This is a genomic window from Streptomyces sp. NPDC007863 (assembly GCF_040633895.1).
Classification (GTDB): domain Bacteria; phylum Actinomycetota; class Actinomycetes; order Streptomycetales; family Streptomycetaceae; genus Streptomyces.
The window spans coordinates 1-57,671 of record NZ_JBEYEI010000022.1 but is presented as its reverse complement, the minus strand read 5'-3'; the positions used below and the strand labels follow the sequence as shown (position 1 = coordinate 57,671).

The window sequence follows — 57,671 nt, the reverse complement described above, 5'->3', positions numbered from 1 at the left end:
GAGGCACACCGACGCCGGCTGGCACTCCGCCTCGTCGTCGCCGTACCTCCCGCGCACGACCACCGGCACGTCGACGGCACGCCCCGCCACGAGGCCCTGACCCGGCGAGGCGAGGACGCGCTGCGCGCCGCGACCGACTGGGTCAGGACGAGGCAGCCGGACGTACACGTCGACTCCGCGCTCGTCGACGGCTTCCCGGCGGCCGTGATGGCCGGCACGGCACAGCGGGCCGCCATGGCCGTCCTCGGCTCCCGGCACCTGAGCCGCACCGAGGAGTTCCTCAGCGCCGGATCCCTCGTCGTTCCGGTCACCGCCCAGGCGCGCTGCCCGGTCGTCGTGGTGGGCGACGCCGAGCACACCACCCAGGACCCGCCGTACCTCGTCGTCGGCGTCGACGGCAGCGAATCCTCCCGGGCGGCCCTCGCCTTCGCCTTCGAGGAGGCCGACCTCCGGCACTGCGCCCTGCGGGCCGTCGCGGTCTGGCAGCCGCCCGTCTTCACCCTCCACACCGGGGACACCCTCTTCCACGCCGAACGCCGGCTCCTCTCGGAGACCACCGCCGGATGGGCCGAGAAGTACCCCGACGTCCGCCTCACCCACGACATGCTCATCGGCTCGCCCGTCGAACTGCTCGCCGCCGCCGCCGAGCACGCCCTGGCGGTCGTCGTCGGCCGCCGGGGCCGGGGCGGCTACACCGGCATGCGCGTCGGCTCCGTCGTCCACGGACTGCTCCACCGCGCCCACTGCCCCGTGATCACCGTCCCCACCGGGTGAGTGCGCGCCATGACGACACCGGCCACCGCCAAGGCCGCCCCGGCCTCCCCGGCGACGGGACTCACCGAAGCGGAGGCGGCCCGACGGCTCGCCGCCGAGGGGCCCAACGAGGTGGCCGCCCGCCGGCCCGTCCGGCTGTACAGCCGGGTCCTCGCCCAGCTCCGAGACCCGCTGATCATGGTGCTGCTCGGCGCCGTCGCGCTGACCCTGGCGATCGGAGACCACCCCGACGCGATCGTCATCGCCCTGGTCGTCGTCGTGAACACCACCGTCGGCGTCGTCCAGGAGGTCCGCGCGGACAACGCCGTCGCCGCCCTGTCCGCCCTCAGCGCCCCGCACGCGCGCGTGCGGCGGGACGGCGCCGTCCGCGACCTCGCGTCCGCCCGGGTCGTGGTCGGCGACGTCCTGGTCCTCGGCGAGGGCGACATCGTCGCCGCCGACGCCCTGCTCGGCGAGGCGTCCGCCCTGCTCCTGGACGAGTCCATGCTCACCGGGGAGTCCGTACCGGTCGACAAGGACGTCGAGGACGCCCTGAGCGCGGGAACCGTCGTCGTACGCGGCCGGGGCGTGGCCACCGTCACCGCGACGGGCGCGAGGAGCGCCCTCGGCCGCATCGCCGCCCTGCTCGACGACCGGCGGGAGGCGACCCCCCTGCAACGCCGCCTCGCCGCCCTCGGCCGGATCCTCGCCGCGGTGACGCTCGCCCTGTGCGTCCTGGTCTTCGCCCTCGGGCTCGTCCGCGGTCTCCCGCTCGGCACCATGGCGGTCACCGCCATCAGCCTGGCCGTGGCCGCCGTTCCCGAATCCCTGCCCGCCGTCGTCACGCTCGCCCTCGCCCTCGGGGCCCGCCGCATGGTCGCCCGCCATGCCCTGGTGCGACGACTGCCGGCGGTGGAGACCCTGGGCTCGGTGTCCGTCCTCGCCACCGACAAGACCGGCACCCTCACGGAGGGGCGCATGGTCGTCCAGCGGGTCTGGACACCCGGGGTGAGCGTCGAGTTCACCGGCGTCGGCTACGAACCCGAGGGGGAGGCCCTGGTCGTCGGCAGGAACGCCCTCCCCGAGGAGCTCGCCCCGGTACGGGAGCTGCTCAGGACGACCGTCCTCTGCAACGACGCGACGCTGCGCCCGCCCGACGCGACGGACCACAAAAGCCGCTGGACCGCCGTGGGCGACCCCATGGAAGCCGCCCTCCTCGCGGCGGCGGCCAAGGCGGGATGCCCCCCGGAGCCGGAACTGAGGGCCAGGCACCCCCGGATCGGCGAAGCGCCCTTCGACAGTCTCCGCAAGCGCATGACCACCCTGCACGAGGCAGCCCCGGGTCGGGTCCTCGTCTGTCTGAAGGGAGCGCCCGAGGCGGTCCTCACCGCGACGGTGCTGAGGACGGACGCGGACACCGTCGCGCACGCCGGGAGAGCGGCCGCGGACCTCGCGGGCGAGGGGTACCGGGTGCTCGCCGTGGCATCAGGTGTGCGTGACGACGTGCCGGAGCGGGTCGCCACAGCCGAGTCGGGGCTGAAGCTCCTCGGCCTCGTGGCCCTGAGCGACCCGCCGAAGCCCCACGCGGCCCGGACGCTCGCCTCCTGCCGCGCGGCCGGCATCACCCCCGTCCTCATCACGGGCGACCATCCGGCTACGGCCCGCGCCGTGGCGGACGCCGTCGGCCTCGCCGACGAGACCGACGGCCACGCGGTCCACGTCGTCACCGGAGCGGACGTCGCCGCCGGCCGCGTTCCCGACCTCACGTCCGTACGCGTCTTCGCCCGTACCGACCCCCAGCAGAAGCTGGACATCGTCGCGGCCTGGCGGGCGAAAGGCGCGGTCACGGCCATGACCGGCGACGGTGTCAACGACGGCCCCGCCCTGCACCGGGCCGACATCGGTGTCGCCATGGGCGCTCGCGGCACCGAGGTCGCACGCCAGGCCTCCGACCTCGTCCTCACGGACGACGAACTCGCGACGGTCGTGTCGGCCGTGGAGGAGGGGCGACGCGTCTACGACAACATCCGCCGCTTCCTCGTCTACGGGATGGCCGGCGGGGCCGCGGAGATCCTCGTGATGCTGGCCGGCCCGTTCCTCGGGCTGCCCCTGCCGCTGCGCGCCGGTCAGATCCTCTGGATCAACCTCCTCACCCACGGTCTCACCGGGGTGGCCATGGGCGCCGAACCCGCGTCGCCCGGGACGATGCGACGCCCGCCGCGCCCTCCGGACCAGCACATCCTCGGCGGCGGGGCCTGGCAGCGCCTGCTGGTCCTCGCCGCGGTCGTCACGGCGGTGTCCCTCGGCGCGGGGCTGGCCGCGCAGGCACGGGGCCTCGCCTGGCAGAGCGTCCTCTTCCTCGCCCTGCTCGCCGCCCAGCTCGGAGTCGTCCTCGGACTGCGAGCCCGGCTGTTCACCCGGAAGAACCCGTTCCTCCCCGCCTCGGTCCTCGTCTCCGCGCTCCTGGCCCTGGCGGCCCTGTACGTGCCCTTCCTCCGTGCCGGCCTCGACACGGACCCGCTGGGAGGCGCGGGCCTCGCCCTGGCGGCGGCCTGCGCGCCGGCCGGATTCCTCGCGGCACGTGCCCTTCGCACCGCCTTCCGGCCATCGGGTCCGGCAGGAACGGACGAGAGAATGGGACTACGGTGAAACCGGGTGCGGCGGACGCCGTGCGTACCGGACGCGACCGGAGGTTCGGATGGGCCGGGAAGGTGCCGGACCGGGGGACGCCAGGCTGCCGAGGCTCCGGCTCGACGAGCTGCTGGACGAGCTCCAGGTCCGCATCGACGAGGTGCGCGGCACCAGGGACCGCCTCACGGGGCTCCTGGAAGCCGTCATCTCGGTGGGGCGGGAACTGGACCTGCCGCAGGTGCTGCGCGACATCGTCGAGGCCGCCGTCTCCCTCGTCGACGCCGAGTACGGGGCCCTGGGCGTCATCGGCGAGGACCGCCGGCTGTCCGAGTTCCTCCCCATCGGCATCGACGACGACCTGCGCGCGCGGATCGGCGCCCTGCCCTCCGGCCACGGCATCCTCGGCGAGCTGATCCGCAACCCCGAGCCGCTGCGTCTCACCGAGCTGTCCGAGCATCCCGCCTCGTACGGCTTCCCGGCCCACCATCCCCCCATGCACTCCTTCCTCGGCGTCCCCATCCGCGTCCGCGACGAGGTCTTCGGCAACCTCTACCTCACCGAGAAGCGCGGCGGAGCCGACTTCGACGCCGAGGACGAGGCCGTGGTGACGACCCTGGCCGTCGCCGCCGGCATCGCGATCGAGAACGCCCGGCTGTACGAGGAGGGCCGCCGCCGGCAGCGCTGGCTCGCCGCGAGCTCCGACTTCACCAGCGCCCTGCTGTCCGGTACGGGTGAGGACGAGGTCCTGGACGGGATGCTGGAGCAGGCGGTGGACATCGCCGAGGCGGACATGGGCGTCTTTTACCTGGTCGGCCCCGGCGGCGAGCTCCGGGGCTCACTGGCCCGGGGCGAGGGGGCCGACACCCACCGTGGGGTCGTCCTGACCAGCAGCGAGGGCACCCTGGCGGCCGCGGCGCTCGCCGAGACCGACGGACTCATCACCGTGGCCGATGTCTCCAGCGACGCCCGGGTGACCGTCCAGCCCGAACGCTGGAAGGGGTTCGGCCCGGCCGTGGCGGTCACGGTGGGCACGAAGGAACACCTCAACGGCGTCCTGATCCTCGCCCGGCGCAGCGGGCGCACGCCCTTCCTGAGCGCGGACACCGCGGCCCTTCCGGGCTTCGCGGGCCAGGCGGCCCTCGCCCTCGAACTGTCCGACCGCCGCCGCGACGCTGAGCAGGTCGTCCTGCTGGAGGACCGCGACCGCATCGCCCGTGACCTGCACGACCTGGCGATCCAACGCCTCTTCGCCACCGGCATGACCCTGCAGAGTGCCCAGCGCTTCGTCGAACACCCGGAGGCGGCGGACCGCCTGGCCCGGGCGATCGACGACCTCGACGCCACCATCAAGATCATCCGCTCGACCATCTTCGGCCTCCGGGAACACGACGCCCCCGGAACCGCCCCCAAGCTCAGGAGCCGCGTCGTCACGGCCGTCGACGCGGCCGCCTCGACCCTCGGCTTCGCTCCCGCGCTCCGCTTGGAGGGACTGCTGGACACCGACGTGCCCGTCGGCATCGCCGACGACGTCGTCGCCGTCATCGGCGAAGCCCTCACCAACGTCGCCCGTCACGCCCGCGCCCACCGGGCCGAGGTCACGCTCCTCGCGGAGGACGGGGTCCTGGAGGTGACCGTCGGGGACGACGGGACGGGCCTCCCACGGGACCGGACCGACAGCGGACTGCGCAATCTCACGGAACGGGCCGAACGCCTCGACGGCTCACTCACCGTCGAATCCCCACCGCGACCGGGCCGCGGGACCCGGCTCACCTGGCGCATCCCCCTGCCCCCGGACGACGGACAGCCCCGCTGACCGTCAGGCGCCGCTCCCCGTCTCGTGCTCATGGGCCTGCGCGGCGATCACGGCCGCCTGGACCCGCCGCTCCACCCCCAGCTTGCCGAGCAGCCGCGAGATGTGGTTCTTCACCGTCTTCTCCGACAGATAGAGCCGCTTGGCGATCTGCCGGTTGGTGAGCCCCTCCCCGATCAGCTCCAGCACGGACCGCTCCCGCTCGGACAGCGCCGCGAGCCGCTCGTCCTCCGGCGGCTGCGCCGCCTCCGGATCCCGCAGCGAACGCATCAGCCGGGCCGTGGTGGCCGGGTCGAGCATCGACTGTCCCGTCGCCACGGTCCGCACCGCCGCCACGAGGTCGGACCCCTTGATCTGCTTGAGGACGTACCCGGACGCCCCGGCCATGATCGCGTCGAGCAGGGCGTCCTCGTCGTCGAACGAGGTCAGCATCAGACACGCCAGCTCCGGCATCCGCGACCGCAGCTCCCGGCACACGGCGATCCCGTCACCGTCGGGCAGCCGTACGTCGAGGACCGCCACGTCCGGGCGCAACGCGGGCCCCCGGGCCAGGGCCTGGTCGGCGGTGGACGCCTCACCGACGACCCGCATGTCGGGCTCGTCGTCGATCAGGTCGCGCAGCCCCCGGCGGACGACCTCGTGGTCGTCCACCAGGAAGACCCGCGTCGGTTCCTCGGCTGCCTGCGTCTCGGTCATGGCGACCCCTGTCCTCGTCGGGTGTCCACCCGACCCCACAAGGATTGTCCGTCAGGAAGCCCCTCCATGGGCACCCAGCTCCATCCGCACGTCGACGACCCCTTCCACGGCACGGGCGGCGCTCGCCAGCAACGGCACCAGCGAACGGTCCGTGAGAGCGCCACGCAGCGTCGCCACCCCCTCCGCCACGGTCACGTCCAGCTCGGAGAGCCCCGCCCCGCCGAGCACCGACCGCCGGATCTCCGCCGCTATCTCGCCGTCCTCCCGCAGGAACACCTTGAGAAGGTCGCTCCGGCTGACGACCCCCTCCAGCATCCCGATCTCGTTGACGACGGGAAGCCGCTTCACCTTCCGGCGGGCCATGATCCGCGCGGCCTCGGCCAAGGTGGCGCCGGCGTGCACGGTCACCGCGGGGCTCGACATGAGGTCCCCCGCCCGCACCGCGACGGCCTTCGCGGCGTCCTCGTCCGCCGCAGGTCCGGGATCCGTACCGCCGAACGCCTCCTTCGCCAGGAGGTCCGCCTCCGAGACCACCCCCACGACCCGCCCCTCGCCCTCCAGGACGGGCAGGGCGCTCACCTTCCACTCGTCCATGAGCGCCACGATCTCCTTGTAGGAGGCGTCACGGCCGATCGCGACGGCGGTGTGGGTCATGACGTCGCTGACGACGTGACACGCGGGGGCTGCGGAGTTCATGGTGCCTCCTCGACGATGTCCGCCCCCCAGTCTCGCGCCGACCGCGGCGCGGCGGGAGGGCCGAACGGTCCCCTGCCGGAGCCTGTCGGTCAGGTGACGGGGTCATGGGAGTGTGGCGGGGCATTGCGGAACCCGGGCGTCGAAGCAGCCGGCAGTCTGCCGGGCCACCCCGCTGACGCCACGGCCGGGCGGCAACGGCGTACCAGCGGGCCGGGGTCCTGGTCCGTGCGGAGGGCGAGGGCGGGTTGAGGACCGTGGTCGCCGCCTCTTCTTCCGCCTTCACCTGATTCCTCCTCACACACCGGCTCCTTGTCGACGAAATACCCCCTGGGGTATGTGCGTCAGGGGTGTGTGCTCGGCTCCCGGGGGCCCACCCGAGGCCTGTCCGGGGTGTTCCGTTCCCGCCGCGTCCGTACGGCACCCCATGCCATGGCGGTCGTCGCGACAAGGGCGACGCCGGTCCAGGTCAGGGGGCTGGTCCAGACGGTGTGGGGTAGTTGCTGGCCGAGGACGAAAACGCCCATGACGACGACGAACCAGCCGAACGACTTGCGCAGCGCGTCCTGCGGGATGCGCCCTGCGAGGCGGGCGCCGATCAGGCTGCCGATCACGGCAGCGACGGTCACGGTCAGGGCGATGCCCCAGTCGATCGACACCCCGGAGAGGTGTCCGGCCAGGCCGGCGAAGGACTTCATGGCGATGACGAGGAGCGAGGTGCCGACCGCGATGCCCATGGGCAGTCCGCCGAGGATCGCCAGGGCGGGGACGACGAGGAACCCGCCGCCGGAGCCGACCAGGCCGGTCACGGCGCCGACGACCAGGCCCTCGACGGCGATGTGCTGGAGCGGCAGGTCACGGTGTGCGGGCCGGGCCGCCCTCTTCGCCCCGTCACGCGGTTTGCGGAGCATCGCGAAGGCGGTGGCGAGCATCATCAGCGCGAACGCGACGAGCAGGACCGTGCCGGGGATGTACTCGGCGAGCCGTCCGCCGCCGTAGGCGCCGGCCATGCTGAAGGCTCCGAAGAGCAGTCCGGTCCGCCACCGGACCCGGTGGGCGCGGGCGTGCGGGATCAGGGCGGCGAGGCTGGTGACGCCCACGACGAACAGCGAGGTCGCGATCGCCTCCTTGGTGTCCTGCCCCGCGAGGTAGACCAGGATCGGCACGGTGAGGATCGACCCGCCGCCGCCGAGGATCCCGAGGCTGACGCCGATGAGCAGGGAGGCCGCGACGATCAGGGCGGTCACGACGCGCTCCGCAGCTCCGCGATCACGGTGCGGAGGTCGGTGCGGGGGCCGCGGTTGTAGGGGAGCTTGGAGAGCAGGACCCCCATGGCGCAGGAGTTGCTCAGCGCGGCGTAGGTGAGGCCGGCGCCGACGGCGGTGCCGATGAGGTGGGCGCCGGGGAGCAGGAGGCCCACCAGGCCGGTGGCCAGCACGATCGAGCCCGCCACGAGGCGGACCTGGCGCTCCATGTCCCAGCGCTCGGCGCCCCGCTCGACGGGGGCGCCGGCTGCTTCCCAGGCGTTCATGCCGCCCTCCAGGACACGCAGGTTCGGCAGGCCGGCCTGGGCGAGGGCCTGCTCCGCCTCGCGGGCCCGCTGGCCGGAGCGGCAGACGAGCACGACCTCCTCGTCCAGGTGCGAGAGCAGTTCCGCGCGGTGTTCGCGCAGGGTGTTCAGGGGGACGTTGTACGAGCCGGGGATGTGTGCCGTGCGGAACTCGCCGGGCGTGCGGACGTCGAGCAGACGTGGGGCGCGGCCCTCCTCGGTGATGCGGTGCAGGACGGCGGGAGTGATCGACTGGATGGTGCGCTCGGTGCTCATGCATGACTCCGAAGGGGAGAGATACCCGTAGGGGTATAGGTGAGGGTGTGAGGGGCCCCGGGGTTCCCCGGGCGGGGGAGGGGGTGTCGCGGGCGGGGCAGTGCGGCCCCGGCCCGCGACGGGGCGGAGGAGCGGAGGCAGTGCGGCCTCCGGCCCCGCCGTGAGCCGGCGGTGCACGACGGGAGGAGTCCCGAACCCGTGCCCGACCGGCGGCCGGGGTGGTCAGACGCCGGTGGTCTCGGCGGCGAGGGCCCAGGCGGTCCAGCCGCCGAGGATGTCGGAGACGTCGCCGAAGCCGCGGTGGCGCAGGAGGCTGGCGGCGATGGACGACCGGTGGCCGCCCGCGCAGTGCAGGACGAGGGGCCGGTCGGCGGGCAGTTCGCCGGCACGGGAGGGCAGCTCGCTGAGCGGGATGTGCAGGGCCTCGGGGATGAAGCCGTTGGTCTCGCGCTCGCCGCAGGTGCGGACGTCCACCACCAGGGGCGGATTGTGCCCGGCGAGGGCTGCCTTGAGGTGTGCGGCGGTGAGGCGGCTGGCCGGAGCGACCTCGTCGGCCATGACCCGCAGCGCGTCCTCGGGGTTGCGGACGTAGCCCGCGACCCGGTCGAAGCCGATGCGGGCGAGGCGGGTGACGACCTCCTCCTCGCGGTTCTGCGGGGCCATGACGACCAGTACGTCGGCCGGGTCCAGGACCGTGCCTGCCTGTTCGGCGAAGCGTCCGTCGGCGGGCACGTTCACCGCGCCTGCCAGGTGCCCGGCCGCGAACTCCTGCGGGTCGCGGGCGTCCACCACCACCGCGCCGCCGTCGCGGAGGGCGGTGAACTCGCCGAGCGCGAGCGGCCGGGCCGCGATGGTCGCGTCGTAAAGGGTGCGGTCCTTGCGGTTGAGGTCGGCATCGTAGGCGAAGTAGCCGGGCGCCGCCGACTGGCCGGCGGTGACCAGGGCCACGAACTCCTCGCGGCTCATCGGCGCGCAGGCGTAGTTGGTGGCGCGCTGCTCGCCGATCGTGGAGGACTTCTCCGTGGACAGGTTCTTGCCGCAGGCGGAGCCCGCGCCGTGGGCGGGGAAGACGCGGACCTCGTCGGGCAGGCCCATCAGCTTGTTCTGCACGCTGTCGTGCAGCATCGCGCCCAGCTCTCCGGCGGTGACGCCGACCGAAGCGAGCAGGTCGGGGCGGCCGACGTCGCCGATGAAGAGGGCGTCGCCGGTCAGGACGCCGTACGGGACGGCGTCGTCGGCGTGCTCGTACACCAGGACGCTGATCGACTCCGGGGTGTGACCGGGGGTCTCCATGACCTCCAGCACCACGTCGCCCAGGGGGATCCGCTCGCCCTCGGCGAGGTGCCGGATCGGGTACTCGGTCTCGGCGCGTGCGCCGTAGCCGATCCACGCGCCCGTCTCGTCCGCCATCTCCAGGTGCCCGGCAACGAAGTCGGCGTGGAAGTGGGTGTTGATCACGCCGACGACGGTGAAGCCGTGCGCCCGGGCGTCGGCGAGGTACTCGGAGACGTCCCGGCGCGGGTCGACGACGACCGCCTGCCCGGACTGCTCGTCGGCGATCATGTACGACGCCTGGGACAGGCAGTCGAGGTAGTACTGGGCGAAGAACACGGCGAACCTTTCGACGGAGAAATCGAGTACGGAGCGGAGCCCCGTGGAAGTGCGGTGAGGGCGGGCAGCCGGCCGATCAGGCGGCCCGGGCGTCCGTGCCGCATACGACCGGGCGGCCTGTGCGCGCCCAGCCGGAGGTGCCGCCCACGACCGAGACCGCGTGGAAACCGGCGGACTCCAGCTGCTCGGCGGCCCAGGCGCTGCGGTTGCCGCTCGCGCAGACGACGTAGACGGGCCGGTCCGCGGGCAGCGCGGCAAGGTGGGCGCCCAGCTCGGAGAGCGGTGCGGGGCGAACCCCCGGCACATGACCCGCCGCGTACTCGTCCGGCTCCCGCACGTCGATGGCGAAGGCACCTTCTGCCAGCTCGGAGGCGAAGACGTCCAGATCCACTTCACGCATGGAAGATCACCCTTTCGGATACCCCCCGGGGTATTTACGCGATCGACTGTAGGCAGGGTCGGGAGTGGAAGTCAAATACCCCCCTGGGTATTTGATGGCGCCTGCCGGGCGGATGGTCAGGTCTAGCCCAAAAATACCCCTAGGGGTATAGTGGTCTGCTGTTACTTAATAGGACGGTGCTTCGGTATGGCGGAACGGACCTTGGTGGCCGAGCCCCCGCCCCCAGCGGTGCAGCTCGGGCCGCGAAAGAACCCCGGGCAGTTCACCCGGCTCGTCGTCATCACGATGGCGGTCGGCGCCCGCGTCGGGCTGGAACGGACCGCGGTTCCGCTCCTGGGTACCGGGATCCTCGGGCTCAGGGGCGATCCGGCTCCTTCTCGTTCATCGCGGCCTTCGGTCCGACCAAGGCCCTGACCAGCCTGGCGGCCGGAGCGCTCACGGCCCGCCTGAGGCGCAGGCGGCTCCCGCTCGTGGGCTGGCCGATCGGCATCCCCGTGCCGTTCATCCTCGCCTGGGCGCCGGGCCGGTGGTGGATCGTCGCCGCGAACGTGAAGATCGGCCTGGTCGGACCGGCCCGCCGGGGCCCGACCGTCTGCCTCAACGAGGCCGCGGGTCATGTCGCTGTCGGCGCGACGGCCCTGGTCACCGACTACCTGCCACCCGGTACGGCCTGCGGTCGGCCCCCGAACGGATCGGCGTAGTCTTCGCCGCCGCGGCCGGGGCGGCGTCCGGGTCCTACGCGTGTCCGCCGCTGCCGGCCGGCGCGATGCCCTGGAGGGCCGCGACGGCGAGCCGCACGGCCCGGGTGGTCACGGCACCGAAGTCGCCGCCCGCTTCCAGCGCCGTCGTAGCGGCGTTCACGAACCCCTGAAGCAGGCGCGCCGACATCGCCGGGGCGTCGTCACCGAGGTCGCGCAGGGCGTCGACGAGCGGGGACAGCAGGGCGCGATGCGCCTCGTCGGCTCCGGTGCGCAGGGCGGCGGCGTCCTGATCGTCGGCTGTAGCGCGGGCGATGCGGTGCTCACCGTCGCGGACCATCTCGAGCTGGACGGTGACGAACGCGGCGACACGGGCCTCGGGGGATTCGCCGGCGGCGGCCAGGGCGGCGTGGATGCGCCGGGTCCAGCGCGGCGTCGCCTCACGGACCACCTCGGTCAGCAGATGGCGTCGGTCGGGAAAGTACTTGTAGACGCTGTTGCGGGCCAGCCCGGTGCGGCGGGCGACCTCCGCGAACGTCACCCGGGAGGCGTCACCCTCGGTCAGGATTTCCCGGGCCGCTTCGAGCAGGGCGGCACGCTGCTGAGAGCGGTGGTCGGCGACCGTGGCAGCGTGGATCTTGGGCACGGGCCCAGTTTAGGGGCCCGAGCGGATCGGGATCCCGTCGAGAACCGGCCGCAGGCGCGAGCGCCCATCGAGACGGACGCGCGGAGCGCCACCAGGCCCTTCTGTGAGGTGCGGCATCACCCCCACTTGGAGACGCCGTGTCGCCATCTTCTATCGTGGGGACGCACCGTCTCTATCTTTGGAGGGAACACTGTGTTTCTCGCCCTGCTGGAACTGAAAGCGGCCCGAGGCCGCTTCCTGTTGATGGGCAGCGTCGTCGTCCTCGTCGCCGCCCTTGTCGGCATCGTCTCCGGGTTCACCACCGGCCTCGGAGACGACACCGTCTCCGCCCTGCGAAGACTCCCCGCCACGCACATCGCCTTCGCCGTCGGCTCCGACTCGGACCAGTTCGCCCGTGGCCTGATCGACGACCGCACCACCACCGGCTGGACCAGGGAGAAGGACGTCGAGGCCACCCCCCTCGGCATCTCGATCACCCACGGCACCACCGGCCGGGGCACCGAAGTCGACCTCGCCGCCTTCGGCGTCGAGCCCGGTGCCTTCGCCGACCCCGGAACCGACGACGGAAAGCCACTCGCTCGGTCCCGCCCCCACGGCATCGTCGTCTCGCGCCAGCTCGTCAGCGAAGGCGTCCGGATCGGCGACACCCTGCTCATCGACCGCCTCGGGATCCGGCTGGACGTCGTCGGCACCACCGGCCGCTCCTCGTACGGTCACGTCCCCGTCGCGTACGTCACGACCGACACCTGGCGCCAGATCCGCTTCACTGCGCCCGGAGCGAAGGCAGCCCCTGCGGACCTGCCGGTCCAGTACAGCGCCGTGGCACTCAAGCTCCCGGCGGACGCGGACACGAAGGCCCTGGCAGAAGCGGACCGACGCCACGACACCACGACGGTCCCCTTGGAGACGGCGTTCGAGGCGGCCCCCGGCTACGACGGCGAACGCCTGACCATGACGTCGATCCAGACCTTCCTGTTCCTCATCGCCCCACTGGTCGTCGGCGCCTTCTTCGCGGTGTGGACCGTCCAGCGCACCCCGGAACTCGCTCTCCTGCGTGCCATGGGCGCCTCCCGGCGCAGACTCCTCGGCCACACCCTCGCCCAGGCGGCCGTGGTCGTCGCCACCGGCACCGCCGTCGGCGCGGCCCTCGCCTCCGGCGTCGGTCTGCTCGTCGGCGAGCAAGTTCCCTTCAGCCTTCCCGCGAGCACCCTCACGACCACGATGGCCGCAGTGGCCCTGGTCGGCCTCGCGGGCTCCGCCCTCACTCTGCGACGTGTCACCACCGTCGACCCGATGACCATGCTGGGAGCCGGCCGATGAGCCTCCACCTGAACGACATCACCGTCAGCCTGGGGCAGGGAGACTCCCGCACCACCCCCCTGAACGGATTCCACGCGAGGTTCCGTCCAGGCGTCATGACCGCACTCGTCGGCCCCTCCGGCTCCGGCAAGTCCACCCTGCTCGCCGTCGCCGGCGCGCTGTTGCGGCCCGACGAGGGTCAGGTCCTCCTGAACGGCACCGACCTGGCCGCCCTCAGCGACCGCGAACGCGCCCGAGCGCGGCGCGGACGCATCGGGTACATGTTCCAGAGCGGCAACCTGCTCACCGGACTCGCCGCCGAGGAACAGCTCCTCGCCGCAGCCTCCCTCGCCGGCCACAAGCCCCGGGTGGTACGGGCCCGGGCACGGGAACTGCTCGTCGAAGTCGGACTCGAACACCGGCTGGCCCACCGTCCCGACCAGCTCTCCGGCGGTGAACGCCAGCGCATCGCCCTGGCCCGCGCGCTCCTCATGCGGCCGGAACTCCTGCTCATCGACGAACCGACGGCCGCCGTCGACCGCACCCGCGCGCACGACCTCACCACTCTGATCGCCCGCACCACCCACCGGTATGAATGCGTCACCGTCGTCGCCACCCACGACCCCGTGGTCACCGGAATCGCGGACACCACGCTCGACATGCTGAACCACCCGGCACCCACCACCGTCTGACCCCGCTCCCGCGACGGAGCGGCAACCAGCCCACCGGGCACCGAGAACCCCTTCCGCCGATGGGCCGGCCGACGCCGAGCACGTGGGACGGCACCGCTGTGATCGCGGCACGGATGCGTACCGAGGACGAGGCGGCAGGCAGCGCTGAGCTCCCCACATCCAAGAGATCTCCGCCGCCCGATACCCCAGAAGAAGACACGGCCCCTTTGCCGGGGATCCACCCGTCGAAAGGGCCGCTCGTTCGTGACCGAGTTCTGTCACTGCGGTGACCAGCAGTCAGCGGACAGGACGTCAGACGGCGATCACGAAGACCCACAGGTGCGGATCGGGGGCCGGCAGGATCACGTAGTGAACGATGGCGGCGCGGGTGGTGATGACGCGTACGGATTCGTCCATCTCGTACTTGTCGGCCTGTGGCCAGGACCACGGGTCGTCACAGGCGCGGACGATGGCCTCCTGCAGTTCCTCGCGCTCGGCTACGTGCAGGGAACGGATGGTCTGGCCGACGGTCGACGCGAACCGCGCGGGGATCGCGGTCGCGGACCGAAGACCTCCGCCATGGACATCGCGCCGCCCTCGGACCGACCACTGTCCACGTACTGCCGGTAGGCCCCGCGCGCCAGCTCCAGCGCGCGCCCTTCACGGTCAGGCGCCCCCGGTGTTTCTGCGGCGCGGAGCACTCGCTCCACGTACTCCTGCAACGGCAGCCCGTACCGGCGAGCGGACGCGGCCACCTGGTCCGCCAGGCGGTCCTCGATGGACAACGTCAACTCGGCCATGTGTCGAGGGTAGCGACTCGACAGCCGTCACGTCCGAGAGGTAGCCCGATCTCGGACCCTTCGCGATCTGGTTCGATGGCCGTGCAAGGTTGACGGCCTGGGGTGGAGCGGAGGTGGGCGGGATGAACGAGCGCGCCGTGGTCTTGAACGGCGCGGCTCAAGGCATCCCTCCGCTTGCTCGGTGTGGCCGACGAGCGGGGCCCGGATCGCGGGCCGGCTTCGCAGGGTGGAGCCGCGGGCGACCGCTCGCGCCTATGCGCTCGGACTACTGTCCCGAACCGAGCGGAAGAACTGCCGGCAGCCGGGCGAGCAGGCCGGCCACGATCGCCCCGGACCGATGCAGCGGCTGCTGCGGCCCGCCCGCTGGGACGCCGATGAAGTGCGCGACGACGTCCGCGCTGACGCCTTCGAGCGCCTCGGCACCGATGACGGCGTACTGACCGTCGACGAGACGGGGTTCCTGAAGAAGGGCCGGAGCTCGGCGGGCGTGCAGCGGCAGTGCACCGGCACGGCAGGCCGGATCGAGAACAGTCAGGTCGGCGTGTTTCTCGCCTACGCCTCCAGCCGAGGCGGGGCGCTGATCGACCGGCGGCTCTATCTGCCCGAGCAGACCTGGTGCCAGGGCACCGAGCGCCGCACCCGCGCCGGGATCCCCGGCCATCTGGCGTTCGCCACCAAGCCCGCCCCGGCCGGCAGACGATCGCGGCAGCCCTGGGGGCCGGGACCAGCACGTCCTGGATGACCGGAGTCGAGGCACGCGGTCAGGACCCGGGGCTGCGTGCCCTGTTGGAAGCACATGGGCTGGGCTACGTCCTGGCGGTCGCCTGCAGCACCCGGGTGCGGATCAACCAGGGCCGGTCCACTGCCCGGGCGGACACCGTCGCGACTGCCTACCTCCACCGCTTGGCACCGTCAGAGCGCCGGAGCCTGCGCGAAGGGGCCCGCTACTGCGACTGGGCCTGGATCGATACCGGCACCAGTGGTGATCGGCACCTCCTGCTCCGCCGGAACCTCGACAACGGCGAGCTCGCCTTCCACCCGTGCTGGTCCCCGCATCAGGTGCCCCTGTCCGAGCCGGTGCGAGTGGCCGGGACCGGATGGTGCATCGAGGAGTGCGTCCAGGCTGCGAAGGGCCAGTTCGGCCTGGACCACTACCAGGTCCACCACTGGACCGCCCCGCCCGCAGGCGTGCGTCAGCGGGACGGCCCGGTGGGTTCGGTGAGGGCGTCGATCTGGTCGGCGAGGCCGGGGTGCGTGGCCAGGTAGGGACGGGTGTCACGGAGGGGTGCGAGGAGCGACACGGCGTCGTCGTCCGCGAGGGCGGAGCGGAGCCTGCCCAGGGGGCGGCGGGCTTCTGCCGGGAGGTCGGTGAGCGCGGTGACCTGGCCGGCGAGGCTACGCAGGTCGGCGGCGTGCTCGCGGGCCCAGGCAGTGGTGGAGCGCTGTGCTGCGCGGCGTTCACGGGTGGCTTGGACGCGCTGCTCACCGGTGGTTCCGGCGGGGCCGGGACGGCCGCGCAGATAGCGGCGCTCGGCGGCCTGGCGGCTGGCTACGCCGAGGGGGTGGGCGAGGTCGGCCCAGCTGGCGCCGGCGTCGCGGGCGGCTTCGATCAAGCCGGTCTCCCATCCGGCGAGCTGTTCGCGCACCTGCCGCAGCAGGAGCAGGGAGGCCAGGGCCCGTTCCGCCCCCGGCCCGCCGCCGGGCGCCTCGGACGGCCTTCGGCTGGCGGCGTGCAGTGCGTCGTCTATGGCGTTGAGGGCCGTCGCGGCAGCGAGGAACGAAGCCGGGTTTGCGCGGTCAGCGGGCTGTTCGGGTGCTGTCACGGGCACCTCCTTCGACGTGTCATCGCATCGACGACATCGTGTTTGTCATCCATTGGATGACATGTTACAACGGTGTCAGTGAAGCGCATTGGCAGCAACTGCCTGAAACCGCTGGAGGTGTATCCACGATGTTGATGCGCACTGACCCCTTCCGCGAGCTGGACCGCATGGCGCAGCAGCTGATGGGCCCGGGCACCTGGTCGAAGCCGTCCGTGATGCCGATGGACGCCTACCGCGAGGGCGACGAGTACGTGGTCGCCTTCGACCTGCCCGGCGTCACCGCCGACGCGATCGACATCGACGTCGAGCGCAACATGCTCACGGTCAAGGCCGAGCGTCGACCGATGGCGAAGGCCGAGGACATGCAGATGGAGCTGTCCGAGCGGCCTCTGGGGGTCTTCTCCCGCCAGATCGTGCTCGCCGACACCCTGGACACCGAGCGCATCAAGGCCGACTACGACGCGGGCGTGCTCACCCTGCGCATCCCGATCGCCGAGCGAGCCAAGCCCCGCAAGATCTCCATCGGCGCCGGGTCCGGTCGCAAGGAGATCTCCGGCTGAAACCAGCCGGACAGGTGCGGAGGACGGGCGCCTGATCTCCCCCTCCCCTCGCCCTCCGCACCCTGTGGGCAGTCCGAGGAAGAAGAGGGGTGGCAGCCGATGACCCTACGAAGCGAAGCGTTCCTCGACCACGTCAAGGAACGCGGCGAGTACGGCACGACGGAGGAAGCCGAGCGCGCGGCACGCGTGGTTCTCGCCCTTCTCGGCGCGCACCTGGTCGGCGAAGTCCGCGCCCGGCTCGCGGCACGCCTACCGGATGACTTCGCCCTGATCCTGCTCAACCCGCTGACCAGCGCCGAACCGCTGTCGCCGGAGCGATTCGTACGGGCGACGGCGGCCTGGATCGAAGGCGCCACGGAGCAGACCGCGACCTGGGACGTCAGTGCCGTGCTGTCCACGGCCGCCGACGCGGCCGGCGAGGATCTGCTGGGTCAGATCCTGCTCCAGCTCCCCGCCGGCTACGACCTGCTCTTCGGCCGCCCCCGGCCCACCTGACCAGCGGCGCCGTACATGAGCACCGCCCCATCTCGACTTCATGAAAGGCATGACCGCAGTGATCACCGACGTGCGGGTACCGCTTGAGCAGCAACAGTTGCCGTACGGGACGGCGTACGAGCAGATGCTGGAGAAGGTCCGCTACGAAGGCGCCTACCCCACCCGTGAGAGAGCAGAGGAATCCGTCCGCCTGGTCTTGGCGGGGCTGGGACGTCAGCTGACCGGTGACGAGCGCGTCGACCTGGCCGCCTGCCTGCCGCAGGAGGCCGCCCGTGCCCTCACCCAGCAGATCCCCGACCCCCAGCCGCTGACCGGTTGGGCGTTCGTCAAGGACCTTGCAGCCCGCTCCGGCGCCTCCCTGGCCGCCGCCCGATGGGACACCGGGTCCGTCTTCGCGGCCGTCTCCGCCCATGCAGGTTCCGACCTGATCACCCGCATCCTCCACCAGCTCCCCACCGGCTGGGCCCTGCTGTTCGGCCGCGCCGAACTCGCCCCGGCCGCGTAAGGATCGGCCGACGACAGCAGCGGACGCTTCGGCCGGAGCTACGATCCGGGGTGTGTCACGAGGCGAGGCTCCTGGTCGTTGCGGTGGTGTTCTCTACGCACCACCGCAACGACCGAGGAGCCTCGCTTGGCCCCGTATCGTGCCACGGTTGATGTCCCGCATGAGCTGGTCGAGCATGTTTCCTGCCTCATCTGCGCACGAAGGTGTGAACGCCGCTCGCGGCGGCGGAGGCTGGGCTGCTTCCGCCAGGCCCCTCTAGTACCGCAACGGTGTTTTTCCTGATGGTGGGGCAGGCTCGGGTGGTGTGTGGCCGCGTCGTCGGTAGTGGCTGATCCGGGCTTGGTCCTGTCGTCGGCGACGCCAGTGGGACCAGTGCAGGATGTGGTCGAGCGAGGCTGCTCGCCGGTGGGTGAGGCGGTGGATCAGGCGTCTGAGTTCGGGAAGACTCAGCGGGACGAGGCCGGAGGATCCGTAGCGTGGGCGGTGCCGACCGTAATGCCGAAGGCGGCGGCGATCTGCGCGAACGTGTCGTGCCGGCGGAGGTAGCCGGACGGGCACGCCCGTCGCCTGGCACCGACGGGCGAGGGCCGTCGCCCGCTGGTAGCCGATGACCGGGTTGAGCGCCGTGGCAAGACCTGAGCTGCAACTGGCCGCTCGCGACGGACTGGTCCCGGAGGGAGAGCTCGCGTCTCTGCTCGACCCGTGGCGTCTCGTTCGGCCGAGTTGAGTTCGGCGAAGAACGGGCGATCGAGCCGCGGGCGCGATCCGATCGCCCGTCATGTGGATCGGATCAGCTCTTTGTCACGGAGCAGCTGTAGGAAGTGGTGCCGGATCCGCTGTAGGCCTCCATGTCGAGGAAGTAGGTGGCCGACCCGGAGGCGGTCCTCGTGAAGGACAGGGACTCGTCGGCACCTGCCCCGTCGTTCACGGAGCGTGTCAGCGTGCTTCCGTTCGCGTCGAGCCAGTACAGGTCGGCGTCGTAGGCGGAAGGGATGGCGCAGCTGAGCGAGGCCGTCTGGCCCGAGGAGAGCGTCATCTTGAAGTAGTCGCGGTCGTTGCTCGACTGCATGGTGCCGGTCAGGGTGCCGGGGGAGGCGAGAGCGGTTGCGTCGTCGGCGGTGTCGCGGGTGTCGTTCGGCTCGCTTTCGGCGAGTGGGGCCCCGCCGCCCTGGCTGCCGCAATCGGTCACCGGCGTGCCGTTGTAGAGGCTCGCGTCGGCAACGCCGTTGGTGACGCTGCGGAGGTAGTAGCCGCACGTGGGCCGGTTCTTGAAGTCGAAGGTGGTGCCGGGGGTCAGGCGCCAGATCTTGAAGCCCGAGTAGGTGAGTGGCTTTCGGTCGACGGCCTGCTCGGGCTGGTGATCGGCGAGGACGACGTAGGCGTCCTTGCCGTACTGGGTGGCCATGCCGTTGCGGTCGAGGAAGAGGGAGCCGCCGCCCTCCTCGACGCCCACACCCCAGGCGGCGCCCCCCGGTGCGAGGCCGTCCTTCACCGCGCGGGCGAGGAACGCCATGGTGCGGCCCATGCGGTCGCGTGTGACGAAGTGGGAGTCGTTGACGACGGCTCCGTAATTCGCCCACTCGAACATGCCGGTGGTGAAGCTGACGTACCGGTCGTAGGGGTTGGCGAGTGCCTCGGCACTGGTGACGCTGCCGTTGCAGGCGTCGTAGACGATCGGGCTGTTGATGTGGTGGCCGGCACTGCCGCCGCCCGAGCCCCCGCCCTTGGCGACGACCGATTCGACGGACGCTTCCAGGGCGGTTCCCTTCCACGCGGCGTAGCGGCACTGGTCGCCGCCGGCGAAGTAGACGAACTCGGCGTTACGGACGTCGGTGTTGACCTGGGAGTTGTTGCCGTCGCTTGCCGCTGTGAGCGTCCATGTCGTACAGGAGTTGACTCCTGAGAGTCCCACGATCGTGTCGCACTCGGGGGTCTTGCTTCCCGAGGTCGGCGCCGAGCCCGCCAGGACGACGACGTCGAGCGTCCCCGTGCTGCCGCGGATGTCGTCGATGGCTCGCGTCATTGATGCGGCGACGATGCCGCCGGCACCGTTCATGGTGAATGCCGGGCCGTTCCACGAGCTTCTGCCGACGTCGGACGCGCTGCCGAGCCGGACCCTGTCGGCCGCCGCGTGGGCCGCCGGTTGATGAGCAATCAGAACCGAGGCTGTCGCGGTGAGTACGACGGCAGCCGAGGTGAACCGGAGTGAACGTGACATCTGCGCTCCAGGAAGAGGGATGGGTCAATTCCGCAGCAGCCCGCTGACGGGATGGTGGTTGGTAGCGGAACATACAAGTTACGGATCTCTCTGGGAAGATGTAAGGCTTGTTGTCACTTGCGATCGGCCTCTTGCCTCCAAATTGTCTAGATATAACAGCCCAAATGGAACCTATTGACGTTGCATAAGGCGAGTTACATGAACGTAACAGGACGTACGTGTGATCAATATCTGCGATCGAATGTAACTTCACGGTCGTTCCCGACGACCGGATTCCGTCGACGGAGAATCACCGAGAAGTTCCAATGCGGGAACGAGCCCCGGTCTGAGGAGTTCGAGAGGTCATGGCCTGGTGGGCTGCCTCGATTCCCGCCTTGCTGGCCAAGCCGGTTGATGTCCTGCGCGTTCGCTGCGCGAACGATGACTCGGCCTGCGCGGGGCGTTCGTCGCGGACCGACTGGTGGAGCGCGCCGACCGCGGCAGGGGCGCCCCGCCGTACCTGCCGCCGCCCCGGGAGGGGGCGTCTGCTGTCGATCTGCCCGGCGATGCTCAGTCGTCCGGACCGGGACCTCTGTCGGTCATGTCGTCCCTTCTGGGGTCAGGGTGGCGAGGCCGGCCGCCCCACCCTGACGTGCGTGCTTCCGTCGCCGACGCTGGACGGTGCATTCACGTCGGTCCCGGTGGCGTTCGTGTGTCCGGAGGCCTCCCGGGCGAGCCTGCTGGGCCACCAGGCTGCGGGTCGATGTCCCTGACGAGAACCGGGCGCCAGCGGCGAGCGCGTCGATGCGGACCGAGCCGTCCATGGCCAGCGCCTTCCCGCCAGGAGCGTGATGACGACCAGTGTGTCCGCCACTCCCTGCGTCTGCGCCGCGGCTTTCAGTGGGGCTGCTCGGGCTGGTGATCGACGAGAGGGCGCAGGTGTTCCTCGCCGTGGTGGGTGGCCATGCCGTTGCGGTCGTTCGCGGCCATGGGGGAAGTCCCGCGCTCGCGGCCGGCGCATCGAGGCGGTGTGCCGCCGGAGCCGTTCATGGTGAACGCCGGGTTGCCCAGCCCGATCCTCCGCGGCGCCCCGTTGGCGGAATTGACGGTAGGTAGCGGGACATACAAGGAGTGACAGTTCGTGGGGAGATGTAAGGCCCCGTCGAGAGGCGTCGACCGCTTCGGTGGCAAAATATTGCACTTTAATCGCCCAAATCGACTCGGCTGAGACCGGATGAGTCTTGTTGCATGAACGTAATGGGACTTACATCTAGTCAATGGACACGTCTCTATGTAACTTCTCTGCTGTGCCTGACGGCCGGATTCCGTCGGCAGAAGACCACCGAGAGGTTCCACGCGATGAACGCTCGTATCGCACGTCCCGCGGCCGCCGCCGCCGCGACGATCATGCTCGCCTCCCTGTCCGCCTGCGGAGGCGATGACGCCGCCGCCCCGTCCGGCAAGGCCGTCATCGCGGGCGTGGAGGTCGTGAAGGACCAGAAGTTGCACGACCTGCTTCCCGAGAAGATCAAGAAGGACGGTGAGGTGCGGGTCGCGACGGACGTCCCGTACCCGCCCTTCGAGATGTACGTGAAGGAGGGGGAGAGCGCGCTGACCGGGCTGGACTACGACCTCGGCCAGGCGCTCGGCGCGAAGCTGGGCGTGACCTTCGCCTTCACCCCGCAGAAGTTCGACGGGATCGTCCCGGCCATCCAGGCGGGCAAGTTCGACCTGGCGATGTCGGCCATCACCGACAACAAGGACCGGCAGAAGGTCGTCGACTTCGTCGACTACTCCCAGTCCGGTTCCGGCATCCTCGTCGGCGACGGCAACCCCTCCAAGATCGAGACGCTGGACGACCTGTGCGGCCGGAAGGTCGGCGTCCAGGCCGCCACCAACCAGCTCGACCTGCTGAAGTCCCACCAGGAGTCCTGCGGGAAGGCGGGCAAGGGGAACATCGACATCCAGACCTTCCCCAAGGACTCCGACGCCCAGCTGGCCCTGCGCTCCGGCAAGGTCGTGGCTCAGGTCCTGACCAAGCCCGCTGCCGGCTGGGTCGCCAAGACCGCCGACGCCGGCAAGGCCTTCGACCTGGTCGAAGACCCGGCCGCGCCCGGCGGCTACAACGCTTCGCCCAACGGCATCGCGATCAGCAAGCAGCTGCCCGAACTGACGGACGCCGTGCAGAAGGCCCTCCAGGCCCTGATCGACGACGGCACTCTCGTCAAGATCTACAACAAGTACGGCGTCCCGTCGATCGCGGTGAAGGAAGCCACCAAGAACGCGTCGGTGGACTGAGCATGATCGACATCAAGTCTCCCGCCGACCGCACGGCCACCGGCGCGACGAGCACGCGCGATCCGGAGATCGTGCCCGTCCGTGACTACGGGCGCTGGATCGCCGCGGTCGCCTCCTTGTTCGCCCTGGTCGGACTGGTCGGATCGCTGGCGAAGAACGACAACCTGCACTGGGACGTCGTCGGCGACTACCTCTTCGCCGACCTCGTCTTCGACGGCCTGGCCACCACGCTCTGGCTGACCGCCGCCGCCATGTTCCTCGGCCTGGGGCTGGGGACGCTGATCGCCGTCATGCGACTCTCGTCCAGTCCCGTGCTGTACGGGCTCGCCACTGCGTTCGTCTGGGTCTTCCGCGGCACCCCGCTTCTCGTCCAGATCATCTTCTGGGGCTACGCAGCAGCGCTCTACAAGTACGTGAAGATCGGCGTCCCTTTCACCGACATCACGTTCTTCCAGGCCGAGACCAACGCCCTGCTGACACCGGCCGTCGCCGCCCTGCTCGCGCTCGGGCTGAACGAAGCCGCCTACGCCTCCGAGATCGTCCGTGCCGGCATCCAGTCCGTCGACCCCGGTCAGGCCGAGGCCGCTCACTCGCTGGGCATGCGTCCCGCACTGACCATGCGCCGGATCGTGTTGCCTCAGGCCATGCGTGTGATCATCCCGCCGATGGGCAACGAGACCATCAACATGCTCAAGATGACCGCACTGGTCTCGGTCATCTCGGCTCACGACCTGATGTCGAACATCCAGGACGTGTACGCACAGAACTACCAGGTCATTCCCATGCTGGTCGTTGCCAGCATCTGGTATCTGGCCCTCGTGACCCTTCTCAGCGTGCCCCAGGCATGGCTGGAACGACGGTACGGGCGCGGCACCAACCGTGCCGGACACGTCTCGCCGTTCCGGCGTCTCCTCGGCGGGACCTCGGAGAGGCTCGGCAGGAACAGCAAGGAGCAGAACCGATGAGCATCCCCATGGTGCGCGCCGAAGGCGTACGCAAGCACTTCGGGAGACTTGAGGTCCTCAAGGGCATCGACCTCACCGTGGAACGCGGCCAGGTCTGCTGTCTCCTGGGCCCTTCCGGATCCGGCAAGTCCACCTTCCTGCGCTGCATCAACCACCTGGAGAAGGTGGACGGAGGCCGGCTCACCGTCGACGGCGAGCTCGTCGGCCACCGTCAGCAGGGCGACAAGCTCCACGAGCTGCGCGAACGAGAGGTCGCGGACCGCCGACGCGACATCGGCATGGTCTTCCAGCGCTTCAACCTCTTTCCGCACATGACCGCGGTCGAGAACATCATGGAAGCTCCCGTGAAGGTCGGCTCGGTCTCCAAGGGCGACGCCCGTGAGCAAGCACAAGAACTGCTCGAACGGGTCGGACTCGGCGACCGTGCCCTTCATTACCCCGCCCAGCTCTCCGGCGGCCAGCAGCAGCGGGTCGCGATCGCCCGCGCGCTGGCCATGAAGCCCAAGCTGATGCTGTTCGACGAGCCGACCTCCGCCCTCGACCCCGAGCTCGTCGGCGACGTCCTCGACGTCATGCGACAGCTGGCGGCCGACGGCATGACCATGGTCGTCGTCACCCACGAGATCGGCTTCGCCCGTGAGGTCGGGGACACCGCCGTCTTCATGGACGAGGGTGTCGTGGTGGAAGCGGGGGACCCTCGAAAGGTTCTCGTCGACCCGGATCAGGAACGTACCCGCGCCTTCCTGTCCAAGGTCCTGTGAGCGCCCCCACCCGCCGGCCGGCCGGCCTCGACGACTTCCTCGTCCTGGCCCGGGCCCGCCGCCATGACTACCTGCGCGATCTGGAGCAGCTCGTCTCCATCGACTCCGGTTCCTACAGCGCCGAGGGCGTCGACAAGGTCGCCGACTGGGTCGAGCGTCGCCTTGAGCAGACGGGGTTCGACATCGAACGCGTCAGCTTCCCGGTGGCCGCCGACGGGTTCCGGACCGGAGACGCGCTCATCGGACGCAGACGGGGTGGCCTCCCCGAGACGGCGGGAGGCCGCAGGATCCTCCTCACCGGCCACATGGACACCGTCTTCGAGGACGGCACCGCCGCCGCCCGCCCCTTCCGCATCGACGGCTCCACGGCGTACGGCCCAGGAGTGAGCGATGACAAGGGCGGTCTGCTCGCGGGTCTCACCGCTCTGGAGATCCTCGCGGAGTGCGGCGTGGACGCCTACGCCGAGTTGGTCTTCCTCGCCACTCCCGACGAGGAGATCGGCTCCCCGGCAAGCCGCACCTTGATCGAGAGCACGGCCAGAGGCGTGCACTACGGGCTCGGTCTCGAATGCGCCCGTGAGAACGGCGACCTGGTCATCGCCCGCAAGGGCGTCGCGGACTTCCGCCTCACGGTCACCGGCCGGGCGGCGCACGCCGGGATCGAACCGGAACGCGGGGCCAACGCCGCTCTCGCCGCGGCTCACTTGACCGTCGCCCTCCAGGCTCTCAACGGCCACTGGGACGACGTCACTGTCAACGTGGGCGTCGTCCGGGCCGGCACCCGCGCCAACATCGTCTGTCCCGATGCCGAGCTCCGCATCGAGGTCCGCGCCGCCACGACGGCCGATATCCAGCGGGTCACCAGGGCCATCCGGGAAGCCGCCGACAGCCCGGCCGTCCCCGGCGTCACCGTCGAGGTCGAGCAGCTCGACCTCTGCCCTCCCATGGAAGACACCCCCGCCTCCCGACGCATGTTCGACCACGCGTGTCGGGCTGCCCGTGCGGCCGGCATCGATCTCGGTGCCGCCGCGACGGGAGGAGTGGGAGACGCCAACCTCATCGCCGGGACGGGAGTTCCGGTCCTGGACGGCTTGGGACCCGTCGGCGGCGCGGATCACACGCCGCAGGAGTGGCTCGACACCACCAGCGTTCCCCAGCGCGTCGCCATGCTCGCCGACCTGATCGTCTCCCTCGGCGACACCGGCACCATCTGAGCGGCAGGGAGCTGTGGGCGGCGGGAGGGTCCGCCTACCCCCGCCCACAGGCCCGACACGCCTGCCGCATCGACTCGGGCTCGCGCCGCACGCTCGCCCCACGAGTTCATCGCCCCCTTCTCCCGCCCTCGGAGGCATCATGCGTGCACCTTCACCTCCATCACGCCGCGCCGTTCTCGCCTGCGGCCTTGCCGTCGCCCTCCTCACCGCCGCCTCACCCGCGAGCGCCGACTCCCGGCCGGCCCTGAACCATGCCGGTTCCCTCGTGCTGGTCGGCGGAGCACTCAAAGAGGACAACACCCAGGTCTACGGCGAGATCATCAAGCGGGCGGGCGGGCCGCGGGCCCGCATCGGCATCCTCACCGCCGCTTCCGTGCCCGAAAGCCAGGATCCCCACGCCGGCGATCCCGACCGGTGCAGCAACTCCGCCTGCAACGGCGCCTACTACGCCGACCTCTTCAAGCGCCACGGCGCCGCGGACGCCCAGTGGATCCCCCTCGACATCGACCACGTGGCCGATGCCGACTCGGAAGCCGTCGTCGCGCAGGTCAACTCGATGAGCGGCTTCTTCTTCGGAGGAGGCGACCAGTACCGCTATATCACCACGCTCCTGCGCGGAGCCGAGCACAAGGACTCCAAAGTACTCGCCGCCATCCGGGCCAAGCTCTCCCACGGGGCCGTGGTCTCCGGTTCCTCCGCGGGTGCCCAGATCGCCTCCGGCCCCGACATGGTCAGTGGCGGCGAGTCCTACGAGTCGCTCCGGGACGGCAGCGCACCCGGCTACTTCGAGGACCCGACCCGCCTCGGATACATCCCCCAAGGCGGGTTCGGCTTCCTCCGCTCGGGACTCGTCGACACGCACACCGGCGCCTACGGACGCGAAGGCCGGGCTCTGCGCCTCGCCTCCGACACCGGTCACGACCGCGTCTACGCCCTTGAGGAGAACACCGCCCTGGTCGTCGACCGGCCTGGGAGCAGCCGTGAGCACATCACGGTCCTCGGCCCGAACGGCGTCTCGGTCCTCGATCTGCGTGATGCCCGCGCACACGATTCCGCGAACGGCTGGGCCCTGCGCCGGGCCCGGTACAGCTACCTCACCGACGGAGACCAGTACGACGCCCGTACCTGGACACCGCGCGTCCACCCGGACAAGCAGCTCCTGAACCCCGCTGCCACGGCCCCCGTGCCGGCCAACACGGACGTCTTCTACTCGGCCGCGAATCCGAACGGCGCCCCCTACTCCTTCCGCACCACCGCCCGGGCACTCGCGTCGACCCAGGCACAGAACAGCGCCACAGCAACGACATTCGAGACGGGACCACGCTTCACCGTGGCCTTCGCCAAGGCACGCGGGTTCGCAGCGTTCACCAGCGACGGCACGACCGCCCGGACTCTCCTCGCGCTGCGCATCGACATCGTGCCGCAGTGATCGGCCGAGTGGTGGGTACGGCCTCACGGGACCGGCCGTGCCCACCACTGCCTACGCCGAGGGCGGAGCGCCCTCGGCGGAACAGCACCGTCTGGTCTCACCAGAATGGAGCAGAGGACATCCGGTCGGGCCGTCTCGCGGGTTTCCGCGTCCGGGATTCCCGCACCGCGGCGAGCCGCTGACCCGGAGAGCCGCCACCCTCCTTCCGCGTCCGCGCAGCGTTCCGCCGCGAGGTTGTCGAACCGCCTCCGCACGGGCCCGTCATCTCCGGGAAAGGCTCCTCGTGTCCCTTCAGCCCCGCACCGCGGCCGTCTCCGTCGGCCCTTCAGTCCCTCATGGACGACGGCTCGTATCGCAAGATCCTCACAAAGGACGGGGTCCCCGGCATCGGGATCCCGGAGGCCATCGTCAACGGAGCCGTCGACTGACCCGTGTCGATGAAGTGGGGGCTGAGGGAGGTTCGCCTAGAGGAGGCCGGTGCGCCGGGCGACCCGCTCGGCCTCCTTCATCCGCTCATGGCCGTCATCGCCGATGCGGTCGAGGACGGCTGCCACGACCGCCTCCACGACCGCCAGAGCCGGTGCCAGGCTGTCGTAGGGGGAGTTCGAGGACACCTGGGTGATGAGGACGACGTCCGCGTGAGCGGCGGCCGGGGAGAGCCACGGGTCGGTGAACACGATCACCTTGCCGCCTCGCTCCCTGGCCAGTTCGGCGATGAGTGTCTTGTCGGTCTCGTAACGCCGATAGTCGAAGAGGACGGTGACGTCGCGTCGGGCGAGCTGCGTGAGGAAGGACGTCCGTTCCACGTCCTTGTGCGGCAGGAGGTTCACCTGGTCGCGGAACTGCGACAGATGCAGGCCCAGATACTCCGCCAGAAGATGCGTGAACCGTCCTCCCGCCACGTGCACACGGCGTTTGGGGTCGCTGAGAAGACTCACCGCCTCCTCGAACTCGTGCTGGGTCACTTCCTCGAAGGTCTGGGAGACCGCCTGCTGGACGAGAGCCGACTGTTCGCCAAGATGCGTGCCCGGGGAGCTCGGCTGGGCCGCCGCCTCCCGCTCCGACGTCTCCGTGGCCGCGTAGAGAGTGATGGGCGAGGCGTTGCGGGCGTCGAGCTCCGAGCGGAGGGCCGCCTGAAGATCGGGGAAGCCCCGGTATCCCAGCCTCGACGCGCACCGCAACACGGTGGGTGCCGAGACACCGGCGCGCTCCGCGATCGTGGCGACCGTCTCGAACACCGCGGCGGGGTAGCCGGCCAGGAGGACCCGCGCGACCTTGCGCTCGGCAGGGCTCAGCTCCCCGAGTCGACCGCGGATCTCGTCGGCCAGCGTGAGACTCATGGATTTCCCTTCAGCGGCGGGAGATCTCCGAAGGAGGCGCGCAGTCCTCAGGGGCACGCCATCCGTCCTCCCGTGTTTCAGATCGTGGAGTATCAGAGAGCAAATGTATCGCCTATTACGAGATCTCGACAGCCTCCCGTGACGACCGCCGAGAGCTGTCGATCATGGCAGTGGCCCCGCATCCTCCCGAGGGAGAGGGATGCGGGGCCACCACGGAATCAGGCCCTGACCGAACGACTACTTCGGCATGAGGACGGTGTCGACGATGTAGACGTTGGCGTTGGCGGTCTTGACGTTGCCGCAGACGACCTTGCTCTCGTTGACGGTGTACGCCTCACCGGAACCCTTGGTGGTGATCATGCCCTTCTGAAGGGTCTCGAAGCTGCCGTTCTCCAGCTGCGCCGGGGTGAGCTTCTGACCGACGACGTGGTACGTGAGGATCTTGGTCAGGGTGGCCTTGTCGGCGAGCACCTTGTCGAGGTCCGCCTTCGGGATCTTCGCGAAGGCGTCGTTCGTCGGGGCGAACACCGTGATGTTCTCGGCGTTGTTGAGCGTGTCGACGAGACCGGCCTGCTTCACGGCGGCGACGAGCGTCGACAGGGCCGGGTTGTTGGACGCGGCGGTGGCGACCGGGTCCTTGGCCATGCCGTCGAAGGAACCCGCGCCGTCCTTCGGTACTCCGGCGCAGGCCGGACCGAAGGGCCGGCCGTCGGTCATCGGCGTCTCGGAGGGGGCGGTGGCTTCCGTACCCGCTCCCTCGGCGGCGGTGGAAGCGGCCTTGGTGTCGCTGCCGGAGTCGGAGCACGCGGCCAGGGAGAAGGGCAACAGGGCGGCTGCGGCAACGGCGATCGCGGTACGGCGAATCTTCAGGCTGTTCATGACCCGGTACTCCTTGGGGGTTGTTCTCGGTGACTCGTGTGTCGAGGTGGAATGGTGGTGCTGCCCGGTGCGGGCATCGCGCCCGTCCGGGTGGTCTAGGGGACGGTGACGAAAACGCTGTGCCAGCCGCTCGCTCCGTCGGGGATCGTGCGAGCGCGCTCCTCGGTCTGGACCTGACCCGTGCCATCGGTGGCGCGGACCGTGATCGTGTGCCCGCCGGGGGTGGCGTTCCAGCGGTAGGACCACTGGCGCCAGGTATCGATGCCCGCCGTCGCGGCGAGGTCGGCATCCCACCAGGGGCCGTCGTCGACGCGGACCTGGACTCGGCTGATGCCACGGTGCTGAGCCCAGGCGACGCCCGCGATGGCGACGGTGCCGGCGGCGAGGCGGGCGAAGGGTGCGGGGGTGTCGATGCGTGCCTGGGTCTTGATGGGAGCGCGGCGTGCCCACTTTCGCTTGACCCAGTAGGGGTCGTAGGCGTCGAAGGTGGTGAGCTCGATGTCCTCGATCCACTTGCAGGCCGAGACGTAACCGTAGAGGCCGGGGACGAGCATGCGGACCGGGAAGCCGTGGTCGAAGGGCAGCGGCTCGCCGTTCATGCCCACGGCCAGGATGGCGTCGCGGCCGTCCATCACGTCTTCCACGGGGGAGCCGAGCGTCATCCCGTCCACGGACCGAGCCACCAGCTGATCTGCCCGTCCGCCCTTCGACGGCGGCCGGACGCCGGATTCCGCCAGGAGGCCGGCGAGGGGAACGCCCAGCCAGCGGGCGTTGCCGATGTACGGGCCGCCGACCTCGTTCGACACACACGTGAGCGTGATGTCCCGCTCGATGAGGGGGCGGGCGAGCAGTTGGTCGAGCGTGTAGGTGCGGGGCCGGGCGACACCCTTGCCGTGGATGCGCAGCCGCCAGGTGGCGACCGAGACCTTGGGTACGGCCAAGGCCGTGTCGACACGGTAGAAGGCCGGGTTGGGGGTGGTGAAGGCGCTGATGCCCGGTACCTTCAACTGCACTCCGGCCGGCACGGCTGGGGCCGGGGAAGCCGGCTTGGGGAGCACGAGGCTTTCCCGGGAAGCAACGGCGCTCTCTCCGTCCTGACGGGCGAAGTAGCGGCCCAGGAGGCCTGCCGATGTCGCGGCGAAGCCGGTCGCGCCGGCAGCGAGAAGGAATCCGCGCCTGCTCCTCATGCCCTCGCCCCCCGGCTCGTGCGCACCGTCGGCGTGAGGAACCGCGGAGGCCCGGCCCACCAGGATGTGCAGGGCAAGGGCTCCCGCTGCCGCTCCGGCGATCGAAGGGAGCGCGTCACCGAGGCCGGCGGAGTCCGGACGGCCGAGGGCCGCGAGAGCTCCGACGATCCCGAACAGGAGCACTCCGGCGACACCGGCGAGCCGATGGGGCAGGGCGAGGATGCCGAGGACGGTGGCGATGAGCGCGAGAACCACGAGGATCCCAAGCTGCAGAACGATCTTGTCGTTCTCTCCGAACGTGCGGATCGCGAAGTCCTTGACCACGGCCGGGGTCCGGTCGATGACTGCCCCGCCCACCACGGTGACGGGACCGGACGAGGGCCGCACCAGTCCAGCGGCCAGCTCGGCCACCGCCAGGGCCGTGAAAGCGGCCATGAGTCCGGCCAATGCGCCCATCGAGGCGCGAACGAGCTTGCTGCGGAAGGTGCTCACGTGAGGGATTCGGCGGCGAGAGCCCGGAGGATTGGCCAGTCACTCGAAAGAGTGAAGGCGTTCCTGTCGGCGCCTGGGCGGTGGGCTTTGAGGTGCGAGGTGGCCAGCGGCGTGGTCCGGCCGTACGAGAACGGGGTGGGGGCCGACCTCTCGTGCGCGAGGAGCACGGAGGCGAACTGCACTACAAGGAAGTGTGCTTCTCGCCGGCAACCCCACTGACGCCGGACCCGTCGGACTCACCCTGGAACCCGCGGGAGGCTCCCCGCAGCCCACCACCGTCCCCCCTGCTCCTGACGGCCCTTCCTGCCTGACGCCACCACCGGACGTCGGAGGATCGGAGCCGCGTCAGGAGCCCTCGACAGGCAGGCTCTGAAGGAACTCTGAAAGAGCGTCGGGTACTGACGACGCGGAGGTGTGCGAGGCGGCCCGGCCCGCAGGCGGCTTTGAGCTGTGACCGGACGCGCGGGACTGCTTCGGCATGCTCCCGCTTCCACGGTCGGCCCACGTGCGATGGCGAAAGGCGGGCCCTCGTGATCCTCTGATGCCGTGGGCATCACTACGCTGCGGCCTCGTCCCGAGGGACCCGATACGGCCGTCAGTATCGCGACCCCGTCCCTATCCCCGGATGTGTCCGGAGACGACTGGTGTCCGAAGCGCTGCCCGTTCCTTCCTGCGTCTACTGCCGGGAACGGAACGATGGTGAACCGCCGCACGGCGACATCGTGCGTGTGGATTTCGAGGAGATCTACTCTGATTGGTATGCCGATGTCCTTCGTTGGGCCCGACGACGCTGTATCGATCTCGACGACGCTGAGGATGTCACCCAACAGGTCTTCATAGAAGTCTGGTTGCACTCCGGAAGGTACTGTCCGCGCCGCGGCAGTCTCGGTTCGTGGCTCCACGGCATCACGGCTCACAAAGCCGCTGACTCGTCAGGTGCGGTAGTGCGCCGCTACGAAGGAATGCGCCGTCTGAAACGAGGGCTTGCTCCGGATGGCATCGATGGCTGCGCGCGTGCGGTTGAACGCCTGGGACTCGTCGGCCACATGGCCGCCTTGCCACCCGAACGCCGTGAGATTCTCTTCCTCGCGTACTATCTGGGGCTCACTCAGCCTGAAATCGCAAGGCGTCTGGAGCTGCCCCTGGGTACGGTCAAGAGTCACACCAGAAGGGCGCTGCGATCGCTCTCCTGTCTCTTGGCCGAACGGACTTGAGAAGTCCCACTCCGGGAGGCCGAGAACGTCACCAGGCCTCTCGCAGTACTGCCATGACCGCCCACAGGTGACGTGTTCGCCGAGGGCCTGGACGCGGCCGGCCAGTTCCGGCTGGCCTTCGGGCTTCCGGATCCTCCTGGCGAGCTTCCGCGATGTCTCCGGCGACCCTGGAGCCGGCCGCCGCACTGGCTCTGCTCGACCGGCTGGAACTCCCCAAGGGGCCACGTGCTCGCCGCGGGGCATAGGAACCACTACTGCGGCCCCGGTCCCTGAAACGATGCGGTGCGCTCCTGCTCCGACGGGGATCACCGCGCTGATCCCGCGCTTTCGGAGATGCTCGCGAACCATGCGGGAGGAGGCGCCCTGTCGGCTCTTCGGTGACGCCCCCGCCTCGGCGAACGCCAACGTCTGCAACATCTACACGGTCTGTATGGCGAAGTGGCCCGCACCCCGGACGGGGGCCCCGAGGGGTCCGAGGGTGGGAATGCTCCCGCACGTCCCCGCACGGCGCGCGTCCGTCAGGGAGGTCCTGCCCCGCGGCCCCCTTCCTGGTCCAAGAGGGCGGGCAGGTCCCGCAGTCGGTCGAGGCCCCGTACGGGCTGGCCCATGCGGTGGTTGCGGCCGAGTCGATCGCGATGCCGGTGGAGGAAAGCCCAGTACCCGGCGGTGAACGGGCAGGCGTCCTCGCCGACCCTCCGGTCCGGGCGGGGTACGGGCAGGGGCCGCAGAAGTCGCTCATGCGATCGATGTAGGCGCCGCCGGAGGTGTACGGCTTGGTCGTCATCCGGCCACCGTCGGCGTACTGCGACATGCCGACGACGTTGGGCAGCATGACCCAGTCGTAGCCGTCGACGAAGTTGCGGTGGAACCAGTCGGTGACGGCGGCCGGGTCCCAGCCGCGTTGGAGCGCGTAGCTGCCCAGGACCATCAGGCGCGGGATGTGGTGGGTCCAACCCGTGTCCCGGACCTGGCGCAGGGCCGTCGCCAGGCACCGGGCCGACACCGCGTCCGCGTCCAGCTCCTGCCACCAGCGGGGGAGGGCGCCGGTGTGCCTGAGAGCGTTGCTCGTGCGGTACTCCTCGCCGAAGTACCAGTACAGGTGCCACACGTACTCGCGCCAGCCGGCGATCTGCCGGACGAACCCCTCCACCGAGTTCAGCGGCGCGCCGCCCGCGCGCCAGACGGCCTCCGCGCCCTCCACGCACTCGGCTGGGCCGAGCAGGCCCAGGTTGAGGGAGGCCGACAGCAGGCTGTGGCTCATGGTGCCGTCGGCGGCGAGCACGGCATCCTCGTACGCGCCGAACCCGGCGAGCCGGTGGTCCAGGAAGCGCTGCAGGGAGGCGAGCGCCTCCCGACGGTCCGCGGGGAACATCCGCGGACCGTCGCGGCCCACGAAGGAGACGTCCCCGTCGCGTTCCCAGCGGTCCAGGTCGTGCCGGACCTCGTCATCGATAGCGTCCTCCCGGGGACGGTACGGCGCCGGTGCGCCCAGCGTGCGGGCCCCGCGCGGTGGCGGGCGGCGGTTCTCGTGGTCGAGGTTCCAAGTGCCGCCGGCCGGTTCACCTCCCTCCATCAGGAAGTCGTGGTCGCGCCGGACGCGCCGGTAGAAGCTCTCCATGCGGAGCGTGCGCTGCTCGTCCGCCCAGGCGGCGAACTCCTCGGGCCCGACCAGGAAGCCGCGCGGCGGCAGCACGGTGACGTTGTGGAGGGACTGGACGAGACCCAGTGCGGCCCGCGAGGTGGGGTGGTGCACCGTCACCCGGCCGTTGCCCACGGCCTTGTGCAGTGCCTCTCCGTAGGTGTCCGCCCGTACGTACGTGACCCGGTCGCCGAGTTCGGCGGCGCGGTGCCGCATGGCCGAGAGGACCAGGTGGGCCTTGGCCCGGTGGAAGCGGCGGCGCCGGAAGACCGACCGGGCCTCGATCATCACCACGGGCGCGTCGCGAGCCGGACCGCCGTGGCCGGGTTCGAGGAAGGAGGGCCCGAGCTGGTCCCCGAAGAGCCAGTGTGTGTCCGTCATCCCTCGTCCGTCCTTCATGCCTCGTCGGGCGCGGGCCCGCGCCCGACGCGTGGGTGTCTGCCGCCGTCGCGAAGGGGTTCGCCCTTGGGAACGCGGCTGGATGCGGCCCGAACGGGTGAGACGGCCGCGAGATGCACGCCACCCGCATCCGGAGCACCCGTGTCGTGGGAAGTTCCGAGGCAGGCACCGGGACATCGGCCCCGTCACACACTCTCGTCATCGGAGGCCCTCATGCCCAGTTCCCCGGAATCCCGAGGTCGTGTCGTGGTCGTCACCGGCGCCGCCCGAGGGCTCGGCGCCGGACTGGCCCGATTGCTGGCCGCGCGCGGCATGCGCGTGGCCCTGCTGGGGCGGGAGCACGCAAGGCTCGCCGCCGTTGCCGTAACACTCGGCACCGAGAGTCACGTCGTGGAGGTCGACGTCACCGATGACGCGGGAATGGAGCGGGCCGCCGAGGAGGTCACGCGGACCCTCGGCCCGCCGTCGGTCGTCATCGCCAACGCGGGCGTCGCGGAGGGCGGCCCCTTCGAGAGCTCAGACGCCGACACCTGGCGCCGTGTCGTGGAGGTCAACCTGGTCGGCAGCGCGGCTACCGCGAGGGCTTTTCTGCCGGGTCTGAGGGCCACCCGGGGCTACTTCCTCCAGGTCGCCTCCACCGCCGCCTTCGGCGCGGCTCCGATGATGAGCGCGTACTGCGCATCCAAAGCGGGCGCCGAGGCCTTCGCCCGCTCTCTGCGGGCGGAGGTGGCGCACCTGCACGTCGGCGTGGGCGTGGCTTACCTGCACTGGACCGACACCGACATGGTCCGAGACGTCGATCGCCACGCGGTCCTGCGCGAACTCCGTGGGCACATGCCCGCGCCCGCCCGCCGCGTGTACCCGGTGGACCGGGTCGCCTCCTGGCTGGTGCGGGGGATCGAGCGGCGCCGCGCCTCGGTCTACGCGCCGCCGTGGCTGTGGCTCGCCCAGGCCGGGCGGTCGTTCTTCCCCGTCGCGGTCGACCTGGTGTCGCGCCGAGAGCTTCCCCGGCTCCTGAGGGAGTACTCCTTCGAGCAGACCGGTCTGCTGGGCACGGGCGGGCACATCGAGGAGGAGCTGATGGAACGTTCCGCCGTCCAGGCCCCGCCCCGCTCCGGCCGGGCCCACCCGGCTCCCTGAACGGCGCTCGAAGTCCTCGTCGCGGGTTCCCGTCGCGGCCGAACCGCATCCGTCGCGTGCCGATCAGGGGAAAGGCCAGTGCACGGTCGGTCGGCTGGCACCGCCCCATGAGGGGTGACGCCAAGTGCCCTGTGTCTCAATGGTTCAATGTATCTCGATCATTAAGATGCTTTACTGCTGAGATATCTCCGGGGAGTTCTCCATGTCCACACCCGCGCGCTGGGTGCGCAGACTGCTGCCGCTGCTCGTGCTCGTCGTCTGGCTCGCCGTCGGAGGAGGGCTCGGCCCGTACGCGGGCAAGCTCGGCGAGGTCGCGACCAACGACCAGGCCGCCTTCCTGCCCCGCAGTGCCGAGTCGACCCAGGTCCTCAAGGCGCAGGAGGCGTTCCGCCAGGAGGAGACCCTGCCCGCCCTCGTCGTCTGGACCACGGACGGCGGTGGCCGCGTCGACCCCGCCGCGCAGGCGGCCGCCACGCGCGCCCTGGCCTCCCTGGAGGGAGCCGAAGGCGTGGTCGGCGCACCGTCTCCGGCCCTTCCCTCCGAGGACGGGAAGGCCCTCCGCGGCATCGTCCAGCTCCGTCCCGACCTCGGCGAGGAACTCCCCGCGGTCCTGGACGAGGTCGAGGCGGCCGCCTCCGCCGTACCAGGGACCGAGGTGTGGCTCGCGGGTCCCGCCGCGACCCAGGCGGACCTCGGCGACGCGTTCTCCGGCATCGACGGCCTCCTGCTCGTCGTCGCGCTGGTGACGGTCCTGGTGATCCTCCTCCTGGTCTACCGCAGCGTCCTGTTGCCGCTGCTGATCATCATCGGTGCCGTCTTCGCGCTCGGCCTGGCCTGTGCCGTCGTGTACGTCCTCGCCGACCATGACGTCGTCCGCGTCGACGGCCAGGTGCAGGGCATCCTGTCCATCCTGGTCATCGGCGCCGCCACCGACTACGCCCTGCTGCTCGCCGCCCGCTACCGCGAGGAGCTCGCCACCCGCGACGGCGACCGCGTCCCCGCCATGCGCGCCGCGCTCAAGCAGTCCTTCGGCCCGATCGTGGCCAGCGCCGCCACCGTCGCCCTCGGCCTGCTGGCCCTCCTGTTCAGCGACCTCACCAACAACCGGGCTCTCGGACCCGTCGGCGCCATCGGCATCGTCTGTGCCGTGCTGAGCTCGGTGACGTTCCTCCCCGCCGTCCTGGTGCTGCTCGGCCGCGCCGCCTACTGGCCCGCCCGGCCCAGGGCGACCGCCGAAGGCGAGGCGGCCCACCCTGTGTGGCGCAAGGTGGCCGGGCTCGTCGATCGTGCCCCCCGCAAGGTCTGGGCCTGCTCCCTGGCCGCTCTCGTCGCCTGTGCCGCCTTCTCGTTCTCGCTCGACTCCAAGGGCGTCCCGTTCGACGAGATCTTCGTCAAGGACGCCCCGTCCGTCGCCGCCCAGCAGCGCCTGAGCGAGCACTTCCCGGGCGGCGCGGGCAACCCCGCCGTCGTCATCGCCGACGCCGACGCCGCGGAGAAGGTGCGGACGGCCGCGGCGGCCGTCGAGGGCGTCGACTCCGCGACGCTCTTCGCCGCCCCCGGCTCCGGCCGGCCGTTCGTCGCCGACGGCCGCGTCCGGATCGACGCCACGCTCACGGACGCCGCCGACAGCGACGCCGCCAAGGACACCGTCGTCGCCCTGCGCGACACCCTCCACGCGGTCCCCGGCGCCGACGCCCTCGTCGGAGGGGCCACCGCGCAGCAGTACGACACCCAGGTGACGGCCGAGCGGGACAGGAATCTCATCGTCCCCGTCGTGCTCGCGATCATCCTGGTCATCCTGGTCGGCCTGCTGCGCTCGCTGCTGCTGCCCGTGCTCCTGGTGAGCACGGTCGCGCTCAACTTCCTCGCGACGCTGGGTGTCTCAGCCCTCGTCTTCGAGCACGTCCTCGGCTTCACCGGTACCGATTCCGCCGTGCCCTTGTACGGGTTCGTCTTCCTGGTGGCCCTCGGAGTCGACTACAACATCTTCCTCATGTCACGGGTCCGGGAGGAGACGGAGCTGCACGGCACCCGCGAGGGTCTGCGCCGAGGGCTGGTCGCCACCGGAGGGGTCATCACCTCGGCCGGCGTGGTCCTCGCCGCCACCTTCGCGGCGCTCGGTGTGATCCCGCTGGCGTTCCTCGTCCAGATCGCCTTCATCGTGGCCTTCGGCGTCCTCCTCGACACCCTGGTCGTCCGCTCGCTCCTGGTGCCGGCCCTGGTCCGGGACATCGGCCCCACGGTCTGGTGGCCGGGTTCCCTGCGCCACCGTCCCTGACCCCCACCTCCCTTGGCCTGAGCAGGCCAAGGGAGGCAGTCCGGACACCGGCCCCGACGAGGCGGGCGGTCAGGCCGGGAGGGCGAGCAGGAGCAGGGGCTGGGTCGTGGGCTGAGCCGAACCACCCGCCGGTTCGAGGGTGAGCCCCACCCCCGTCGCGTCGGCCGGGTCGCCGTCGAGGAGTACGGTGCCGTCGGCTTGGACGAACCCGGCGGGCCGCATGGTGCCCTCGTGGTCGAGCCACAGCTGGTACGTGTGGCCTTCCGCGGGCGCCGGAAGCCCGGTGGTCGCGAACACGGCTCGGTTCTGCAGGCTCGACGAGACGACCGTGGCCACGGCGCCGTTGGTGGTCCGCCCGTGCACGGTCCGCGCGTCGGGCGCGGCCAGCACCCCGCTCACGGTCTCCAGCCGTTCCTCGGTCTGCCGGGCCCGCTCCCGCGCGTCCTCGTACTCCTGGTGCTGCCGGGCGGCGAGGCCGGCGAACGAGACGGCGGCGACCAGGCTGGCGGCGAGCGCGAGCGGCACCGCCCTGCGCCTGACCGCCTGGGTCAGGCCCGCCGCCGGGCCGGCGGCGGGCACGCGGGGCGGCAGCTGGCGTACGCCCTCGACGGCGGAGAGTGTCCGTCGCTTGAGGGCCTCCGGTGGCGTCCGGCCGGTGGCGGCCGCGAGCCGGGCGGCGGTCGCCTCGAACCCGTTCACCTCCCTGCGGCAGTCCTCGCAGTGCGCGAGGTGGGCGACGAACTCCTCCCGTTCGGCGGCGTTGAGGGCGTGCAGGGCGTAGGCGGCGGTGAGTGCGTGGAGGTCGGAATGGTGCTGCTGTGTCACGAGGTCACCCCCATGCAGTCGCGGAGGCGGATGAGTCCGTCGCGCATGCGTGTCTTGATGGTGGGAAGCGGAGTCTGCAGGCTCTGGGCGACCTCACGATAGGTCAGGCCCTGGTAGTACGCGAGGGTCACAGCCTCGCGCTGGATTTCGGTCAGGCCGCGCAGGCAGCGGCGTACCCGCTCGCTCTCCAGCCGGGTCTCCACCTGCTCGGCGACCTCGTCGAAGGGGGTGGTGTGCTCCCGCGCCGCCTGTGCGTGCTCCCGGTCGGATGCGGCCTGGGCCGACCGTACGCGATCGACGGCCCTCCGGTGCGCGATCGTGGCCGCCCAGGTCGTCACGCTTCCGGCCGTCGGCTCGTAGCGGGCGGCCTGGCGCCAGAGTTCGATCATGACCTCCTGGGTGACTTCCTCGGACTGGGACCGGTCGCGCACCACACGGAGGACGACGCCGAAGACCAGCGGGGCGAGGGCGTCGTAGAGCGTGGAGAACGCCTGCTTGTCGCCACGGGAGACCTCTCGCATCACGTCGGCCAGGTCGCCCCGAGCGTCGGCGTCAGGGGTACCGGAGGGAAGCGGTCGGGTCACCTGGCCGGCTCCGGACGTCGGGACCGGACAGAGCCGCCGCCTCGATTGGTCGTTCTCGGAGTGGGGAGCCATCGCATGCTGGTCCTTCGCGGTTCGGCGGGCCGGTGTCCGCCCCTTCGGCAGCCCGGCGGGAGTCTGAGAAGAGATCCCCGGGATGGTTCGGCACGGACGCCCTTCCGGATGGGCCCGGAAGGTCACGACGTCGTCGCCGTGCTCCCGGCTGCATCGATGCACGCCCTGTTCCGATGCAAAGCGATGTGAGTTGTGGGCGGAAAAGTCCAGGGCGGACTGTGCAGCGGACGGGGGTATCACTTCCACGGCGGGTGCGTCGAGCCGCATGACAGCACGGGCCGGTCCCCGGCACTCCTGCCGGACGTCTCCTGGTGGCAGGCCGCTGCCGGCAGCCGACCGACGGGAGGGCACTGCCCGATGCGGCACGGCTTCCTCGGCGGATACGTCCGGTGCGCCTGCCGCGACCCGGGACGCGGCGGAGCCACGTACCGGGGGTGCGTCCGGCGAAGAGCGCTCCCGCCGGGCGGCCCGCGCCGCCTCGGCGGGCCGGGACGCCGGAAGCGGTGAGACGGCACATCTCCTCCACCATCGCCACGTCCGCAGGGCTCCACCGCCGGTGGTGTCCGTCGCCGCGGTCGGCGGGACCGATCCCGTACCGCCGGTCCCAGGACCGCACGGTGGTCGGGGAGACGCCGAGACGGCGGGCCAGGGCGCCCGTGGTGATGCCGTGATCGGAGTCGTACGTGATCACCACCGTAGGGTGCGGAAGCGATGCGGGGAGGTGCGCTGGGAGCCGGGGCGCATGGTCAGGAGCGCCACGCCACGGCCGCCGGCGGAAGGCGGTCGGCCACGCCGTCGGCCATCCGCTCGAACTCCCCGCGCAGGAACGGTGCGGCCAGGCGGGCGAAGCCCTTGAAGGTGAGGGACGCACGGTACGTCAGCCGCGTCGCCGTCCCCTCCTCGGCGAACCGCAGGTCGTCCAAGGCCGTCACGGTCTTGTTCTCGCCGCGGAACACCAGATGGAAGGGCTCCCGGACGAAGAGTTCGTACTGCAGATCGGTCGTTCGTCCCCGGAACCGGGACGTGTTCCGCCACCGTGCGCCCTGCCGCACGGGCCCGTCGTCGAGTCGCACGCAGCGTACGGTGCCGGGGTCCCACTCCTCCGCCCGGGCGAAGTCCTCCAGATAGGTCACGACCTCCGCCAAGGGTCGTCGCACCACGAGCACCCGCTCCACACTGATCACCTTTCGGCCTCCTCCACGTCGGACCGGTCTATTCGCCGGCTCCGCTCACCCGGCATTTCGGGCCGGAGGGCCGGACCGGATGCATCCGGGGAGGCCGCGGACCGTCAACGACCAGCTGGGGCGTACGGGTGAACGACTCCCTGTCGGACGGTGCGGCGCATCCGGGCGCCCTGGTGACGAGGAAAGGGGGTGAAAGTGCAACAAAAGTTCTTTCGCGCATGACCGTTCGCGCGGAGCTCGATCCGCATGACGGAGGCCTCGGGCGACGGACGGAACCACGGACAGGTAGGGAACGGCTATGCGGCTCAAAGAAGAACTTCCGGTGGACCACCACCTCGCCACCGTGTACCGCTGGGGCGCCGCCCTCTGCGGGTGCGTCCTGCTCGTGTTCGGCTGCCTCGGCTTCGCCGACGCGCTCAGCCCCTTCGACACCTCCGGTGAGCGGATCGCCGGGATGACCACCAACTCCGCGCTGAGCTGGATCTCGGTGCTGACGGGACTCGTCCTCTTGGCGGGTGCGGTCGCGGGCGGGAACATCGCCTCCACCGTGAACATGCTCGTGGGCGGCTCCTTCCTGATCAGCGGCTTCTACCACCTGTTCGTGCTCGACCGGCCCGCCAACTTCCTGGACTTCGGCATGACCAACGTGATGTTCAGTTTCCTCATGGGGCTGTTGATCCTCACGTTCGGCATGTACGGGCGGGTGTCCAGCAAGCTGTCGCACGACAACCCGTACTGGATCAGGCGCCACCCGCGCACGGCCGCCGCGGAGTCGCTCGCACGCCGCCGCATGGCCGCCGCGTCCCTCCCGGCCGGCGCCGCGCGCACCACAGCCCCGATGCTTCCCGGAACGTCCCGTCCGGCGGATCCCGAAGAACCCCCGCGGTGAACGCGGTCCTGACCGGCGGGAACGCGGAGCTGCCGACCCACGTTCCCGCCGGCGGGAACGTGGGTAGTCACCGAACGCGCAGGACCGCCGGCGCGGCGGGGTGTACGCCATCCGTACCGGACATCTCCCGGATGAGCCCGCGCGCCGTCCACGCCGGACCTCGGTGCCCGACCCACCGGGACCACCCGCCGAGACCCGGGAGCGGTTCGTCGAGCAGCTGCCGCAGGGCCTGCCCGGCCGAGCGCTCGTCCAGCCGGGAGGGGTCGACGCACCGAGCGACACCCGCCCGCTCGGCGTCGTGGGCGATCGCGAACTGGTCGCTCGAGAAGGGCAGTACGAGGGCGGGCACCCCGGAGACGAGACACTCCGTGAAGGAGTTGTTCCCGCCGTGGTGCACCATCGCGTCGACCTTCCCCAGCAGCCACCGCTGCGGCACCGTCGCCTCCACATGGACACCGGGCCCCGCGAGCGCGGAGAGGGCCGCCGCACTGTCCCCCGCCGCCACTACCGCGGCCGCCCCGGGGACGTGGGTGCGCAGCCCCTTCACGAGCAGCGCGAGGACATCGTCACGAGCGGAGAGGAACGTCCCAAGGGCGATCAGCACCAGGCGGTCGTGCCCGGCCCTGAGCCGTCGCACCACCTCTCCCCACTGCGGGCCCGGATCCGGCTCTGTGTCGGGCCCGCAGTGCCCTCCGTAGAGGAGCGACGGCCCGTTCTCCGGGTGGCCCGGCAGCCACGGGAACTCCGGGTAGCCGAACGCCACGGCGTACGGGGAGGTCAGCGCGAAGGCGCGGCCCGGTGGCCGCGCTCCCGGAGCGTGCAGGCGCGCCACGTCCGCGAAGCGCCCGGTGAACGCCGTCTCCACGGCTCCCGCCGCCGCGCGCAGCTCCGCGAGCTCATCCTCCCCGGGCCGGATCCCCCGGGGCCACGCGTAGGGCACGCCGAACGGCAGGTCGTCGGAGCCAGGGACGTACGTGGGATGACCGGGGCAGAACGTCGCGTAGCGCAGGCCCAGGCAGTGCAGGGCCAGGGTGACGGGGTAACTCAACTGGTCGACGACATACCAGTCCGGGCGCAGCCGCGCGTCCAGGGCGCGGAGCTCCGCCAGCGTCCTCTCGGGATCGGCGAGCATGTCCCGGCCTCGGTGATGGGTCTGCGTGAGCAGCGCGGACACCGGCCCGCGCCGCGTGGAGTCGATGAACTCCTCCAGCCGCTGGGCCTCGCCGGGCGCCTGCCGGGTGCTGCGTGCCACTCCGGTGTTCGCGTTCCGCGTCACGGTCAGCGGCACGAACGTCACGCCCGCGCGGTCCGCGAAGTCCTCGAAGGACGGCCCGGACGCGAAGACCACGTCGGTGCCCGCGCTGGCCAGCGCCCCGGCCAACACGGAGAGCGGCTGCGCGTGGGATGCGAAGGGAGGGCTGACGACGACCACGCGCGGTGCGCGCCCCGAGACGAATCCTGATGACTCCACGCCGAGGGGTTCGCCCCTTCCGGACCGATCGGATGCGTCGGCACCGGGCGGGCTACGGCGGTGCCCCCGTCGGCGCCCCGTGATCACGGCTCGTGCATCCGGCATCCGGATCGTCGGCGAAGAACTGCGCGCCGACCGTCGTCGACGAGGAGAAGCGATGAACCGCTCCCACACCGCCCGGACGGGCGCCGTGCCCGCAGGTCACCAGCTCCTGAGTACCGGCTCGCGTACGGCCGAGGGGGAATCGTCGGAGCCGTTCCTGGCAGTTCGCGCAGCGCACTGGCGAGCACCCCTGACCGGGGACGCTCCGGGCTGGCCGGGCACACCGCACCTGTTCGCAGAACTGGTGTGCGCCGAGTACCGGGGAGGAGTTCCGGCGACGAACCCTGCGGTCTTCGCCACGCCCCGTGACCTCGTGCTGGCGCGACTGAGGTGTCTGGTGCGCGGGGGAGGCCTTCCGACACCGGCCGAGTGCGTTCGGTTGCTCGACGGCTGCGACTCCGCGCGAGCCGCCGTCTTCGACGTGTGGCGGGACGTCGTCCGGCAGTTCGGCCCGACGAGGGCGGAGGCGGCGCTGCGCGTCGGTCTCCGGGCCGGGGCCGCTCCAGAGGAAGCGGTCGCGGCGATGCTGGACCTCGCCGCGGCGGCCGCGCTGCGCCCCCTCAGCCGCACGGAGCTCCGCGCGGCCGCGAGTGCGCCCGGCCGCCTGACGCGGCACGCCGCGTGGCGCCTCCTCTCCGCGACGGGTGGACAGTCCCTGATACCGGACGTCCGCAGTGCCGGGGACGCGTACGAGCGGACGCTCCTCACTCTGCTCGGCCTGGGGCCCTCGGCCGACCGGGTGCGGGACGAGCCGCGGCGCGGCGTCGTCGTCGCCCAGTCCATGCTTCTGGGGAGGATCGACCGTCCGGGCGAAGGCATGAGCGGCGGCCTCGGCGTCCTCCTCAGCTCGCTCGGAGACGCCCTCGCGGGCACCGAGGCCGTCGCCCGGACGCTCACGGTCGTCACGGCCTGCACGCCGGAGCTGGAGGCCGACCCCGCGCTGCTGCGGCGCCGGGCCCCGGGACACTGGATCCTCAGGATCCCGGTGGACAGCGTGAACGAGCTCCGGCCGGAGGAGTTCGGGAGGCATCGGGAGGCCATGGCCTGGTGGGCTGCCGCGCTTTTCGCCTCGCTGGCCAGGCCGGTTGACGTCCTGCACGTCCGCTACGCGGACGACGGCTCGCTCGCTCTGGCCGAGGCCGCCCGCAGGGTCGGGACGCGTGTCGTCTTCACGGCCACCCCGGACCCGCACCGGCAGATGACCGAGCGGTACGACACTCCTGCAGCGGACGCGACCGCCCTGCGCGGGGACCTGCACCGGGTGTTCGTCGCGGACCGGCTGGTGGAGCGCGCCGACCGCGTGGTGGGCATCGCGGGCCGGGACGGCGGGGCGTCGGAACTGCTCGGGTACTTCCCGCAACTGCTGGATCGGAACGATGAGGGTGTGCCGGGCGCGCCTCCGGAGGGAATCCCGCCCTACCTCCCGCCCCCTAGGGAGGCGGCGAGGAGCGCGGAGCTCCTCCGGACCATCGACGCGGCCGTCGCGGCCACGCCGGAGTCCGCGGACGGAGGCGCTCCGGCGGTGCTGTTCAGCGTGGGACGGCTCCACCCGGTCAAGCAGCAGGACCTTCTGGTCCGTGCCTGGATCGGCTCCGGGTGTCATCGGCGTGCGGCCCTGGTCCTCGTCGGAGGCAGCCCGCACGCTGGCGACCCCGTCGAACGCGCGATGCGCGCACGCGTCGAGGACGCGCTCCGCACCTGTCCTGAGGCGCGACGGCAGCTGGTGATCCTGCCCGCCCTCTCCAACGCGGAGGTCCGGATGCTCGAAAGACGGCTGGCTGATCCGGTGCGGCGGTCCTCCGCGCGATACGTGTGCGCCAGCGCCAAGGAGGAGTTCGGACTGGGGCTCCTCGAGGCCATGGAGGCGGGACTGCTCGCGGCGGGCCCGCTCCGTGGGGGCGTACCGCATTACCTCATCGACGGCCACAACGGGCTTCTGATCGACACTTCCCGCGTGGAGACACTCGGCGACGGACTGGTCCGCCTGCTCGCCGTCGATGCCCGGTCGGCCTCGATGATGGCCGGCCGGGCGCAGGCGCTGGTCCGTACGACGTTCTCGTCCGCCGCCATGGCCGAAACGTTGGCCGAGCACTACGCCGCGGTCGCGGCGGCCCGCAAGTGCGCGGCGGACGAGAGCCGCGCGTACGGCTCTCCGGCCGAATCCGTACGCGTGCCCTGACGCGTCCGCACCGGATCGACCGCTCGCCGACACGGCATCGGAAGGCGACGGGCCACGAAAATGTCGACGCCATGTGCAACCACGGGGTGACCGGCTGACGAAGGCATTCTCGACACAGGGTTCGAGACCGTCTCGACTGTTCGAAGGGATGCTGGTCATGACGTCTCGCCACGCCGGTGCCGCGATGGCCATGGGCACCGCCGCTTTCCTCGCTTGCGCCTCCGGTGCTCCCGCGCTGGCAGCATCGCAGGCCGACGAAGCCACCGTGTCCGTCCTGCACGCAGTCCCGGGCCTGACCGTGGACGTGTATGCGGGCGGTCTTTGCCGCCGACGGGTCCGCAGTCCAGTCGTCATCCGATGTCGAGCACCCGTTCACCCATCCCGCCTCGTGCTTTGTCACGGGGACGATCCAGGGGACCACCGTCCCCTGCATATCGGCCGATCAGCAGGTCTACTTTCACCGGGGATACGAGCCGGCCGACCGCGACCGTCTCGACATGACGCAGCTCCGACAGGCTTTTGACATCGCCACCCACTTCTGACCCTCGTGCTGATCGGAGGGGCTGGCGTGACCGGTTTTCGGGATGCTCGCGACGGTCGGCGTGCGGCGGGCGGCGGTGGCGACCCGGTGTTGCTGGTCGCCGTCCGCTGCCCCGAGGACCTCACTATCCGGCAGATCGCGCCGCTGCTCGGCCGCGGCGGTCGGCCGGGAGACCCATCGGCTGTGGCCAAAGCTCGCGACCGAGTCGGCGACTCGGCCGCCGACGCGGTCGAGCGGCTGTGGATCGTGGACGGCATCCTCGTCCGGGTCCGCGACCGCAAGGTCGGGGCGTCCTCGCGTAACCACCGCTTCTCGGCGAACGTGCGTCCACCTCGCGCGGGCAGTCGATCAGCCCACAGGCCGGTACGTGGTCCGTGGATGCAAGGCTGCCCCCTGACGGTGCTCCCAGGAAGCTCCAGGGACCAGTACGACGCCACGCCCTTCTACTCACAGCGCGTTCGCCGAGGCGATGGCGGCGTCAGTAGATCGGTGCGGATGTCCTGCCGTGGAAGGCAGAAGACCGGTGGGTGGCTTGTCTCCAGGACGCGGATGCATCGGCGAGACTCGGCAAGGACTACTCCTGCATGGCGAATGACGACATGGCGCTCATCGGGATCCGCGAGCGGAGGCCTGGGATAGCCCCAGACCGACTCGGCGGGTGCGCGCCTTCCGCGGCCTGCCTCATCTGGATCACCCTCTCGTTCATGACGTCCCTGGCAACGGGCTTCACGGATGCGGGTCGGACAGCCGAGCGCCGTGCTCACTACCGAAGGCTTGGAGCCCCCGAGCTGGTAGGCCTTGCAGATGCGCCCTACCACCGGCTTCGACCTGCGCTTCCAGGCGTGGGTCGCGGCGACGTCGGGCAGGGAAGCCGTGCGAGAGACCAGCCGAGACGGCATGGCGCCTCTGGGAATCGCATCCGGGGGAGGCCGAAGGCAAGAAACAGAGGTGGATGGGATACGAGTAGTCGATTCGCTTGCGGGAGTGGAGCATGGATCTGAATGGCGCACGTGTCCTTGTGGCAGGTGGCACCGGCGTGTTGGGGGGTGCGATCACGACCGAGCTGGTCCACCGCGGTGCGAGGCCGGCCCTCGCCGGTCGCGACCCGAGCAGCCTGGCCCGGGCGGCGGAGACGTATCCAGCAGCTCCGACGGCTGTGTTCGAAGCGTACGACGCCGGGTCATGCGCTCGTGCGGTCGACCGGGCATCGGCTGCCCTCGGAGGCCTGGACGCGGTTGTCGTGGCCTTCGGCTCGGTGGCCTTCGGCAGGGTCGAACAGGTGGGTGACGAGATCGCCGAGCACCTGGCGGCCGTCAACTACCTGGCACCAGTGGCGTTCTTCCGTGCCGCGCTGGGCGTCTTGCAGCGCGGTTCCGCGATCGCCGCTGTCACGGGCATGGTGGCCGAGCGCCCGCAGTCCGGGATGGCCGACTACAGCGCCTCGAAGGCAGCATTGAGCGCGTGGCTCGGTGCCGTGCGTCGCGAAGTGCGGCAGGCCGGCGTTCGGGTGCTCGAGATTCGCCCTGCCCACCTCGACACGGGTTTTGCGGACCGTGCTGTGATGGGCACGGCCCCGCAGATGCCGAAGGGCGGTGATCCGCTTGATGTGGCCGCCGCCGTCGCGGACGCGTTGGCGGCAGGTGCTGAACTTCTCAGCACGGATCCTGCCGGGAAGCTCGTTGTCGCACCCCGGGCCAGGTAAGACCGCGCCACCATTCACGGGGCCGTAGGCCACAAGACCGAAGCCGGGTGCCCTGCGAGGACGGGGGTGGCTGCCGGGCATTCAGTGAGCTCTATCAGAATGGCCACTGATCGAGGGACTCAGGCCGAGTCGGGATGAGGACCGCAACGCACAGGGCTCCCGCGCCGTTGAGGGAGGTGTTCGAAGTCTCAACCCATCGGCACAGGAGCCCTGTTGGCTCCCCATCGCTGCAAGCTGCCGCCCCCCAGCGTGCTCTCGTGGGCCTGGTCTACCTCCGCCGGCACGACACGCTCACGCAGATCGCCGCCGCCTTCGGCATTACGGTCGACACCGCCCACGCCTACGTCCAGGCAGTCGTCCAGCACCTGTCCGGCCGGGCACTGGGCCTCCTGCGGGTCCTGCGGGTCCTGCGGGAGGACGATCCGGAGTACGTCCTGCTCGACGGGACGCTCGCCGAGTGCGACCGCGTCGGCGACGGCCGGGCGGACTTCTCCCAGAAGCACCGCCGTCACGGTGTGAACGTGCAGGTCGTGGCCGATCCCGCGGGCAGGCTGCTGTGAATCTCACTCGCGCTGCCCGGCCGCACCCACGACCTGACCGCCGCCCGCACCCACCGCATCATCCGGATCTGCGAATGCGCATCTTCGGCGAAGCCCGCTGCAGCCCCAACCGCATGACCACCATCGCCGCAGCCATCCTCACCCTGGAGCGTCAACGCTGAAGAATTCAATGGCTCAGCTTCCAGGAGGGCTACGGGAAGGCGCTGGGCAGTCCTGTCCGAAAGGTAGACGAACTCCACTCATAGGTGCTCCGGATATCTGAGTTCCAGCGCACCGTTCCCCGGTCGCAGTGCTTGGCGTGCCGGAAGTCCTCCAAGGAGGCCAGCACCTGGCCGAAGGTGATGGGAAGGGCCGTGTCAGGTTTCGAAGCCAGCCTTGAGAGCGCATCCGCGTTCGTCTCTCGCAAGGAATGGATCAATGACGCTGCCGACTCTCGAAGCGTCACTCGAGCGACACGCAGAAACAGTGAGGTAGACCTCATGCGCGTTGATCTTCTGGAAGGGCCGACACTCGCGGCCGGCGTCTGGCAGTCCGGGCTGGCCCAGGTCCTCGGCGGCCTCGTAGTCGTGGCGATCTTGATCGGTGCCTTCGTCTTCGGGATGCGGGTGAACAACAAGGAACTGCCGCCTCCCGAACCGGAATCACAGCCGCACCGGCCCGAATCCGACCGACTGCCCGGGGAGATGACGGAGTACCGGAAGCCGTCGGACGTCCCTCTGACCGACGGGGAGCACCGGCTCATGCCGTACAACCTAACGAACACAGGCGAGCCCGCCCCTGAACCCCCGAGCGAGGAGGAGCGCAAGTGGCGGGGCATCTCCAGCGGCGGCTTCGGTAGCGGGGGAACGGGTCATGGAGACTGAGCCGATTCCGGTCGTCGGCTATCGATACGAGTGCGGCGGTGGCAAGGGTCGCGCAGTCCCGCGGAGTTGTGCACCGTCATCAGGGCAGGAGGGTCTCGGCCGAGGCCGTGGGTTCCCGGGGCGACCACCGGCCCTGCAGAGCACTGTGAGTGAGGAGTACCTCCATGGCCACGTTCCCGAGTGAGCGTACGGACGTCATGGTGCCGGTGCCGCGGGCCTGGCGTGTGCGGCAGACCTCGCCGGCGCCGGCCTCGCGGTCCGCCTCCTGGAGGCGGACGAGTCGGCGGGCGGCCACATGCGCACCGATCAGGTCTCAGGCTTTACGGTCGACTGCGGATTCCAGGTCTTCCACACCTAGTACCCGCAGGTCAAGAGACGGCTTGACTTGAAGCGCCTGCGGCTGCGCCCGTTCAGCCCCGCCGTTCTCGTGTCGACGAAGCAAGGGATTCGACGGTTCACCGATCCCGCCCGGGACCTCCTTCGCGGTCGTGGCCTGCTGACCGACCGGGCGGCTTCGCCCGGGACAGGTGCCGCGGCCCGCCTTCTGCCAGAGCTGGAGGTTCCTGCGGGCCGTACCGTGAGCACGGTCTACCATGCGACCGAACGCTCCCCACTGACCGAACCCACGCTCGTCGTGGACTCCCGCAGCCGCTTCCTGAACAGCTGTGTCCTGTCCGAGCCGCATCCACGCTTCGCGAGTCTCCAGGCTTCCGGCTTCGGTGCCGCCGGCGATGTAGGCCTCGAAGTCCAGGGTGCCCTCCACTGCTCGCTGGTTCGGGATCCACTGGTCGTATCGCTTCCACTCGTGGACCTGGCTGTGCAGGTACTCCAGGACCCGCTGCCGGTTCCGCCACCACTCGCGGACCGCCCCAGGTGTCCACCGTCGGTCTCCGTCCCAGGCGCAGCCGTCCATGGGCTCGGCCTCGACGGCGCCCAGCAGGTCCTGGACCTCGTCGGGTGTGCACGGCTGGCGGTAGACGTACTCGGTGAAGTACGGACCGCCGTAGTGGATATGACGCGGGGCTTCGAGTCGTCCGGTCGCACAGTTGTCCGTCTCGGCCCCGTACACCGGCCCTGGGACATTGAGCCACAGACGGTCCTCCCGGCGACCGTTGCAGCTCGGGTGCGCCTGGAACAGTGCCGCCGCCGCGTCGAAGTAGGGCGTCATGACGGCAGCGTACGTTCGTTCGAGGGGCCGAGAGGCGGGCCCGGCACGTCGCGAGACCACCTGCCGTGGGACGGAAGGCCTCGACGAGCAAGCCGTGGGCGGCGTCGAGACCAGCGTAGGTGTGCCGAGACCAGACAGGACCACGGGGATGCTCCCGAGTTGCGGGGCGGATGGAGGGGTGCCGCGCACGCCAGTTGCCGCCGCACCTGCACGACAGCCAAGCCCTGATCTCGTCGGCCGAAGGCTTCCCTTCGTTCCGCTCCCGCCGTGGACGCAGGCGGCGCAAGCCGGGAACGCTCCACGCGGACAAGGGCTACGACTACCCCCAGCCGCGACGATGGATACGCAGACGCGGCATCACCCGCGGCATCGCCCACAAAGGGACCGGGTCCTCACGACGACTTGGCCGCCACCGCTGGACTGGGGAGCGCACCCATGGCCCGGCTCGCCGGCTGCCGCCGCCTCCCCGCCCTCGTCTGCCACCGCGGGCTCACCAAATGAGATGCCCTCCAAGTCTTGACGGACCGACGTTGCGATGACTTCATGGGAGCGCTCCCACGTGTCTTTCGAACCTCGTCGACTGGAGGCCCCGTGCATACCCGAGCGGCACCCCTGCCCCACGCCGTCCTCACCCTCGTGACCGGAATCGCGACGCTCCTGGCGTACGTCCTGCTCGGCGCGGCCGACGCGCGGGCCAGGACCGCCGACGCCGTGGCGACAGGACTCCACATCGGCGACGGACGACTGCTGGAGGCCAACGGCAACGACTTCATCATGAGGGGCGTCAACCACGCCCACACCTGGTACCCGGGCGAGACCCAGTCGCTCGCCGACATCAAGGCCCTCGGCGCCAACACGGTCCGGGTCGTGCTCTCCAACGGTCACCGCTGGGCCGCGAACAGCCCCGCCGACGTCCAGGCGGTCGTGTCCGACTGCAAGGCCAACCGCCTCATCTGCGTCCTGGAGGTCCACGACACCACCGGTTACGGCGAGGAGGCGGCCGCGGGCACCCTCGACCAGGCGGCCGACTACTGGATCGGCCTGAAGAGCGTCCTCGCGGGCCAGGAGGACCACGTCATCGTCAACATCGGCAACGAGCCGTGGGGCAACGCCGAACCGGCCGGCTGGACCGCCCCCACCGTCGCCGCCGTGAAGAAGCTCCGCGCAGCCGGCTTCGCGCACACCCTCATGGTGGACGCGCCCAACTGGGGTCAGGACTGGCAGGGCGTCATGAAGGCCGAAGCGCAGTCCGTGTACGCCGCCGACACCACCGGCAACCTGATCTTCTCCATACACATGTACAGCGTCTTCGACACCGCGCAGGAGATCCGGGACTACCTGGGGGCGTTCACCGCCGCCCGGCTCCCGATTCTCATCGGGGAGTTCGGGGGACCCGCCGACCAGTGGGGCGACCCCGACGAGGACACCATGATGGCCGCTGCCGAGGAGCTCCGCCTCGGCTACCTCGCCTGGTCCTGGAGCGGCAACACCGATCCCGTCCTCGACCTCGCCGTCGACTTCGACCCGAGCCGCCTCAGTGCGTGGGGCGAGCGGATCTTCCACGGCGCGAACGGCATCGCTCAGACCTCGCGGGAGGCCACGGTCTTCGGCGGAGGATCCCAGGACACCCAGGCCCCGACCGCCCCCGGCGGGCTCTCGGTCACCGGCGTGACCGCCGACTCCGCCTCCCTGACCTGGGCGGCGGCGAGCGACGACACCGGGGTCGCGGCATACGACGTCGTCCGGGTCGGCGGCGCCACCGAAACGCCGGTCGCGGCCACCACCGTCCCCGGGGTCACCCTCACGGGCCTTGCCGCCGACACCACGTACACCTTCGCCGTCTACGCCCGCGACGCGGCGGGCAACCGGTCCGCCCGCTCGGCCTCCGTCGATGTCACCACCGACGAAGGCACCTCCGTCCCCGGCGCGAACTGCGCCGTCGGCTACCGCGTCGTCGGTGAGTGGCCGGGCGGTTTCCAGGGTGAGATCGTCCTGCGGAACACCGGCACCACCCCCGTTCAGGGCTGGACGCTCGGCTTCTCCTTCACCGCCGGGCAGACCGTCGCCCAGGCGTGGGGCGGCACCGCCACCCAGACCGGCGGTGCGGTCCGGGTGACGCCCGCCTCGTACACCGGCACGATCGCTCCGTCCGGATCGGTCACCGTCGGCTTCATCGGAACCAAGGGGGCGACGAACCCGACCCCGTCGGCCTTCACCCTCGACGGTGCGGCCTGCGCCACGTCCTGACCCTTCGGGGCGCGGACACCGCGTCCGCGCCCCGGCGGGGTAACTGCAACTGATCGTTTCCGAACGGGTTCGGGGTGAGGGCTCGGCGACCCAGCGGATGCCGGCGAAGTGGCGCGTGTGGCGCATGCGGCGCATGTGACGCATGTGGCGGAAGTATCGGATGCTCTCGTGCCCGACGGCCTGGGGGAGCGCATCGCGTCGCTGACAGGCACCGAGCCTTTCCGGCCGGCATCCGCGCTCGATCTCCTGCCGGATCTCACCGCAGAAACCTTCGTGGTGGTTCCCGGGTTATGGCGGGCCGGGTGCGGGTCCTTCACCGCCGCACCCTCCGCAGGAGTCGCCGCCGATGTCGTCTGCCCAGGACCCGCCCGACCGGCCGCCGGCCCCGCGGGGCTTCGGCGCGGGGCGCGGCCGGTACTTCGAGGCGGCCACCGCGCGGCGCGTGCCCTCCGGCACGGCGGCCCGGGCGCGCTCCACCTCTGCCCGGCAGTGCGCGTCGAGTGCCGGCCAGCGGCGTCCGCCGGCACCGGGCCACAGCGCCGTCACCGCCGACAGGGCCGCCCAGGTGATCAGGCCCACGAGCAGCCACGCTGCCTGTCCCGCGTCCTCGTCGAACGGCACGGGAGCCTCGGTCACCACGACGTGCATGCCCATGAAGAAGGCCGCCATGGCGGCAAAGGCCGCGATCAGGGGCCTGCTGAGACCAGTCGTCATCGGCAGCCCCGTGTCACGCTCCCGTTCCCACAGCAACGTGCGGAACTCCTCGAACCGGGGGTGGCCGGGGATCTCGTACACCTTCACGCCGGTGGCACCTCCGGCTCCCCGGACGAACGCCGTGAGCACCGGGTCGCGCGGCTTCCTGCGCCGGGGGACGAGCCGCAGACCGCCGTCGTCGGCGACGCTGAGGAAGCGGCCGGCGGCCAGGACGAACGCCGCCGCCTCCGCCGCGTCCCGCGCGCCACCGGTCAGATATCCCGCGCGGACCGGATCCACGCCCCGCGCCGTCAGGCCACGCACCCTGTGCCGCCATCTGCGGTCACGGTCCAGGCAGTAGACGCCGCGCAGGACGTTGCAGACGCCGAACGCCAGCACCCAGAAGGTCAGGATTCCCTCGCCGTCGGTCAGCAGCCAGTCCACCGTGCGCCCCCAGCTCCCGGCCCCCCGGCCGACCCGGCGGCGGTAGGCCGCACGGACGCCCCCAGCGTAGCCGCGCACCGCCCGCGTGGGCAGAGGGAGCGGTGCGCGTCGGCGCTGATCCAACACCCCGCGTCACCGTCGCTCCTGGATCCTCGGAGTCCGTGCGAACGGAAACCGGCAGGCGCTCGACCGGTGTGGTCCGGGCGCCCGTCCCGGAGGTGAGGGGCGCGCCGGGGATGTTCGACGGCGGTGGTGATCTCCGTGTCCCGGGGCGGGTCCTGCGGGGGCTGGATCCGGGGTCGTACCGGCGGACGGCGGACGGCGGACGGGGGACGGCGGACGGCGGACAGGTCGAGCAGGGGGCGGGGCGGGTGACGAACGGCCGCGGCGGTTGTCGCTTCCTCGACGAACTGCTCGCTCACCTCGGCCGGGCCCTCGTCGCCGTCGCCCCTTGCCTCCGGTGGCCGCGGCGGGCTTTTCCGGCCCGCCGAGGACCTGGGCGGCGCGGGCATCGATCTCGGCGGCGAGAGACCGGAGTTCGGCGAGGTCGCGCTGGCATCCGGGGGACGAGCTGAAGCGCTCCAGGACCGTGGTGACGGTGTCCTGGTGGGGGGTCTTCGAGCTCAGTCGTGGAGAGGCTGGTGAGGTTCTCCGCGAGTTCGAAGTCGGCCATGGGGCCGGTTTCCGGGTCGTGCGTGGAGGAGCCCGGCCCACAACCAGCGGTGACAACTGCAGGGAAGTTCAGCCCGCGGGCGTGTCACCTGAGGGAGACAGCGCCCGAGGAACAGCCAAGACCTGTGCACGAGGGGGCTGGCCGTCGGCCGGCGAGGGGGGCTTGAGTCTCCCGTAGGGGGAGACACCAAGCTAGGGGCATGGACGGCGACACGCTTTACTCGATCGGCGAGCTGGCTCGGCGGACCGGTCTCACGATCAAGACCATTCGGTTCTACTCCGATCGCGGAATCGTGACGCCGACGGACCGCAGCCCGGCCGGCTACCGCCTGTACAACATCGACGCCGTCGCGCGCTTGGACCTCGTGCGGACCCTGCGGACACTGGGGCTCGACCTTCCCACGATCCGCAAGATCGTGGATCGGGAGCTCTCCCTCCCCGAGGTCGCCGCGGCGCATGCCGACGCACTCGCGGCGCAGATTCGCATCCTTCGTCTGCGGCACGCGGTGCTGACAGTCGTGGCCGAGCGAGGGCTCACTCCCGAGGAGACCGATCTCATGCACCAGCTTGCCCAGCTTTCCGAGGACGAACGCCGAGATCTCATCGGCGATTTCCTCGACACCGTCTTCGACGGTCTCGGTGCCGACCCCGCATTCGCGGGGGTCAGGCGCTCGATGACCCCCGAACTGCCGGATGCTCCCGAGGCGGAGCAGGCCCGAGCATGGGTGGAGTGGGCCGAACTGGCCCTGGACCCCGACTTCCGTGCCGGCGTACGACGAATGGCCGAGGATCTGGCAGCCGAACGAGCACAGGGCGACACCACGGGCCCGCGCCCCGACTTCGCCGCAGCTGTCCGTGACCTGGTCGCCCCAGCCCTGACGGCGGGCATCGACCCGGCCTCCCCTCAGGCCGATCCGATCGTCGCGGCGCTTGCCGATCGCTACGCGCCCATCTGCGGCCGCCCTGACGACGCCGAGCTTCGCCGTCGGCTGCTGCTCCGGCTGGAGAGTGCGAACGACCCGCGCAGGGACCGGTACTTCCAGCTGCTCGCAGTGATCAACAGCTGGCCTGCTCCGGAGAGCCTGGCGCGCGTGCTCGACTGGTCCGTCGAGGCTCTGCGCGTTCGGACGCAGCGGTAGTGGGCCCGGAACCGACTGTGCCGGGGCCGGACGCCGACGCGGACGATCGGCCGGTGACCGACACCGCCGTACTGCGTGCGGATGCCACGCCGTCCGCTGCCGCCCTCGTCATTCGTCCCTGGTGCATGCAGGACGTTCCCGCGCTGGTCGAGGCATGCCGGGAGGATCCAGACTTGCGCCACTGGACAGGCTCTTCCGTGGAGAACGACACCGACGCGGTGCGGTGGGTGCGGGCCCAGCAGCGAGGATGGGCGGTCGGCGACCGGTTCGGCTTCGCGGTCCTCGAAGCGCAACCCGACCCAACCCATGGGCAGTTGGTCGGCAATGTGGTCCTCAAGGAAGTCGCCTCCGGCAAACCCTCGGCCGAGGTGGGCTATTGGACCGCGGCGCATGCTCGCGGACGGGGTGTGGCGCCTCGCGCTCTGGAGGCCCTCACCGGCTGGGCCTTCGACACGCTCGGGGCCGGCCGGCTGACGCGTCTGGAACTCCTGCATCAGGTGGACAACTCCGCTTCGTGCCGCGTTGCGCAGAAGAGCCGGTACGAGTTCGACAGCCTTCTGCCCGCGGCGCCGCCCTCCTTCCCTCTCGACGGTCATCTGCACATACGGTGCAGGGACGCCTGAGATCCACGCGTGCTCTGCGGATCGGCCGAGGTGGGTGTCTGTTTCGTGAAAGTGCCTGGGAGTGGTGCGCCGCCGGGTAGAACTGCTGGTCAGGAAGTCCGCTCCCCGCACCCGCTGGAGTGGCCCCAGGCCGCGGGTGCGCTCGGCCCGCAGGACCACCTGGCGCCGACGGCCGGGCCCGGTCGCGGCGCACCGTTGCCGACGCTGTGGACCGGAGCGTGCCGCTCGATGGCGGCGCGTGGTCCCCGGGATCGATGGTCGCCTTTTCCCGCTCCGTTTATCCGCTGCCCTCTCGTCACGGGAGGGCAGCCTCTCTCGGGCGTCCTGTCGGGGTCGCGGTGGGGGCTTTCAGCCGAGTGTGGTGATGGTGGTGTTCCAGCCGCCGGTGCCTACTTCGGTGGAGGGTCCGTCGATGGGGTTTCCGGTGGTGTTGGCCGGCAGGACGCGGTGACGGCCACCAGCACCGTCTGGGACAACCAGTGCTTCACGTATGACGTCCTGGGCGAACTCGTCAACGCCTGGACCTCCAAGCTGATCCCCAACGGCTCGGGAACCGGCTGCAAGGCCGCCAACGGCACCACCTGGGGCAACCGCACCGACGCATCCTCCTCCACCGGCCCGATCGCCGACGCCTCCGCCGACGCCACCGACACCCCGGCCGGCCTGACCAACACCGCCCCCGACGCCACGACCCTCTCCACCGACACGAACTCCTACCACCAGGCGTTCACCTACGACTGGATCGGCAACCGGGTCACGGCCACGGACCGCGCCCCCGCTGGAACCACCACCTACACCTCCACCTACAACACCACCCAGCCCCACACCCTCGCCTCCGTCGCCTCCACCCCGGCCGGCAAGGAAACCAGCTACACCTACAACCCCACCGGCACCACCAAAACCCGCAACCTCCCCGGCACCACCCCCGACCAGACCCTCCAGTGGACGGCCGAGCACAAACTCGCCTCGAACACCGTCGGCACCACCAAGACCACCTACGTCTACGACGCCGACGGCAACCGCATCCTCGAGCACACCCCGAACACCGGCAGCACCCTCTACCTCGGCGAAACCGAACTCACCACCGACACCGTCGGCCTCATCACCCGCGCCTCCCGCGCCTACGCCCAGGCCGGCACCCCCACCGTCGTCCGCACCACCACCAACCAGTCGGCAACCGGACACACCCTCAACGTCCTGCTCACCGACCACCTCGGCACCGCCCACACCACCGTCGAAGCCGGCGGCACCCAGCCCGTCACCCGCCGCGCCTTCAAGCCCTACGGCGAACCCCGCGGCCCCAAGCCCGCCAACTGGCCCAACAAGCGCACCTACCTCGGCGTAGGCATCGACGACACCATCTCCGGCCTCACCCACATCGGCGCCCGCGAATACGACCACACCACCGGCCGCTTCCTCTCCGCCGATCCCCTCATCGACATCACCGACCCGCTCCAAATGAACGGGTACACCTACGCCAACGGCAGCCCCATCACCAAGAGCGACCCCACCGGCCTGCGTCCGGAAGGCGTCTGCGGCGGAAACTCCAGCAGGTGCAACTCCGACAACGACGGAACCGATGCCTCACAGACCTACCACGAATCGTGGGAGTACAAGGTCACGGGCTGGAAGTACAACAGCTGGGAGGAAAACCAAGAGGGGAAGCGGACCTACAACAAGCCTCACGGTGTGAACTGGGGAACTGTCGTTCTTTTCCACCGTCGAAAGATGACGTGGAACGGCAACACAGTTGCGGGAATCGGTCGGTTCTTCGCTTCCGGTGTCGATGCTCTCCTCATGATCAAGCCCATGAGTGACAGGGTGAGCAGCTCTCCGGTAGCCGACGGGTATGACGGCCTGATGGGAAATATGGGCGTCGACACCACAGACCCCGGCTACGAAGACGGTGAGGGGTTCGTGGGAATGGTGGCCCTGCCCTTTGCCGGGGCCAAGGGGTTGCTCAAGAAGTGTCATTCTTTCCTTCCTGAAACCGAAGTTCTCATGGGTGACGGCACGGCCAAGAAGATTGAGGACGTCCAAACCGGCGATGTAATCCTCACCACTGACGTAGCCACCGGTCAGGAGCGGCGAAAGAAGGTCGTCGAGACTATCCGAACGGAAAGTGACAAGGAGTTCGTCGAACTCACCCTCGCCACCTCCAACGGTGGCAGCGTCCTCATCACTACAAGTACGCACCCGTTTTGGGTTCCGGAGCTCGACAGCTGGATCGAGGCCGGCGATCTCGCCAGCGGGGACTGTAAATCGTTCGGTGTAACTCCCGATCATGGAGGATGCATCGATGACCAGTGAGAACGTGCCCGAGGGCGAGTCCGTCGAGGCGGCTGAGCCGCAGCCGTCGAGGGTG

Annotated in this window: 46 protein-coding genes and 8 pseudogenes (1 of these 54 running past the window's edge); 31 read left to right on the top strand and 23 right to left on the bottom strand. The window is 70.7% G+C overall.

Features of this window, described 5'->3' with window-relative positions; genetic code table 11:
* The 3 genes in view from ABZ621_RS30260 to ABZ621_RS30250 are tightly spaced (at most 49 nt apart) and all read left to right on the top strand, a layout consistent with a single transcriptional unit that may run on beyond the window.
* Positions 1-774 carry the 3' portion of a universal stress protein gene (locus ABZ621_RS30260; protein WP_360609614.1) on the top strand. Its footprint begins 87 nt before the window's first position, so the window shows 774 of its 861 coding nt (coding positions 88-861); its start codon lies beyond the left edge, outside the window; its stop codon occupies positions 772-774.
* Between the two features lie 9 nt (positions 775-783).
* Positions 784-3,402 carry a cation-translocating P-type ATPase gene (locus tag ABZ621_RS30255; RefSeq protein WP_360609613.1) on the top strand — a complete coding sequence of 873 codons (2,619 nt, stop codon included), beginning with the start codon at positions 784-786 and terminating at the stop codon, positions 3,400-3,402.
* Between the two features lie 49 nt (positions 3,403-3,451).
* Entirely contained in the window at positions 3,452-5,197 is a 1,746-nt protein-coding gene (locus ABZ621_RS30250; RefSeq protein ID WP_360609612.1) for a GAF domain-containing protein, read from the top strand.
* A gap of 3 nt (positions 5,198-5,200) precedes the next feature.
* Here the strand turns inward: ABZ621_RS30250 and ABZ621_RS30245 are convergent, their stop codons facing one another.
* From ABZ621_RS30245 to ABZ621_RS30220, 6 genes are all read right to left on the bottom strand, one after another.
* On the bottom strand, positions 5,201-5,890 hold the full coding sequence (locus tag ABZ621_RS30245; RefSeq protein WP_360609611.1) for a response regulator transcription factor: 690 nt from the start codon (positions 5,888-5,890) through the stop codon (positions 5,201-5,203).
* Positions 5,891-5,941: 51 nt separating this feature from the next.
* Positions 5,942-6,586 carry a CBS domain-containing protein gene (locus ABZ621_RS30240; RefSeq protein WP_360609610.1) on the bottom strand — a complete coding sequence of 215 codons (645 nt, stop codon included), beginning with the start codon at positions 6,584-6,586 and terminating at the stop codon, positions 5,942-5,944.
* Between the two features lie 341 nt (positions 6,587-6,927).
* Positions 6,928-7,830 carry a sulfite exporter TauE/SafE family protein gene (locus ABZ621_RS30235; RefSeq protein WP_360609609.1) on the bottom strand — a complete coding sequence of 301 codons (903 nt, stop codon included), beginning with the start codon at positions 7,828-7,830 and terminating at the stop codon, positions 6,928-6,930.
* On the bottom strand, positions 7,827-8,408 hold the full coding sequence (locus tag ABZ621_RS30230; RefSeq protein WP_360609608.1) for a rhodanese-like domain-containing protein: 582 nt from the start codon (positions 8,406-8,408) through the stop codon (positions 7,827-7,829). The genes ABZ621_RS30235 and ABZ621_RS30230 overlap by 4 nt, the downstream gene beginning before the upstream one ends.
* A 222-nt stretch (positions 8,409-8,630) precedes the next feature.
* The gene (locus ABZ621_RS30225; protein WP_360609607.1) at positions 8,631-10,019 is read right to left on the bottom strand and encodes a rhodanese-like domain-containing protein; all 1,389 of its coding nucleotides are present in this window, start codon (positions 10,017-10,019) and stop codon (positions 8,631-8,633) included.
* A gap of 76 nt (positions 10,020-10,095) precedes the next feature.
* Positions 10,096-10,419: a rhodanese-like domain-containing protein gene (locus tag ABZ621_RS30220; RefSeq protein WP_360609606.1), complete on the bottom strand. Its 324-nt coding sequence runs from the start codon at positions 10,417-10,419 to the stop codon at positions 10,096-10,098.
* A gap of 470 nt (positions 10,420-10,889) precedes the next feature.
* Here ABZ621_RS30220 and ABZ621_RS30215 point away from each other — a divergent pair, with 470 nt between their 5' ends.
* Positions 10,890-11,120 carry a hypothetical protein gene (locus ABZ621_RS30215; protein WP_360609605.1) on the top strand — a complete coding sequence of 77 codons (231 nt, stop codon included), beginning with the start codon at positions 10,890-10,892 and terminating at the stop codon, positions 11,118-11,120.
* 34 nt (positions 11,121-11,154) lie between these two features.
* Here ABZ621_RS30215 and ABZ621_RS30210 read toward each other — a convergent pair whose 3' ends face one another.
* Positions 11,155-11,763, bottom strand: coding sequence for a TetR/AcrR family transcriptional regulator (locus ABZ621_RS30210; RefSeq protein WP_360609604.1), 609 nt, complete (start codon positions 11,761-11,763; stop codon positions 11,155-11,157).
* A gap of 192 nt (positions 11,764-11,955) precedes the next feature.
* On the opposite strand from ABZ621_RS30210, the gene ABZ621_RS30205 reads away from it, so the two are divergent.
* Together ABZ621_RS30205 and ABZ621_RS30200 are read left to right on the top strand one after the other, a co-directional pair.
* Positions 11,956-13,083: an ABC transporter permease gene (locus ABZ621_RS30205; protein ID WP_360609603.1), complete on the top strand. Its 1,128-nt coding sequence runs from the start codon at positions 11,956-11,958 to the stop codon at positions 13,081-13,083.
* Positions 13,080-13,754 (top strand): ATP-binding cassette domain-containing protein, encoded by a 675-nt coding sequence (locus ABZ621_RS30200; protein WP_360609602.1) that lies wholly within the window; start codon positions 13,080-13,082, stop codon positions 13,752-13,754. The genes ABZ621_RS30205 and ABZ621_RS30200 overlap by 4 nt, the downstream gene beginning before the upstream one ends.
* 476 nt (positions 13,755-14,230) lie before the next feature.
* Here ABZ621_RS30200 and ABZ621_RS30195 read toward each other — a convergent pair whose 3' ends face one another.
* A complete protein-coding gene (locus tag ABZ621_RS30195; protein WP_360609601.1) occupies positions 14,231-14,533 on the bottom strand; it encodes a hypothetical protein in 303 nt (100 codons plus the stop codon).
* Between the two features lie 223 nt (positions 14,534-14,756).
* On the opposite strand from ABZ621_RS30195, the pseudogene ABZ621_RS30190 reads away from it, so the two are divergent.
* Positions 14,757-15,218: pseudogene (locus tag ABZ621_RS30190) on the top strand (transposase); the annotation flags it as partial.
* 508 nt (positions 15,219-15,726) lie between these two features.
* Here the strand turns inward: ABZ621_RS30190 and ABZ621_RS30185 are convergent.
* The gene (locus ABZ621_RS30185) at positions 15,727-16,356 is read right to left on the bottom strand and encodes a type III effector protein (protein WP_360609600.1); all 630 of its coding nucleotides are present in this window, start codon (positions 16,354-16,356) and stop codon (positions 15,727-15,729) included.
* A gap of 128 nt (positions 16,357-16,484) precedes the next feature.
* On the opposite strand from ABZ621_RS30185, the gene ABZ621_RS30180 reads away from it, so the two are divergent.
* The 4 genes and pseudogenes from ABZ621_RS30180 to ABZ621_RS30165 all read left to right on the top strand — a co-directional run.
* Positions 16,485-16,916 carry an Hsp20/alpha crystallin family protein gene (locus ABZ621_RS30180; RefSeq protein ID WP_360609599.1) on the top strand — a complete coding sequence of 144 codons (432 nt, stop codon included), beginning with the start codon at positions 16,485-16,487 and terminating at the stop codon, positions 16,914-16,916.
* Positions 16,917-17,015: 99 nt separating this feature from the next.
* Positions 17,016-17,411 carry a DUF2267 domain-containing protein gene (locus ABZ621_RS30175; RefSeq protein ID WP_360609598.1) on the top strand — a complete coding sequence of 132 codons (396 nt, stop codon included), beginning with the start codon at positions 17,016-17,018 and terminating at the stop codon, positions 17,409-17,411.
* A 58-nt stretch (positions 17,412-17,469) separates the two neighbouring features.
* Positions 17,470-17,916, top strand: coding sequence for a DUF2267 domain-containing protein (locus ABZ621_RS30170; RefSeq protein ID WP_360609688.1), 447 nt, complete (start codon positions 17,470-17,472; stop codon positions 17,914-17,916).
* Between the two features lie 126 nt (positions 17,917-18,042).
* Positions 18,043-18,174, top strand: a pseudogene (locus tag ABZ621_RS30165) (IS5/IS1182 family transposase); the annotation flags it as partial.
* Positions 18,175-18,501: 327 nt separating this feature from the next.
* On the opposite strand, the pseudogene ABZ621_RS30160 reads toward ABZ621_RS30165, so the two are convergent.
* Positions 18,502-18,696: pseudogene (locus ABZ621_RS30160) on the bottom strand (hypothetical protein); the annotation flags it as partial.
* A 10-nt stretch (positions 18,697-18,706) separates the two neighbouring features.
* Positions 18,707-19,939: a hypothetical protein gene (locus tag ABZ621_RS30155; RefSeq protein WP_360609597.1), complete on the bottom strand. Its 1,233-nt coding sequence runs from the start codon at positions 19,937-19,939 to the stop codon at positions 18,707-18,709.
* Between the two features lie 1,533 nt (positions 19,940-21,472).
* Between ABZ621_RS30155 and ABZ621_RS30150 the strand changes: the two genes are divergently transcribed.
* From ABZ621_RS30150 to ABZ621_RS30130, 5 genes are all read left to right on the top strand, one after another.
* Positions 21,473-22,411: an ABC transporter substrate-binding protein gene (locus tag ABZ621_RS30150; protein ID WP_360609596.1), complete on the top strand. Its 939-nt coding sequence runs from the start codon at positions 21,473-21,475 to the stop codon at positions 22,409-22,411.
* Between the two features lie 2 nt (positions 22,412-22,413).
* Complete coding sequence (locus tag ABZ621_RS30145) at positions 22,414-23,376, top strand: amino acid ABC transporter permease (RefSeq protein ID WP_360609595.1); 963 nt, start codon at positions 22,414-22,416, stop codon at positions 23,374-23,376.
* Positions 23,373-24,137, top strand: coding sequence for an amino acid ABC transporter ATP-binding protein (locus ABZ621_RS30140; protein WP_360609594.1), 765 nt, complete (start codon positions 23,373-23,375; stop codon positions 24,135-24,137). Before ABZ621_RS30145 ends, ABZ621_RS30140 begins: the two co-directional genes overlap by 4 nt.
* A complete protein-coding gene (locus ABZ621_RS30135) occupies positions 24,134-25,351 on the top strand; it encodes a M20 family metallopeptidase (RefSeq protein ID WP_360609593.1) in 1,218 nt (405 codons plus the stop codon). Before ABZ621_RS30140 ends, ABZ621_RS30135 begins: the two co-directional genes overlap by 4 nt.
* Positions 25,352-25,490: 139 nt before the next feature.
* Positions 25,491-26,780, top strand: a complete 1,290-nt coding sequence (locus ABZ621_RS30130; protein WP_360609592.1) for a cyanophycinase — start codon at positions 25,491-25,493, stop codon at positions 26,778-26,780.
* A gap of 464 nt (positions 26,781-27,244) precedes the next feature.
* Here ABZ621_RS30130 and ABZ621_RS30125 read toward each other — a convergent pair whose 3' ends face one another.
* The 3 genes from ABZ621_RS30125 to ABZ621_RS30115 all read right to left on the bottom strand — a co-directional run bounded on the left by ABZ621_RS30125 (position 27,245) and on the right by ABZ621_RS30115 (position 30,642).
* Complete coding sequence (locus tag ABZ621_RS30125) at positions 27,245-28,120, bottom strand: MurR/RpiR family transcriptional regulator (RefSeq protein WP_360609591.1); 876 nt, start codon at positions 28,118-28,120, stop codon at positions 27,245-27,247.
* Between the two features lie 237 nt (positions 28,121-28,357).
* Complete coding sequence (locus tag ABZ621_RS30120; protein ID WP_360609590.1) at positions 28,358-28,999, bottom strand: fasciclin domain-containing protein; 642 nt, start codon at positions 28,997-28,999, stop codon at positions 28,358-28,360.
* Positions 29,000-29,094: 95 nt separating this feature from the next.
* Positions 29,095-30,642: a molybdopterin-dependent oxidoreductase gene (locus ABZ621_RS30115; protein ID WP_360609687.1), complete on the bottom strand. Its 1,548-nt coding sequence runs from the start codon at positions 30,640-30,642 to the stop codon at positions 29,095-29,097.
* A 680-nt stretch (positions 30,643-31,322) separates the two neighbouring features.
* On the opposite strand from ABZ621_RS30115, the gene ABZ621_RS30110 reads away from it, so the two are divergent.
* Positions 31,323-31,892, top strand: coding sequence for a sigma factor-like helix-turn-helix DNA-binding protein (locus tag ABZ621_RS30110; protein ID WP_360609589.1), 570 nt, complete (start codon positions 31,323-31,325; stop codon positions 31,890-31,892).
* 518 nt (positions 31,893-32,410) lie between these two features.
* Here ABZ621_RS30110 and ABZ621_RS30105 read toward each other — a convergent pair.
* Positions 32,411-33,912, bottom strand: a pseudogene (locus tag ABZ621_RS30105) (cryptochrome/photolyase family protein).
* 231 nt (positions 33,913-34,143) lie between these two features.
* Here ABZ621_RS30105 and ABZ621_RS30100 point away from each other — a divergent pair.
* Together ABZ621_RS30100 and ABZ621_RS30095 are read left to right on the top strand one after the other, a co-directional pair.
* Positions 34,144-35,070: an SDR family oxidoreductase gene (locus ABZ621_RS30100; RefSeq protein ID WP_360609588.1), complete on the top strand. Its 927-nt coding sequence runs from the start codon at positions 34,144-34,146 to the stop codon at positions 35,068-35,070.
* A gap of 202 nt (positions 35,071-35,272) precedes the next feature.
* Positions 35,273-37,348: an MMPL family transporter gene (locus ABZ621_RS30095; protein ID WP_360609587.1), complete on the top strand. Its 2,076-nt coding sequence runs from the start codon at positions 35,273-35,275 to the stop codon at positions 37,346-37,348.
* A gap of 69 nt (positions 37,349-37,417) precedes the next feature.
* Here the strand turns inward: ABZ621_RS30095 and ABZ621_RS30090 are convergent, their stop codons facing one another.
* From ABZ621_RS30090 to ABZ621_RS30075, 4 genes and pseudogenes are all read right to left on the bottom strand, one after another.
* Positions 37,418-38,173, bottom strand: a complete 756-nt coding sequence (locus ABZ621_RS30090; RefSeq protein ID WP_360609586.1) for an anti-sigma factor — start codon at positions 38,171-38,173, stop codon at positions 37,418-37,420.
* Positions 38,170-38,757, bottom strand: a complete 588-nt coding sequence (gene sigK, locus ABZ621_RS30085) for an ECF RNA polymerase sigma factor SigK (RefSeq protein WP_360609686.1) — start codon at positions 38,755-38,757, stop codon at positions 38,170-38,172. The genes ABZ621_RS30090 and sigK overlap by 4 nt, the downstream gene beginning before the upstream one ends.
* Positions 38,758-39,069: 312 nt before the next feature.
* Positions 39,070-39,523 (bottom strand): annotated as a pseudogene (locus ABZ621_RS30080) (MerR family transcriptional regulator); the annotation flags it as partial.
* A 52-nt stretch (positions 39,524-39,575) separates the two neighbouring features.
* Positions 39,576-40,013: an SRPBCC family protein gene (locus tag ABZ621_RS30075; protein WP_360609585.1), complete on the bottom strand. Its 438-nt coding sequence runs from the start codon at positions 40,011-40,013 to the stop codon at positions 39,576-39,578.
* Between the two features lie 298 nt (positions 40,014-40,311).
* On the opposite strand from ABZ621_RS30075, the gene ABZ621_RS30070 reads away from it, so the two are divergent.
* Positions 40,312-40,902 (top strand): DUF4383 domain-containing protein, encoded by a 591-nt coding sequence (locus ABZ621_RS30070; RefSeq protein ID WP_360609584.1) that lies wholly within the window; start codon positions 40,312-40,314, stop codon positions 40,900-40,902.
* A gap of 67 nt (positions 40,903-40,969) precedes the next feature.
* Here the strand turns inward: ABZ621_RS30070 and ABZ621_RS30065 are convergent, their stop codons facing one another.
* Complete coding sequence (locus tag ABZ621_RS30065) at positions 40,970-42,373, bottom strand: glycosyltransferase (protein ID WP_360609583.1); 1,404 nt, start codon at positions 42,371-42,373, stop codon at positions 40,970-40,972.
* Between the two features lie 481 nt (positions 42,374-42,854).
* Here ABZ621_RS30065 and ABZ621_RS30060 point away from each other — a divergent pair, with 481 nt between their 5' ends.
* A complete protein-coding gene (locus ABZ621_RS30060) occupies positions 42,855-44,654 on the top strand; it encodes a glycosyltransferase family 4 protein (RefSeq protein ID WP_360609582.1) in 1,800 nt (599 codons plus the stop codon).
* Between the two features lie 317 nt (positions 44,655-44,971).
* Positions 44,972-45,196 (top strand): annotated as a pseudogene (locus ABZ621_RS30055) (amino acid transporter); the annotation flags it as partial.
* 442 nt (positions 45,197-45,638) lie between these two features.
* On the opposite strand, the gene ABZ621_RS30050 reads toward ABZ621_RS30055, so the two are convergent.
* Positions 45,639-46,094, bottom strand: a complete 456-nt coding sequence (locus ABZ621_RS30050) for a DUF427 domain-containing protein (protein WP_360609581.1) — start codon at positions 46,092-46,094, stop codon at positions 45,639-45,641.
* Positions 46,095-46,186: 92 nt separating this feature from the next.
* On the opposite strand from ABZ621_RS30050, the gene ABZ621_RS30045 reads away from it, so the two are divergent.
* From ABZ621_RS30045 to ABZ621_RS30030, 4 genes and pseudogenes are all read left to right on the top strand, one after another.
* Positions 46,187-46,897, top strand: coding sequence for an SDR family oxidoreductase (locus tag ABZ621_RS30045; RefSeq protein ID WP_360609580.1), 711 nt, complete (start codon positions 46,187-46,189; stop codon positions 46,895-46,897).
* A gap of 225 nt (positions 46,898-47,122) precedes the next feature.
* Positions 47,123-47,618, top strand: a pseudogene (locus ABZ621_RS30040) (transposase family protein); the annotation flags it as partial.
* A 192-nt stretch (positions 47,619-47,810) separates the two neighbouring features.
* Positions 47,811-48,320: a DUF6479 family protein gene (locus ABZ621_RS30035; RefSeq protein WP_360609579.1), complete on the top strand. Its 510-nt coding sequence runs from the start codon at positions 47,811-47,813 to the stop codon at positions 48,318-48,320.
* Positions 48,321-48,537: 217 nt separating this feature from the next.
* Complete coding sequence (locus ABZ621_RS30030) at positions 48,538-48,678, top strand: FAD-dependent oxidoreductase (RefSeq protein ID WP_360609685.1); 141 nt, start codon at positions 48,538-48,540, stop codon at positions 48,676-48,678.
* Here the strand turns inward: ABZ621_RS30030 and ABZ621_RS30025 are convergent.
* On the bottom strand, positions 48,634-49,488 hold the full coding sequence (locus ABZ621_RS30025; RefSeq protein ID WP_360609578.1) for a ferredoxin: 855 nt from the start codon (positions 49,486-49,488) through the stop codon (positions 48,634-48,636). The genes ABZ621_RS30030 and ABZ621_RS30025 overlap by 45 nt on opposite strands.
* 257 nt (positions 49,489-49,745) lie before the next feature.
* Here ABZ621_RS30025 and ABZ621_RS30020 point away from each other — a divergent pair.
* A pseudogene (locus tag ABZ621_RS30020) lies at positions 49,746-49,925 on the top strand (IS5/IS1182 family transposase); the annotation flags it as partial.
* A gap of 154 nt (positions 49,926-50,079) precedes the next feature.
* Positions 50,080-51,735 carry a cellulase family glycosylhydrolase gene (locus ABZ621_RS30015; protein ID WP_360609577.1) on the top strand — a complete coding sequence of 552 codons (1,656 nt, stop codon included), beginning with the start codon at positions 50,080-50,082 and terminating at the stop codon, positions 51,733-51,735.
* A gap of 288 nt (positions 51,736-52,023) precedes the next feature.
* Here the strand turns inward: ABZ621_RS30015 and ABZ621_RS30010 are convergent, their stop codons facing one another.
* Entirely contained in the window at positions 52,024-52,872 is an 849-nt protein-coding gene (locus ABZ621_RS30010) for a hypothetical protein (RefSeq protein WP_360609576.1), read from the bottom strand.
* An 872-nt stretch (positions 52,873-53,744) separates the two neighbouring features.
* Between ABZ621_RS30010 and ABZ621_RS30005 the strand changes: the two genes are divergently transcribed.
* The 3 genes from ABZ621_RS30005 to ABZ621_RS29995 all read left to right on the top strand — a co-directional run bounded on the left by ABZ621_RS30005 (position 53,745) and on the right by ABZ621_RS29995 (position 57,616).
* Positions 53,745-54,683, top strand: a complete 939-nt coding sequence (locus ABZ621_RS30005; protein ID WP_360609575.1) for a MerR family transcriptional regulator — start codon at positions 53,745-53,747, stop codon at positions 54,681-54,683.
* Positions 54,684-54,736: 53 nt separating this feature from the next.
* On the top strand, positions 54,737-55,306 hold the full coding sequence (locus ABZ621_RS30000; RefSeq protein WP_360609574.1) for a GNAT family N-acetyltransferase: 570 nt from the start codon (positions 54,737-54,739) through the stop codon (positions 55,304-55,306).
* A gap of 447 nt (positions 55,307-55,753) precedes the next feature.
* Positions 55,754-57,616 carry an RHS repeat-associated core domain-containing protein gene (locus tag ABZ621_RS29995; RefSeq protein ID WP_360609573.1) on the top strand — a complete coding sequence of 621 codons (1,863 nt, stop codon included), beginning with the start codon at positions 55,754-55,756 and terminating at the stop codon, positions 57,614-57,616.
* The last annotated feature ends 55 nt before the right edge of the window (positions 57,617-57,671 follow it).

Coding starts and splice junctions, on each gene's coding strand:
- ABZ621_RS30255 (WP_360609613.1), top strand. CDS start 784: ATGACGACACCGGCCACCGCCAAGGCCGCCCCGGCCTCCCCGGCGACG.
- ABZ621_RS30250 (WP_360609612.1), top strand. CDS start 3,452: ATGGGCCGGGAAGGTGCCGGACCGGGGGACGCCAGGCTGCCGAGGCTC.
- ABZ621_RS30245 (WP_360609611.1), bottom strand. CDS start 5,890: ATGACCGAGACGCAGGCAGCCGAGGAACCGACGCGGGTCTTCCTGGTG.
- ABZ621_RS30240 (WP_360609610.1), bottom strand. CDS start 6,586: ATGAACTCCGCAGCCCCCGCGTGTCACGTCGTCAGCGACGTCATGACC.
- ABZ621_RS30230 (WP_360609608.1), bottom strand. CDS start 8,408: ATGAGCACCGAGCGCACCATCCAGTCGATCACTCCCGCCGTCCTGCAC.
- ABZ621_RS30220 (WP_360609606.1), bottom strand. CDS start 10,419: ATGCGTGAAGTGGATCTGGACGTCTTCGCCTCCGAGCTGGCAGAAGGT.
- ABZ621_RS30200 (WP_360609602.1), top strand. CDS start 13,080: ATGAGCCTCCACCTGAACGACATCACCGTCAGCCTGGGGCAGGGAGAC.
- ABZ621_RS30195 (WP_360609601.1), bottom strand. CDS start 14,533: ATGGCCGAGTTGACGTTGTCCATCGAGGACCGCCTGGCGGACCAGGTG.
- ABZ621_RS30180 (WP_360609599.1), top strand. CDS start 16,485: ATGTTGATGCGCACTGACCCCTTCCGCGAGCTGGACCGCATGGCGCAG.
- ABZ621_RS30175 (WP_360609598.1), top strand. CDS start 17,016: ATGACCCTACGAAGCGAAGCGTTCCTCGACCACGTCAAGGAACGCGGC.
- ABZ621_RS30155 (WP_360609597.1), bottom strand. CDS start 19,939: ATGACGCGAGCCATCGACGACATCCGCGGCAGCACGGGGACGCTCGAC.
- ABZ621_RS30150 (WP_360609596.1), top strand. CDS start 21,473: ATGAACGCTCGTATCGCACGTCCCGCGGCCGCCGCCGCCGCGACGATC.
- ABZ621_RS30145 (WP_360609595.1), top strand. CDS start 22,414: ATGATCGACATCAAGTCTCCCGCCGACCGCACGGCCACCGGCGCGACG.
- ABZ621_RS30140 (WP_360609594.1), top strand. CDS start 23,373: ATGAGCATCCCCATGGTGCGCGCCGAAGGCGTACGCAAGCACTTCGGG.
- ABZ621_RS30130 (WP_360609592.1), top strand. CDS start 25,491: ATGCGTGCACCTTCACCTCCATCACGCCGCGCCGTTCTCGCCTGCGGC.
- ABZ621_RS30125 (WP_360609591.1), bottom strand. CDS start 28,120: ATGAGTCTCACGCTGGCCGACGAGATCCGCGGTCGACTCGGGGAGCTG.
- ABZ621_RS30120 (WP_360609590.1), bottom strand. CDS start 28,999: ATGAACAGCCTGAAGATTCGCCGTACCGCGATCGCCGTTGCCGCAGCC.
- ABZ621_RS30115 (WP_360609687.1), bottom strand. CDS start 30,642: ATGGGCGCATTGGCCGGACTCATGGCCGCTTTCACGGCCCTGGCGGTG.
- ABZ621_RS30100 (WP_360609588.1), top strand. CDS start 34,144: ATGCCCAGTTCCCCGGAATCCCGAGGTCGTGTCGTGGTCGTCACCGGC.
- ABZ621_RS30095 (WP_360609587.1), top strand. CDS start 35,273: ATGTCCACACCCGCGCGCTGGGTGCGCAGACTGCTGCCGCTGCTCGTG.
- ABZ621_RS30070 (WP_360609584.1), top strand. CDS start 40,312: ATGCGGCTCAAAGAAGAACTTCCGGTGGACCACCACCTCGCCACCGTG.
- ABZ621_RS30050 (WP_360609581.1), bottom strand. CDS start 46,094: ATGCCGTCTCGGCTGGTCTCTCGCACGGCTTCCCTGCCCGACGTCGCC.
- ABZ621_RS30045 (WP_360609580.1), top strand. CDS start 46,187: ATGGATCTGAATGGCGCACGTGTCCTTGTGGCAGGTGGCACCGGCGTG.
- ABZ621_RS30025 (WP_360609578.1), bottom strand. CDS start 49,488: ATGACGCCCTACTTCGACGCGGCGGCGGCACTGTTCCAGGCGCACCCG.
- ABZ621_RS30005 (WP_360609575.1), top strand. CDS start 53,745: ATGGACGGCGACACGCTTTACTCGATCGGCGAGCTGGCTCGGCGGACC.